The organism is Vulcaniibacterium gelatinicum (assembly GCF_008033445.1).
GTDB lineage: Bacteria > Pseudomonadota > Gammaproteobacteria > Xanthomonadales > Xanthomonadaceae > Vulcaniibacterium_B > Vulcaniibacterium_B gelatinicum.
The window spans coordinates 1-54,909 of record NZ_VNKO01000013.1 but is presented as its reverse complement, the minus strand read 5'-3'; the positions used below and the strand labels follow the sequence as shown (position 1 = coordinate 54,909).

Here is a 54,909-nt window from a genome sequence, read left to right as displayed (position 1 = left end):
AACAGGTACAGCAGGACGTCCAGGATGCTCTCTTTCATTTCCCCCGGCCTGCGCTCTGGGGCGCGTTAGGGATCAGGATGCCTTGCGGGTGTAGCGGCCGTGTTCGACAACCACGCGGCCCTCAAGCTCCATGAGCAGCAGCATGGAGGACAGTTCCGCGGGCGTCAATCCGGTGCGTGCCACCAGCTGATCCATACAAATGGGGTCGGGGCCGAGGTGTTTCCACAACCGCTGGTGGAGCGGCGTGTCGGGCGGTGCGGGCGCGGCCGGCCCCGGCGGGGCGGGCGGCGCGGCCGCGAGCCGGGCCCGCAGGGCCTCGGCCAGGCTGGCGGCGAGCGGGGCCAGCACGGCGGCGACCTCCTCCGGATCCTCGACCAGGGCTGCGCCCTCGCGCAGCAGGACATGGCAGCCGCGGGCCAGGGGGTGGTGGATCGAGCCCGGCAGGGCAAACACCTCGCGCCCGGCCTCGGCGGCCTGGCGCGCGGTGATCAGGGCGCCGGAGCGCAGTGCCGCCTCGACCACCAGGGTGCCCAGGCTGAGCCCGGCCAGGATCCGGTTGCGGCTGGGGAACTGCGCGCGCCGCGCCGGGGTGCCCGGCGGGTGCTCGCTGACCACCGCGCCGGTCTCGGCGATGCGCGCGTACAGCCCCCGGTTGCTGCGTGGATAGGGCACGTCCACGCCGGTGCCGAGCACGGCCACGGTCAGCCCGCCGGCCTCCAGCGCGCCGAGGTGGGCGGCGGTGTCGATGCCGGCGGCCAGGCCGCTGCCCACCGCGAGGCCCTGGCGAACGAAGGCGGCGGCGAAGCGCGCGGCGTTCTCGCGTCCGCCGGCGCTGGCGGCGCGGCTGCCGACCACCGCCACCGCCGGATGCCACAGCCGGGCCGGATCCCCGGCCACGAACAGCGCCAGCGGCGGGCTGGGGCCGCGGCGCAGCAGCGCGGGGTAATCGGGGTCGTGCCAGCCGAGCAGGTGGCGGCCCGGTGCCGCCTCGAGCCAGGCCCGGGCCCGCGCCAGCGCGGCGCGGTCGGGGGCCTGCAGGGCCTGCTGCTGGATCGGGTCCAGGCCGGCCGCGCGCCACAGGGGCGGGCCGCCCGCCAGCGCCTGGGCCGGGGTGCGCCCCTCGAGCAGCGCGCGCCGCGGCGCGAGCGGCCCGGCGCACAGGACCAGCCGGAGCAGGGCGTCGGTGTCGTCGGGGCGCATCCGCACACCCTAGGCCGGCATGCGGGCGCCCTGTGTCGGCCATGGCCGCACTGGCGGGTCGGAAAGCACCGCGCCCGTGCCGCAGGCGGCTGGGCGGGGCCGGAAACGGCGACGGCGCCTCGCGGCGCCGTCGGGGGCAGGGCAGGAGCGCGCCGGCTCAGTAGGGCGCGTCCGGATGCTTGAGGTGGTAGCCCACGCGGGTCGGCTTGACGCTCTCCATCACCAGCCCGTAGCTGACCTTGTCGAAGGTGCGGAACACCATCACGTGGCCGGCGAATTCGTCGGGCAGGCGCACCTTGTCGTCGAAGGACACCGTGTCGGCCTCGCGGTCCGGGCCCTTCTCGACCCGATCCACGACGTTGCTGCCCTCGCGCCAGACCGAGAACACGGTGCCGTTGTCCACCCCGTCGCGGGCGCCGACCGAGAGCACCACCACATCGCGCGGACCGCCGCTGGTGAGGCTGTCGGCCACGGCCAGGATGCGGGCGCGGCCGTACTCGAGCTGCTGCTTGGGCGGGTGCGGAAAGAACTGCAGGTCGTAGGGCTGGGCCTCGACCGGGATCAGGCGGTCGCCGACGCGGACCTCGCGGCCCTCGTCGTCGAGCAGCAGGGTCGCCGCCTCGATCCCGCCGACCTCGCCGCGGGTGACGGTGCCGGTGGTCTGCTTGACCAGCTCGTAGCCGAGCAGCTCGTGGCCGCGGTCCGGGGTCACGACGTTGGTCCAGTACTGGTGGAAGTCGAGCGTGCGCCGGCCGCGGAAATCGAGATCGTCCTTGTGGAGCAGGTCGCAGCACATCCCGGAGCGGTCGAGCCGGGTATAGCGCAGGGACGGGCGCACCACCAGGTAGCGCTGGCCCGGCTGGGCGCCGGACAGGCCGCGCACGTAGGCCACCTGGCCCTTGCTGCTGCGCAGGCGGTCTTCCTCGAGCCCGACCACGTGGGGCAGGTGGTCGAAGCCGTCCACCACCCGCAGGTCCTTGAGGAAGGCCTCGACCTCCGAGAGCGGGATCGCGTTCACCGGCGCTTCCTGGCGCGGGCCTTCCTGCACCGCGACGCGGTTGAGGTAGGCCAGCGAGATCACGTCGCCGGGGTAGATCAGGTGCGGGTTCTGGATCTGCGGGTTGGCCTGCCAGATCTCCGGCCACAGCCAGGGCCGCTTGAGGAAGCGCCCGGCGATGTCCCACAGGGTGTCGCCGCGCTGGACCACGTAGGTGTCCGGGTGGTCCTCGCGCAGCTCGACGGCGGCGGCGTAGGCGGCCACGGTCAGCAGCGCGGCCGCCAGCGCGGGCCGCAGCCCTTGAGAAAGGCGCTTAAACATGGAGGCCATCTGCCCGCTCCCCTTGAGATTTCCCCGTGTTGCCGGGGGACTATAGCCCACAATCCTCAGCCCTTGGCAAGCCGCGGGGCGCTACAATCCGCGTACCGCCCGCCCCCTTGTCCGCGCCTGTGACCGGCGCCACCTTTTCCCCGCCATGGCCCTGCTCCCGATCCTCGAGTTCCCCGATCCCCGGTTGCGCACCAAGGCCGTGCCGGTGGATCCGGCGCGGGTGGCCGACCCGGCCTTCCAGCGGCTGCTCGACGACATGTTCGAGACCATGTACGCCGCGCCCGGGATCGGCCTGGCCGCCAGCCAGGTGGACGTGCACCAGCGCTTCATGGTGATTGACGTGACCGAGGACAAAAGCCGGCCGCTGGTGTTCATCAACCCCGAGATCACGGCCCGGGCCGGGGAGCAGGTGTACCAGGAGGGCTGCCTGTCGGTGCCGGGGATCTTCGCCGACGTGACCCGCGCCAACGAGATCACCGTGCGCGCGCTCGACCGCACCGGGGCGCCGTTCGAGCTGCACGTGGACGGCCTGCTCGCGGTCTGCATCCAGCACGAGATGGACCACCTCGAGGGCCGGCTGTTCGTGGACTACCTCTCGCCGCTCAAGCGCGAGATGGTGCGCAAGAAGCTGGCCAAGCAGCGGCGGCATGCGGCCGCGTAGGCGGCGGCCGTCCCCGACGCGATGAGGATCGTCTTCGCGGGTACGCCCGAGTTCGCCGTCCCCTGCCTGCGCGTGGCCGCGCAGCGCGGCGAGGTGGTGGCCGTCTATACCCAGCCCGACCGGCCTGCCGGGCGCGGCCGTGCGCTCACGCCCTCGCCGGTCAAGCGCGAGGCGCTGGCGCGCGGGCTGGAGGTGCGCCAGCCGGAACACTTCAAGTCGGCCGCGACCCGGGACGCGCTGCGCGCGCTGCAGCCCGACCTGATGGTCGTGGTCGCCTACGGCCTGATCCTGCCGCAGGCGGTGCTGGACATCCCGCAACACGGCTGCTGGAACGTGCATGCCTCGCTGCTGCCGCGCTGGCGCGGCGCGGCGCCGATCCAGCGTGCGATCGAGGCCGGCGACGCCGAGACCGGCGTGTGCCTGATGCAGATGGAGCGCGGCCTGGACACCGGCCCGGTGCTGCTCTCGCGGCGCACGCCGATCGGCGCGGACGAGACCGCCGGCCAGCTGCACGACCGCCTCGCCGAGCTCGGCGCGCAGCTGCTCGCCGACGGCCTGGGCCTGCTGCGCGCAGGGCTGCGCCCGGTGCCGCAGCCGCAGCCGGACGAGGGCGTGACCTACGCGCACAAGCTGGAGAAGCACGAAGCCAGGCTCGACTGGACGCGGCCGGCGCGCGTGCTGGCGAACAAGGTGCGCGCGTTCCATCCCTGGCCCGTCGCCGAAGCCGAACTGGCCGGCGAGCGCGTGCGGATCCACGGCGCCGTCGCGCTGGACGAGGCCCACGCTGCCGCGCCGGGCACGCTGCTGCGCGCCGGGCGCGAGGGCGTGGACGTGGCCTGCGGCGAGGGCGTGCTGCGGATCCGCACCCTGCAGCGCGAGGGCGGCCGTGCGATCAGCGCCGCCGACTGGCTCAACGCCCGTCCCGACCTGAGGCGCACATGAGCGCGGCGCCCGGCGTGGCGCTGCGCGTGCACGCGGCACAGCTGCTCGACGCGGTGCTGCACCGCGGCCGTTCGCTCAAGGCCGAGCTGGCCGCGGCCCTGCCGCTGCTGGCCGATCCGCGCGACCGCGCGCTGCTGGAGGCGATCGCATTCACCGCCCTGCGCCAGCGTGCGCGCGCCGAGGCCGCGCTGGCGCAGTGGCTGGCGCGTCCGCTCGGGCGTCGCGACGGCGTGTTGCGCGCCCTGCTGCACGCCGGCTTCGCCCAGCTCGCGCTCGGCCTGCCCGCGCACGCGGCGGTGGACGCCACGGTGGAGGCCGCGCGTGCGCTCGGCCGCGCGCACCAGGCCGGCCTGGTCAATGCGCTGTTGCGGCGTGCGCTGCGCGAGGGCCTGCCGCCGGCCGAGCCCGGCGCGGACTGGCCCTCCTGGCTGCGCGCGCAGGTGCGGGCGGACTGGCCCGCGGACGCCGATGCGATCTTCGCCGCCAGCGCCGAGCCCGCGCCGACCTGGCTGCGCGTCAACCGCCGCCGGACCACGCCCGAAGCCTATGCGCAGCGGCTCGCCGCGGCCGGGATCGCGGCGACGCCGAGCGCGCTCGCGCCCGATGCGCTGCGGCTGGACGCCAGCTGCGCGGTCGCCGACCTGCCGGGCTTCGCCGCGGGCGAGGTCTCGGTGCAGGACGGCAGCGCGCAGCTGGTCGCCGACGCGCTCGCGCCGGCGCCCGGCGCGCGCGTGCTCGATGCCTGCGCCGCGCCCGGCGGCAAGGCCGCGCACCTGCTCGAACGCGAGCCGACGCTGCGGCTGACCGCGCTGGACGTGGAGCCCTCGCGCCTGGCGCAGGTGCGCGCCACGCTCGAACGGCTCGGCCTGGGCGCGGGCGTGCGCCTGGCCGCGGCCGACGCCGCCGTGCCGGCCGCGTGGTGGGACGGCGAGCCCTTCGACGCGATCCTGCTCGATGCGCCCTGCACCGCCACCGGCATCGTCCGCCGGCAGCCCGACGTGCTGCTGCACCGCCGCGCGTCCGACCTCGCCGCGCTCACCCGCACCCAGGCGCGCCTGCTCGACGCGCTGTGGCCCACGCTCGCCCCGGGCGGGGCGCTGCTGTACGCCACCTGCTCGCTCCTGCGCGAGGAGAACGACCGCCAGATCGCCGCCTTCCTCGCCCGCACCGCCGACGCGCGCGTCGAGCCGCTGCCGGCGCGCTTCGGCCGCACCAGCGGCAGTGGCCACCAGCGCCTGCCCGGCGAGGACGGCATGGACGGGTTCTTCTACGCGCGGCTGAGGAAAGAGGTGTTTTGACGCGCCGATCCGCGTCCAAAAAAGCTTCTTCTCCGCTCCCGTATCATCCCGCGCATGACTGCGACCGCCGCACACCAACATCGCCGCGAACTGCTCTGGTTCCTCGCCATCGCCTTCGTCGTGCTCGCCTTCGGCATCGGCCTGCGCGCGCCGTGGCCCGCCGACGAGCCGCGCTTCGTGCTGGTGGCCAAGCAGATGTGGGAATCGGGCGAATGGTTGTTCCCGCACCGCGGCCAGGAGCTGTACCCGGACAAGCCGCCGCTGTACTTCTGGCTGCTCGGCGCGGCCTACGCGCTGGTGCGCGACTGGAACCTCGCCTTCCTGCTGCCCTCGCTGCTGGCCGCGCTCGGCACCCTGGCGCTGACGTACGACCTCGGCCGGCGGCTGTGGTCGCCCCGCGCCGGGCTGTGGGCCGCGATCGGCGTGCTGGTGTGCGCGCAGTTCATCCACCAGGCCAAGCGCGCGCAGATCGATCCGACCGTCACCTTCTTCATCACCCTCGGCGTGTACGGCCTGCTGCGCCACACCCTGCTCGGACCGCAGTGGCGCTGGTACTGGCTGGGCTGCTTCGCCGCCGGGCTGGGCGTGATCAGCAAGGGCGTGGGCTTCCTGGCCCTGCTGCTGCTGTTGCCGTACGGGGTGATGCGCGCGCGGCGCTGGCCGGGGCTGGCGCCGCTCGGCCGCGGCAACGGCGGCCGCTGGGCGCTGGGCGCGCTCGCGTTCCTCGGCGCGATCGCGCTGTGGCTGGTGCCGATGGCGACGACCGCGCTGGCCAGCGACAACCCCGAACACCGCGCCTACCTGCACGAGATCCTGTTCCGGCAGACCGCCACCCGCTACACCGACGCCTGGATCCACCACCAGCCGGCCTGGTACTTCCTCGAGGTGATCGCGCTGCGCTGGCTGCCGTTCTCGCTGGCGCTGCCGTGGCTGCTGCCGCGCTGGCGCGAGGCGCTGCGCGCGCGCGAGGCGCGGGTGTGGCTGCCGCTGGCGTGGGCGCTGCTGGTGGTCGGGTTCTTCAGCCTGAGCCCGGGCAAGCGCGACATGTACATCCTGCCGACGCTGCCGATGGTGGCGTTGGCGGCGGCGCCGTACCTGGCCGGAATCGCGGCGCGGCCGTGGTTCCGGCGCGTGTTGGCCGGCCTGTTCGCGCTGCTGGCCGTGGTGCTGCTCGCGGCCGGCGCGGCGGCGCTGGGCGGCGAGCCGCGGTTCGAGCTGCGGATCGAGGCCGAACGCGGCCTGGCCCCCGGCGACGATGCGCTGTGGCAGTGGCTGCTCGCCACCGGTGCAGCGATGCTGCTGGCGCAGCTGGTGCTGTACCGGCGTGCGCTGGCCGGTGCGGCCGCGGCCTACGCGGTGCTGATCGTGCTGCTGTACGGCGGCGTCTCGCTGCTGCTCGACGACGAGAATTCGGCGCGCGCGGTGATGCAGCGTGCGCGCGTGCTGGCCGGGCCGCGCACCGAACTCGGGCTGGTGGCGTGGAAGGAGCAGAACCTGCTGCAGGCGGTGGGGCCGGTGGCCGAGTTCGGTTTCCTGCGGCCGTTCCCGGAGCAGCTCGCCGCCGGCATCGCCTGGCTGCGCCAGGCGCCGGAACATCGGCGCCTGTTCGTGCTCGAGGAGGCGCTGGGCGAGTGCGTGCTGCGCGCGCGCGCGCAGGAGGTCGGCACCGCCAACCGCCGCACCTGGTTCCTGGTCGGGCCGGAGGCGATCGCGCCCGCGTGCCGGCCCGCCGCGACCGCGCCCTGAACCGCGATGCGCATCGTCCATCTGCTCCTGACCCGACGCTTCGCCGGCAGCGAACGCTACGCGGTGGAGCTGGCCAACGCCCAGGCCGCGGCCGGGCACGAGGTGACCCTGATCCTGCGCCGCGCCGGCGCGCAGCCTCGGCCGGACGCGATCGCGCACCGGGTGGATCCGCGGGTGCGGGTCGAGGTCGTCTCCGACCTGCTCGCACGCTGGCAGGCGCGCCGGCGGGTGCGCCGGCTGCGCCCCGACGTCGCCCACGCGCACCTGTCCGGCGGTTGCCGCGCGCTGCACGGCCTGGACGGGGTGTGCCTGCGGGTGGCGACGCTGCACATCGCCTACAAGCCGCAGCAGCATGCGCGGCTCGATGCGCTGGTGGCGATCGCGCCGTGGCAGCTCGCCGCGATCCCGGAACGGCTGCGCGCGCACACGGTGCAGATGGACAACTGGACCCTGCCGGTCGCGCCGGCCGCGGACGCGCGTGCGCGCCTGCGTGCCGCGCACGGCATCCCCGCGGACGCCTACGTGCTCGGCGCGCTCGGCCGCGCCGAGCGCAACAAGGGCTTCGACCTGCTGCTCGAGGCCTTCCACCGCCTCGACGCGCCCGACGTGTGGCTGGTGGTCGCCGGCCAGGGCCGCGAGCTCGAGGCGCTGCGCGCGCGCGCGGCCGGGCACCCGCGGATCGTGCTGCCGGGCTTCGTCGAGCGGCCGCAGGACTGGCTGGCGGCCTATGACGCCTTCGTCAGCGCCGCGCGCGACGAGCCGTTCGGGCTGGTCCTGCTCGAGGCGATGCAGGCCGGGTTGCCGATCGTGGCCACCGCCAGCCAGGGCGCGCGCCACCTCGCCGACGCGATCGGCACGCCGCTGGTGCCGCTCGGCGACGTCGAGGCGCTGGCGCGCGCGCTGCACACCCTGGCCGCGGCGCGGCCGCCGCGGCGCGCCTATCCGATGCAGCGGTTCTCGCTCGAGGCCCGGCTGGCCGAGCTGGAGGCCTTCTACCGCCGCGAGCTGGCGGCGCTGGGCAGGGGCTGAGCCGGCGCACGCGCGGCGCCCTCGCGCAGGTCCGGCGCCGGATGCGCCGCGAACTCGGCCAGGTGCGCATCCAGGCCGCGTTCGCAGCGGGTCAGGCGCCGGGCGCGGGTCTCGGCGAGATAGACGTCGTTGGGGCTGGCGCCACCCTGGTGACGCTCGCGGTGGTGCAGGTGGAAGGCGAGCCCGGCCAGCCGCAACTGCCGGCATTCCAGGCCGGCGTGCCAGGCGCGCCAGGCGAGTTCCTCGTCCTCGCGCCCCCAGCCCTCCATGCGTTCGTCGAATCCGTTCAGGCGCAGCAGGTCGGCGCGCCACCAGCCCTGGTTGCAGGTCTTGACCATGCGCGGCGCCCCACCCCGCAAGTGGAAGTAGAGTGCGGCCAGCGGCGGCAGGCGCAGGGTGTGCCGGCGGCGCCGGATCCCGCCCGTCCACAGCCCGGGGCGCAGGCGCGGATCGGCGAGCATGCGCTGGCTGAACGCGGGCGTGGTCAGCACCCGCGAGCCCTGCACGAACGCGCCCGGCCGCGCGAAGCGCAGATGGTCGGCGACGAACGCAGGGTGCAGCACCATGTCGCCGTCGAGCAGCAGCACGTACTCGCCGCGCGCGGCGGCGATGGCGCGGTTGCGCGAGCGGGCGACGCGGAAGCCGCGGTCCTCCTGCCAGACATGCCGCAGCGGCACCGGGAAGTCGCGGGCGATCGTCTGCAGCAGCGCGGCGGTGTCCGGGCCCGAACCGTCGTCGGCGACGATGACCTCGTCCGGCAGGTGGCGCTGGCCGCGCACGCTGTCCAGGACCACGGCCAGCGCCTGCGGCCAGTTGTAGGTGGTGACCACCAGGCTGACGCTGTGGGGGCGGGGGCTCATCGGTGGGGATCGGTCGTCTCGATGGGATCCTGGCGCAGCAGGCGGTACTTCAGCGCCGCATAGCGCATGTGCAGGCGATGATGGCGCCAGCCGCCGCGGCCGTCGAGCAGGCCGCCGCGCAGCACCAGATTACGCAGGAAGTAGGCCGCCGCCGCCAGCGCGCCGCGGCCGGGGAAGCCGCGGCGCCCGCGCGCGCGCTGCTCCTGCGCCCACAGCCGGGCGTAGCCCTCGAGCTTGCGCCAGTACTCGGCCTCGCTGCGCGCGGTGTCGTGCTCCAGCGCCGCGTCGAGCGTGGCCACGCGCGCGCCGCGGATGTCGAGGTATTCGTGCACCAGGCGCGGCGCGTGGCGGAAGCGGGCGCGGAACAGGCGCTCGACCGGCTCGCGCGCGAAGCTGCCGAAGCGCATCCGGTGGCCGAGGAAATGGGTGCGCCGCAGCAGGCGCCAGACGTCGGCGCGCTCGACCTCGCCGCTGTCGAACAGCGCGCGCAGGCGGGCCAGCGCCGGCGGCTCCAGCCATTCGTCGGCGTCCAGCAGCAGCACCCACGGTTGCGTCGCGCGCTCGATCGCGGCGTTCTTCTGCGCGGCGAAGCCGAGCCAGTCCTGGTGCTCGACCCGCGCGCCGGCGGCACGCGCGACCGCCACGGTGTCGTCGCTGGAGCCGGAGTCGAGCACGATCACCTCGGCGCACACCTGCGCGAGCGAGCCCACGCAGCGGCCGATGCGGTCGGCTTCGTTGCGGGTGATCACCACGCCGGACAGGGGCAGGGGGCGGGTCATGCGGAGGTGGCCGCGGCGCGGCGGGCGATGCGGGCGGCGAACTCGCGCTGCAGCGCGCGCGCGGTCGCCGCGTCCAGGTAGCGGATCCGCAGCGGCGGCGCCAGCGGCGAGGCGCCGGCAGTGTCGAGCCACAGCGTGGCCATGCCGTGGCGGCGGTCGAACGGGCTCTGCGTCCAGCGCAGCGCCTGCAGCTTGGCGAGTTCGGCGAAGCGCCAGTGCCGCTGCAGCCAGCCGCCGCGCACCGCGACCAGGCGGCCGTTGCAGGCATAGCCGGCGAGCTGCGCATGCCGGCGCGCGGCGAACACCGCCCACGGCAGCCACAGCAGCGCGAGCAGGCCCGGGGCGCCGAACCGCCAGCCCAGCGCCAGCGTCAGCGCGAGCCCGAACAGCACGCCCGGCAGCGCCAGCCGCCGCCATGCGCGTGGATGCAGCGGCTGCCACTGCAGCGTGTTCCAGCCGGCGTCGGGCAGCAGGTGCGCGATCAGCGCGTCGCACTGCGCCGGCGTGGCGATCGGCGCCAGCTCGCGCAGCGCGCGCTGCTGCGCGGCGTCGTTCTGCACGCCGGCGGCGCTGTCCACGTGCAGGCTGCGGCGGCCGAACCAGCGGTGCAGCACGCCCTCGTGCAGGGTCCAGGCCTGGATCCGGCGCCGCGAGGTGCTGGTGCGCAGCCGCGCCAGCAGGCCGCGTTCGACGGTCAGCCGGCGCCCGTGTTCGACGAGGGTGAAGCCGTGGTACTGCACCAGCGCCAGCACCACCGACAGCAGCCGCAGCAGCAGCACGCCGACCAGCACCAGCGTGGCCACCGCGATCCCGGTCTGCAGCAGGTCGAAGTGCTGGCCGTTGATCCAGCCGAACAGGAGCTCGCCCCAGACGGCGACCAGGTCCGGCAGCAAGCGCGGGCTGACCTGCGAGGCCGCGCCCGCCAGCGCGCCGACCACGATCAGGCCGCGGTTGGAGATCAGGCCCAGCCGCACCAGCTCGGCGCTGGACAGGCGCAGCAACGGCGTCGCCGCCGGCGCCTCGGCGGCGGCCGGTTCGGACGCGCCGCGCTGGCGCAACAGGCGTTCGAGCGCGAGCGCCTCGTCCAGCCGCAGTACCCGCATCTGCGCCTCGGGCCGGGTGCCGCCGGCCGATTCCAGGCGCAGCTCGGCCACGCCGAACAGCCGGTGCAGCAGCGACTGCTGCACTTCCACGTTGTGGATGCGCGCGAACGGGATCTCGCGCCGGCTGCGGTGCAGCCAGCCGCTGCGGATGGTGAGCGCGTCGCGGCCCACCGCATAGCGGTAGGTGAAGTACTGCAGCAGCGAGACCAGCGCCAGCACGCCCACGCCGAGCAGCGGCCACAGCTCGTTGCGGTCGCCGCCGAAGAAGAACACCGCCAGCAGCGGCACCACGAACTGCTTGAGCTGGGCGATCAGCACGAACAGCCACGACCACGGGTGCAGGCGGCGCTCGGCCGGGGCGGCGGCATCAGACGGCGCCATCGTCGTCCCCGGGCTGGCGCGCGAGCGACTCGCGCAGGCGCTCGGCCTCGGCCTGTTCCAGGCCGCCGAGGCTGACCGCGTTGTCGCGGGTGCCGGCGGTGTGGATCACCAGCGTCGCCAGCCCCCAGTGCCGTTCCAGCGGACCGTGCCTGAGGTCCAGGTGCTGCACGCGCGTGGCCGGGACCAGGGTCTCGCGCCGCCACCAGCGTCCGCGCGCGACCGCGAAGCCGTCGGCGTCCAGCCGCCAGCGGGTGTGCCGGAAGCGGTGCCGGCCGCTGAGCAGGCCGGCGATGAGGCCGAGCACCAGCCCGGCCAGCGCGAGCTGCGGCGGCAGCAGCACCTCGCCGACGTCGGCCAGGAACCAGCCGCCGACTGCGCCCATCGGCGCGAGCACCAGCGCGTCGGTGAGCGCGAACAGGCGCTGTGCGCGCGGCGGCAGCGGCTGCCAGGCCGCGTCGGCGGCGTCGACGGCGGTGTCGGGGGGCATGCGCGGGCCTCGTGCAGGGGGCGCACCATCATCGCCGAATCGCGCGCAGCGTCATCCCCCGGGCGATGCGGCGGCGGTCGGGAGGCGCCGCCCGGGTCAGGACAGTTCGTCGGCCCGCGCGGCCTCGCGCATGGCGCGGCGCACGGTGCGTGGCGGGTAGCAGTCGGGCCAGTAGGGGTTGCCGGCGGCGCTCTCCGGCGGGGTGTAGCTGAAGCGTTTGTAGGTCCACTGGTACTGCGCCGGATCGCGGCGGGCGATGCGTTCGACGCCGGCATTGAGCGCCGCGGCGCCGACGGCGGGATCGGGGTCGGCGATCGTGGCCGGGGCCGGTTCGAAGCGCAGGGCGAAGCGCGGCCCGTCCGCGTCCTCGCCGATGCGTTCGCAGCAGGCGAACAGCACGGTCGCGCCGGTGCGCTGCGCCAGCCGCGGCAGCAGGGTCATGGTCAGCGCGGGGCGGCCGAAGAAGGGGGCGAACACGCCGTCACCGAGCTTGGGTTGCTGGTCGGGCAGGATCCCGACCACGCCGCCGCCCTGGAGCAGTTTGAACAGTTGCCGGATCGCCGGGCCTTCGGCGCGCACCTGCTGCACGCGCGCGGCGTCGCCGGAGGCGGCGCGCACGCGCTGGAGGAAGGCTTCGCCGATGCGCGAGCCGGGCGGGGCGTACAGGATCGCCAGGGGGGTGCGCCAGGCCAGCCACTGGTTGAGCAGTTCCCAGTTGCCGTAGTGCGGGGCGGCGACGATCAGGCCGCGCCCGGCGGCGAGGGCGGCGTCGAACAGTTCGACGCCGTGCGTGTCGCGGATGCGGGCCAGGTTGTGGGCGTGCGGGCGGGTCCACAGGCGCAGGGTCTCGACGATCTGGCGCGCGGTGGTGCGCAGGATCCGCGCCTGCAGGGCGTCGCGTTCGCTCGGGAGCAGTTCCGGGTAGGTGAGTTCGAGGTTGCGCCGCGCGATCCGCGCCAGGCGCGCGTCGCGCCGCCGCCACGTGTCGGCGAGCGCATCGGCGAGGGCGCGCAGCCACGGCCACGGCAGCCGCGCGACGGCGGCGGCGAGCAGGGACAGCACACGGGCGAGCAGCGCGGGCATCGCGCGAGTGTAGCGGGGGCGGCTGTGGTGACTGTTGGGCCGGGTGTGTCGGCGGGTGATTTGGTCGAGCGGGCTCGGATTGCGGTGAGGTTCAGTGGAGGAAGCAGCGGGGAGATGGTCGGATCGGGCCGCGCAGCGGCACGGGTCTGCGGCCGCGTGTCGGAGCCGGACGCGGAGCCCACGCGGCGAACCCCACCCCAGGCAGCCGGCGCCCCCGCCCGCAGCGACTGACAACCGCACACGCGCCCAGCGACAGGTACTCCGGCCCACCCGCCACAATAGGGACGTCCCCCGCCGCCCGGACGCCCGATGCTCGCCCTGATCCAGCGCGTCACCGAAGCCCGCGTCACCGTGGACGGCGCCACCGTCGGCGAGATCGGTCCCGGCCTGCTCGCCCTGGTCGCCGCCGAGCCCGGCGACAGCGAGGCGCAGATCGTGCGCCTGGCCGAGCGCCTGCTCGGCTACCGCGTGTTCCCCGACACCGCCGGTCGCATGAACCGCTCGCTCACCGACACCGGCGGCGGCCTGCTCCTGGTCAGCCAGTTCACCCTCGCCGCCGACACCCGCTCCGGCATGCGTCCCGGCTTCAGCACCGCCGCCCCACCCGACGAGGCTGAACGCAGCTTCAACCGCCTGGTCGCCGTCTGTCGCCAACGGCACGCCGGAAGAGTGGAAACCGGCCGTTTCGGCGCCCATATGCAAGTCAGCCTGGTCAACGACGGCCCCGTGACCTTCCTCCTCAGGCCGTAGGCAGCCTCGTCCCGGGCCCCTCCCCGGGCACCCCAGGTCCCGGCCGCTCCCGCCCCGGCGGGACGTTGCCCCGACTGGTACAATGCACGGTTCCCCTGACACTCCCAGACGGTGGCGCAACTCATGGCCAACGAACGACAGGCCCCCCAGTCCGACATCAAGCAGCTGATCAGCAAGGGCCTGGAGCAGGGATACCTGACCTACGCCGAAGTCAACGATCACCTGCCCGACGACGTCGTCGATCCCGAGCAGATCGAGGACATCATCGGCATGATCAACGGCATGGGCATCGAGGTGCACGAGGTCGCACCCGATGCCGAGACGCTGCTGCTGGCCGGCACCGGCACCGCCGGCCGCGACGTGGACGACACCGCGGCCGAGGAAGCCGCCGCCGCGCTGAGCGCGCTCGACGCCGAAGGCGGCCGCACCACCGACCCGGTGCGCATGTACATGCGCGAGATGGGCACGGTCGAGCTGCTCACCCGCGAGGGCGAGATCGCGATCGCCAAGCGCATCGAGGAAGGCCTGAACCAGATGCTCTCGGCGCTGGCCAGCTTCCCCTGGTCCATCCAGCTGCTGCTCGAGGAATACGAACTGCACAAGGCCGGCAAGAAGCGCCTGGCCGAGGTCGTGGTCGGCTTCAACGACGTCGAGGAGCCGGCCGCGGAACTCCCGGTCGAGGCGCTCGAGGCCGAGGCCGACGTGGACGAGGACGAGGAGGAAGAGGAAGGCGGCGCCGTCGAGGAACCCGCCCCGACCGGCCCCGACCCGGCCGAGGTCGCGCGCCGCATGGAGCAGCTCGCCGCCACCTACGCCAAGTTCCAGAAGGCCTACGCCAAGCACGGCCCGAGCCACAAGAGCGTGGTCAAGCTGCGCGAGGAGATGGCCGAGCAGTTCATGACCTTCAAGCTGCCGCTGCCGCTGACCGACACCCTGGTCAAGAAGCTGCGCGACGTGGTCGGCGAGATCAAGGAACACGAGCGCCGCATCCTCGACCTGGCCACGCGCGTGGCGAAGATGCCGCGCAAGGACTTCCTGCGCGCCTGGGAAGGCAACCAGACCAACCTCGAGTGGGTGGACGAGCTGCTCAAGCGCAAGCAGAAGTGGGGCTCGGGCCTGCGCGAGGTCAAGGACCAGATCATCGCCGAGCAGGAGGCCACCATCGCCATCGAGAAGGCGCTGTGCCTGACCCTGGCCGACATCAAGGAGATCAGCCGCGCGATGGCCTACGGCGAGGCCAAGGCGCGCAAGGCCAAGAAGGAGATGGTCGAGGCCAACCTGCGCCTGGTGATCTCGATCGCCAAGAAGTACACCAACCGCGGCCTGCAGTTCCTCGACCTGATCCAGGAAGGCAACATCGGCCTGATGAAGGCGGTGGACAAGTTCGAGTACCGCCGCGGCTACAAGTTCTCGACCTACGCCACCTGGTGGATCCGCCAGGCCATCACCCGCTCGATCGCCGACCAGGCGCGCACCATCCGCATCCCGGTGCACATGATCGAGACGATCAACAAGCTCAACCGCATCTCGCGCCAGATGCTGCAGCAGTATGGCCGCGAGCCCACGCCGGAGGAGCTGGCCAAGGAAATGGACATGCCGGAGGACAAGATCCGGAAGGTCCTGAAGATCGCCAAGGAACCGATTTCGATGGAGACCCCGATCGGCGACGACGAGGACTCCCACCTCGGCGACTTCATCGAGGACACCAACGTCGAGTCCCCGATCGAGGCCACCACCAACATCAGCCTGACCGAGACCGTGCGCAACGTGCTCGCCGGACTGACCCCGCGCGAGGCCAAGGTGCTGCGCATGCGCTTCGGCATTGACATGAACACCGACCACACCCTGGAGGAGGTCGGCAAGCAGTTCGACGTCACCCGCGAGCGCATCCGCCAGATCGAGGCCAAGGCCCTGCGCAAGCTGCGCCACCCGAGCCGTTCGGAGCAGCTGCGCTCGTTCCTCGACATCGAATAAGCGCGTCCCCCGTGCCGTTCCGAAGGGCCCGCCTCGTGCGGGCCCTCTGCGTTTCGGCCGCGCTATCATGCCGCGGCGACACGGGCCCATAGCTCAATGGTCAGAGCAGAGGACTCATAATCCTTTGGTTCCAGGTTCGAGTCCTGGTGGGCCCACCAACCGAGCGCATGGAGATGCACAGCACCGATCTGCTCGAAACCGTCGAGATCGAAACCGGCGCCGCGCCGCAGTGGACGGTGCTGTGGCTGCACGGCCTGGGCGCCGACGGCCACGACTTCGAGCCGATCGTGCCGGAGCTGGTGGCGCGCGACTGGCCGCCGCTGCGCTTCGTGTTCCCGCACGCGCCGGTGCGCGCGGTGACGATCAACGCCGGCATGCGCATGCGCGCCTGGTACGACATCCGCGACTTCGACCTGGCCAACCGCGCCGATGCCGAGGGCATCGCGCAGTCGGTGGCGCAGGTCGGGGCGCTGATCGACCGCGAACGCGCGCGCGGCATCCCGCCGGCGCGCGTGCTGCTCGCCGGGTTCTCGCAGGGCGGGGCGATCACGCTCGCGGCCGGACTGCGCCGGCGCGAGCCGCTGGCGGGGCTGGTCGCGCTCTCGGCGTATCTGCCGCAAGCGGCGCAGGCGGCGGCGGAGCTGACCCCGGCGGCGCGTACCCAGCCGGTGTTCATGGCCCACGGCACCGCCGACCCGGTGGTGCCGTGCGCGGCCGGGGCGCACAGCGCGCAGTGGCTGGAGCGGCTCGGCTTCGACGTGCAATGGCACGCCTATCCGATGGCGCACCAGGTCTGCGCGGCCGAGATCGCCGACCTGCGCGCGTGGCTGGCGGCGCGGTTCGCGGCCGGCTGACGATGGCGCCCGCTCCCGCACGCGAGCCCTGGCTGCCCGACCTGTGCCGGCTGGGCCGGCTCGCGACCATGCTCGGCGTGGCCGAGCTGGTGGTGGTCGTGGTCGCGCTCGCGCCGAACGCCGTGATGCCGTGGACGCCGGTGCGCTTCGCCTCGGCCAGCGGCTTCGCCCTGTGGCTGGCGCTGACCGTGTCGGTGCTGCTGTGCGTGGCCCGGCATCGGCTCTCGCGTCTGCCGCGGGCGCTGGGCGGGGCGCTGGCGGTGCTGCTGGCGGCGCTGGTCGCGGCCTGCGGCGCGGTGCTGGTGCACACGATCGACCGCAGCCTGGCCACCGGCCTGGTGCCGGCGGCGGTGTCGTGGCAACGCTTCACGGCCGGCAGTGCGGCGATCGCCGGGCTGATCGTCGCCGTGGTGCTGCGCTATCTGTACGCGGTGGACGGCTGGCAGGCGCAGGTGCGGGCCAGCGCGCGCGCCGAGGCCGATGCGCTGCAGGCGCGGATCCGTCCGCATTTCCTGTTCAACAGCATGAACACGATCGCCGGGCTGCTGCGGCGCGATCCGGCGGTGGCCGAACGCGCGGTGCTGGACCTGTCGGATCTGTTCCGCGCCGCGCTCGGCGCCGGCAGCGGCGAGTCGAGCCTGCGCGAGGAGGTGGAGCTGGCCGAGCGCTATCTGGCGATCGAGCAGTTGCGCCTGGGCGAGCGCCTGCGGGTGCAGTGGCGGCGCGAGGAGCCGCTGCCCTGGGACCTGCCGCTGCCGCGCCTGGTGCTGCAGCCGCTGGTCGAGAACGCGGTGCTGCACGGCATCTCGCGCCTGCCCGAAGGCGGCACGGTCGAGATCGCGCTCGCCGGCAGCGGCGACGAGTTGCACGTGGCGGTGCGCAACCCGGCGCCGGCGCCGCGCGAGCGCGATGCGGGCGACGGCGGCCACGGCCACGCGCAGGCCAGCGTGGCGCACCGCCTGGCCTATGCGTTCGGCCCGCGCGCGCGGATGGCCGCGCGCTGGGACGGGGGCTACTATCTGGCCGAGTTCCGGGTGCCGCTGCGTTGACCAGCGATACGGGGGTGCCCCATGCGGGTAGTGATCGCCGACGACGAGCCGCTCGCGCGCCAGCGCCTGCGCGACCTGCTGGCCGAGCAGCCGGGCGTCGAGGTGGTGGGCGAGGCGGGCGACGGCCGCGAGGCCCTGCACGCCTGCGCCGAGTTGCGCCCCGACCTGGTCCTGCTCGACATCGCCATGCCCGGCATTGACGGGCTGGAGGCCGCGCGCCATCTGGCCGCGTTCGAGCCGCGTCCGGCGGTGGTGTTCTGCACCGCCTACGACGCGCACGCGCTGTCGGCGTTCGAGGCGCAGGCGATCGATTACCTGGTCAAGCCGGTGCGGCCGGAGCGGCTGGCGGCGGCGCTGGAGCGCGTGCGCACCTTCGCCGCCGGCCGCGAGCGCGCGGCGCAGGCGCCGAGCGCGCAGCGCCGCACCCATCTGTGCGCGCGGCTGCGCGGCAGTCTGCGCCTGATCCCGATCGAGGACGTGCATTACCTGCGCGCGGAGGAGAAGTACGTGGTGGTGCACCACGCGCGCGGGGAGGATCTGATCGAGGAGTCGCTGAAGTCGCTGGAGGAGGAGTTCGGCGACCGTTTCGTGCGCATCCACCGCAATTGCCTGGTGGCGCGGCACGAGATCGTCGAGCTGCGCCGCGCCGCCGACGGCCACGTGCAGGCGGTACTGCGCCACGGCCCGCACCCGCTCGAGGTGAGCCGGCGCTGCGTGGCGCATCTGCGGGAGACGGTGAAGCATCTCTGAGGCCACGCGGCGAACCCCACCCAGGCAGGCCGGCGCCCCCGCCCGAAGCGAATGACAACCGCACACGCGCCAAGCGACGGGCACATCGCCGCCCCGCCCTTCGGCAGGTTTTGCCCGTCCCCGCACGCGATAATGTGCCGATGACGACCCTGCGCATCGCCACCCGCAAGAGCCCGCTCGCGCTGTGGCAGACCGAACACGTCGCCGAGCGGCTGCGCGCATGCCATCCGCAACTGCGCGTCGAGCTGGTGCCGCTGTCCACCCGCGGCGACGAGGTGCTCGACCGCTCCCTGGCCGCGATCGGCGGCAAGGGCCTGTTCCTGAAGGAACTCGAGCTCGCGATGCAGCGCTTTGATGCCGACTGCGCCGTGCACTCGCTCAAGGACGTGCCGATGGAGCTCGAGCCCGGCTTCGCCCTGGCCGCGATCCTCGCCCGCGCCGACCACGCCGACGCCTTCGTCAGCGACCGCTACCCCGACCTCGCCGCCCTGCCGCCCGGCGCGCGCGTCGGCACCTCCTCCCTGCGCCGCCAGGCGCAACTGCGCGCCCGGCGCCCCGACCTCGTCCTGCGCGACCTGCGCGGCAACGTCAACACCCGCCTGGCCAAACTCGACGCCGGCGACTACGACGCCATCGTCCTGGCCTGCGCCGGCCTGCAGCGGCTCGGCCTCGACGCCCGCATCCGCGCCCGCCTCGACGCCCCGCACTGGCTGCCCGCCCCCGCCCAGGGCGCGATCGCGGTCGAATGCCGCGCCGGCGATGCCGCCACCCTGGCCCTGTTCGCCCCCCTCGACGATGCCCCCACCCGCGCCTGCGTCGAAGCCGAGCGGGCGATGAACCGCGCCCTGCACGGCAGCTGCCACGTGCCGGTGGCCGCGTTCGCGCGCCTGGACGGGGCCCGCCTGCACCTGCAGGGGCTGGTCGGCTCGGTCCGCGACGGCCGTCTGGTGCGCGCCGAGGACACCGGCCCGCGCGAGGCGCCGGAAGCGCTCGGCCTGGCCGTCGCCGAACGCCTGCTGGCGCAGGGCGCGCGGGCGCTGATCGCGGCCGGCGCCGAGCCGGACACCGGCCCGTACGAAGCCTGAGCGCGACCGCGCGCTCAGTAGTACAGCGTCACCACATGCCTGGCTTCGGCGAAGAACAGCCAGCGTTCGACGAACGCGCCGGCCAGCGCGCCGAGCGCGGCCGCGGCGTACCACGGCGCCGCGTCCAGGTGCACGAAGATCCACACCGGCAGCATCAGCAGCACCGGCACGGCCGCGAACAGCAGCACCGCCAGCCGCCGCAGCCGCTGCGCATGCCGGCGCGCGAGTGCGAAGGCCATCTCGCGGGTGACATAGTTGGCCTCGGTGTGCGGACGCTCGAACGGGGTCACGACCCGGCCCGGCAGGCCGACCGCGTCGCCGCGCGTGGCCGGCAGCGGCGCGTCCAGGTCGCGCCAATAGCGGCGCTTGAGCCGCCACAGCGCCAGCGCCAGCACCATCGCGGCCAGCGCCGGCCCGTTCTCCAGGCGTGAACCGGCCACCGCCTCGATCGCCGCCAGCAGCAGCCCGCCGGTCAGCAGCGCGAACAGCAGATAGCCCGGCACCACCAGCCGGTGCCGCCAGGCCGGGATCGGCTTGAGCGAGGCGTAGATCATCGCGGTGCAGACGACGGTGGCCAGCGCGCCGGCGATCGTCAGCAGCGCGGCGGCCCACAGCCCCGCGCGCGGCGCCGGGCCGGGCCCGGGATGGGCCGGAGCAGCCGCGTCGCCCCAGAGCATGGCCGCCAGCGCCAGCGCCGGCAGATAGGTCAGCAGCGCCAGCACGCCCTCGCGCGACAGCCACGAGGTCCGCCATTGCGAGAACGCGCGCCACGCGCGCCGCGGCTGGCCGAGGTGGAACAGCGAGCTGACCAGGCCGGCCGTGACCAGCCCCAGCCCCGTCGCCAGGCCCAGCAGCAGCGGCCAGCCCGGCACCCGGCCGCCCACGGCCGCGAACGCGGACCAGGCCAGCAGGCCGTAGCCCGCGCCCGAGAGGGTGGTGAAGAAGATGACCGACAGCGCCGGATGCATGCGTCAGCGCGCGGGCGTCATTCGACCACGACCGCGGTGCCGGAGGCCGACACCATCAGCATCGAACCGCCGTCCTGGACCTGGATGGTCTCGTAGTCCAGGTCCACGCCGACCACCGCGTTCGCGCCCAGCTCGCGCGCCTGCTCGAGCATGTCCTCGATCGCCTCCTGCTTGGCCTTGCGCAGCACCTTCTCGTAGCTGCCGGAGCGGCCGCCGACCAGGTCGCGGATGCCGGCGAAGAAGTCGCGGAACATGTTCGCGCCGAGGATCGCGTCGCCGCCGACCAGGCCCTTGTAGGCGACGATGCGGCGGCCTTCGAGGGTGGGCGTGGTCGAGACCAGCAGCGGAGTCGTGCTCATGGGAGTCCTCATCGTTTGAGAATGCGGTCGAGCCAGCGTGCGATGCGCCCTCCCCCGCTTGCGGGGGAGGGCAGGGGTGGGGGCTCGTCCCCGGCTTCGTCCGCGCGCCGCGGCCGCGGCGGCAGGTAGCGGTTGACCGGCGCGTAGCCGAGTTCGGGCAGCAGCGCCACGCCGCCGCGTTCGGCCACCAGCTTCGATACCGCCGAGTCCGGGTCGCCGAGGTCGCCGAAGTGGCGCGCGCGGGTCGGGCACACCTGCACGCAGGCCGGCACGCGCTCGGCCTCGGGCAGGTGTTCGTTGTAGATCCGGTCCACGCACAGGGTGCACTTCTTCATCACCCCTTCGACCGCGCTGTACTCGCGCGCGCCGTACGGGCAGGCCCAGGAGCACAGCTTGCAACCGATGCACTTGTCCTCGTCCACCAGCACGATCCCGTCCTCGGCGCGCTTGTAGCTGGCGCCGGTCGGGCACACGGTCACGCACGCGGGCTGCTCGCAGTGCAGGCACGAACGCGGGAAGTGCAGGGTCATCGCCGGCTGCGCCGCGCCCGCCCCGCCGCCGTCGGTGCCGGCGACCTCGTAGCTGTGCACACGGTTGAACCACACCCCCGAGGGCGCGCGTCCGTAGGCGTCCTCGTCGGTGAGCGGGCCGGCGATGCCGCCGCTGTTCCACTGCTTGCAGCCCACCGCGCAGGCGTGGCAGCCGACGCAGGTGTCCAGGTCGATCACCAGCCCGAGCTTCTTCGGCGATGGCGGCGGCAGTGCGGTCATGCTCAGTCCTTCCTGCGGTGTTCGCGCGCGCGCAGCTCCGCGCCGTAGCGCAGCGGGCGCGGGTCGGCGGCGCCGAGCGCCAGGGGCGGGAACTGCGGCTGGCTCATCGTCGCGTCCCCGGCCTTGCGCAGCCGCACCCGCAGGTCGAACCACGCCGCCTGGCCGGTGACCGGATCGGCGTTGGCGTAGTCGCCCCTGGGGGTGAGGTCGGAGATCAGGTGGTTGAGCAGGAAGCCGCGCGTGCCTTCCGGCGCGTCGGGATCGAGCCGCCATGCGCCGCGGCGCTTGCCGACCGCGTTCCAGGTCCAGACCGTGTCCGGCTGCACGTTGGCGGCGAGTCTGGCCTGCACCGTGATCGCACCGTGGTGCGATTCGACCACCACCCAGTCCTCGTCGGCGATGCCGTGGCGGGCCGCGGTGTCCGGGTGCAGGTACAGCCAGTTGCGCGCGGCGATCTGCCGCAGCCAGGCGTTCTGCGAGCCCCAGGCGTGGTACATGAACATCGGCCGCTGGGTGATCGCGTGCAGCGGGAAGGACGCCTGCGCCTCCGCCAGCTGCGCCTCCTCGAACGGCGGATACCACAGCGGCAGCGGGTCGAAGTACGTCGCCACCCGCTCGCGGTGCGCCGGCGGCGGCTGGTGCGCGCCGTGGCCCTGCGCGGCGAGGCGGAACTTCTGCAGCGTCTCCGAGTACAGCTGCAGCACGATCGGCTCGGGCGCGGCCAGAAAGCCCATCGCCTGCGCCCACTGCAGATAGCCGCGGTTGGCCATCTTGAAGTAGCGCGCGTGCGCCGGGATCTCCGCGCGCCAGAAGCCGCCGTGTTCGAGGTAGCGTTCGAGCTGGTGCGGATTCGGCGGGCCCTTGCCGTGCAGCGAGCCGTCGGCACCGCGCCAGCCGGCGAGCAGGCCCACCCCGGGCGCGCGTTCGTGGCGCACGATGTAGTCGGCGTAGTCGCGGTACCTCGGCGCGCCGTGCTCGTCCACCAGCCCCGGCAGGCCGAGCCGCGCGCCGAGTTCGATCAGCACCGACTGGAAGCCGCGCACGTCGCGCGGCCGGCCGTCGGCGTCGGGCTGGGTGGCCGGGTCGAACACCGGCACGCGCAGCGCGTCGGCGGCGCCGTCGGCGTCGGAGATCGGCCGGTCGAGCAGGCTGATCGCATCGTGCCGTTCCAGGTACGTGGTGTCCGGCAGCACCAGGTCGGCGTAGGCCACCATCTCGCTGGCGTAGGCGTCGGCGTAGATGATGCGCGGGATGCGGTAGTCGCCGCGCTCGTCCTTGTCGGTGAGCCAGCCGATCGTCTCGGCGGTGTTCATCGCCGAGTTCCAGCTCATGTTGGCCATGAACAGCAGCAGGGCCTCGATCCGGTACGGATCGCCCGCCCAGGCGTTGCGCAGCACGGTGTGCAGCATGCCGTGCGCGGCGAGCGGATAGGCCCACGAATACGCATGGTCGATGCGGCGCGGCTGCCCGTCGGCATCCACCAGCAGATCCTCGGGCCCGTGCACGAAGCCGAGCGGCGCGGCGTCGAGCGTGCCGTCGGCGCGGCGCGCCTTGCCGGGGCGGTTGGCCGGCGGCACCGGCCTGGGGTACGGCGGCTGGAAGCGGAAGCCGCCGGGCGCGTCCACCGCGCCCAGCAGCAGCTGCAGCAGGTGCAGGGCGCGGCAGGTGTGGAAGCCGTTGGAATGCGCGCTGATGCCGCGCATCGCGTGCATCGCCACCGGGCGGCCGGGCATCTCCGCGTGTTCGCGGCCCCAGGCGTCGGTCCAGGCGACGGGCAGGCGCAGGTCGCTGTCGAACGCGGCCCGGGCGAGCTCGCGCGCGATGCGGCGGATGGTGGCGGCGGGCACGCCGCAGCGTTCGCCCACCGCCTCCGGCGCGTACTGCGGGTCGAGATAGCGCTCGGCGACGAGCTGGAACACCGGCACCGCGCGGCGGCCGTCGGGCAGGGCGTAGTCGCCGACGATCGCGGGCGCGATGCCGGTGGCGTCGGCGCGGGCCGGGGCCTGCGCCTGGCGGTCCCAGCACCGGGGTTGCCCGGCGTCGTCGCGCGCGAACAGGCCGTCCTGCGCGCCGCCCGGGTCGCGGATCACCAGCCAGTGCGCGTTGGTGTAGCGCACCAGGTACTCCAGGTCGATGCGGTCGGCCTTGAGCAGCTCGTGGATCAGCGCGCACGCGAACAGGCCGTCGGTGCCGGGGCGGATGCCGATCCACTCGTCGGCGATCGCCCCGTAGCCGGTGCGCACCGGATTGACCGCGACGATCTTCGCGCCGCGCTGCTTCAGCTTGCCCAGGCCGAGCTTGATCGGGTTGGAGTCGTGGTCCTCGGCCACGCCCCACAGCATCAGGTACTGCGTGTGCTCCCAGTCCGGCTCGCCGAATTCCCAGAAGCTGCCGCCGAGCGTGTACAGGCCGCCGGCGGCCATGTTCACCGAGCAGAAGCCGCCGTGCGCGGCGTAGTTGACGGTGCCGAACTGCTGCGCCCACCAGCCGGTCAGCGCCTGCGACTGGTCGCGGCCGGTGAAGAAGGCGAGCGCGTCCGGGTTGCGTTCGCGGATCGGCTTGAGCCACGACGCCGCGATGTCGAGCGCCTCGTCCCACTCGATCTCGCGGAACTCGCCGGCGCCGCGCTCGCCCACCCGCAGCAGCGGCTTGCACAGCCGCGCGGGCGAGGCGTGCTGCATGATCCCGGCCGAGCCCTTCGCGCACAGCACGCCGCGGTTGACCGGGTGCTCGGGATTGCCCTGGAGGTAGCGGATCCGCCCGTCCTGCAGCCAGACCTTGATGCCGCAGCGGCAGGCGCACATGTAGCAGGTGGTCGCCTTGACCTCGTCCCCCGGGGACGGCGACAGATTCAGCGGCGGCTGCTTCATCGGGATCCGGGGCGGGCGGGCGCGCAGGCGCGCATTGTGCCCGTGCACGGCCGGCCGCGGCGAGTCACACTGATGCGCACGGGCCGGGCAGGGGGAGACCGCGATGGGACGCAGGGCGATGGTGATGGGCGCGGTGCTGGCGCTGCTGTGGCCGGCCGGGCCGGCGCGTGCGGACACCGCGGTCGGGCTGGGCGCGGCCAAGGCCATTGATGGCGAACCCGCACACGTGCTCACCCTGGCCTGGCGCAGCGAGCAACGGCACCCGTGGGAACTGATGCTCGGCTACATCGCCCAGCGCGACTACGCCGGCCGCGCGCCGCTGTCCGACGCGCTGCTGCTCGCCGCCAGCAAGCGCTTCACCTGGCGCGGCTGGTTCGCCAGCGGCGGGGTCGCCTGGGTCAGCGAGGACAACGAGGTGCTCTCCGGCCACGGCCAGTTCCTGACCGCGGCCGGCTGGCGGGGACGGCGCTGGAGCGTGTCGCTGCGCCACCTGTCCAACGGCGACACCCATGGCCGCAACCGCGGTGAGACCTTCCTGCTGCTCGAGCGCGCGTTCTGAGCCCTATCGCGGCGCGTCCACGGTCAGGCCGGGGTCGTTGTAGCGCGTGTAACGGATGGTGGTGACCAGGTCGCGGCCCTGCTGCCGGTTGACCACGCGCGCGCGCAGCGGCAGGTCGTCGGTGCCCAGCCACACGGTCACCTCGCTGGGCGCCGGCTCGGTCTGGCGCAGCAGGTACTTGCGTGCCGGCACCCCGTCCACCACCTCGCGACCCTGGGCCTCGACGGTCATGGTCTGCTGGCTCTTCTCGGCCAGGTCGTGCCACTGGTCCATGCTGCCCGGCGGCATGGTGATCTTCTGGCTCCGGCCGTCCATCACCATGTACAGGTCGTTGCCGATCCGCACCTGCTCCATCTCCATGTTCCCCATCCGCATCACCATGCGGTAGCGGTCGGGCGCGACGAAGGTCATCTCGTTGTGCATCGGCCCCTGCGGGCCGCCGTCGGTCTCCATGCGCGCGTGCCAGCTGCGCGCGGCCTTGAACCTGCGCATCGAATCGAGCATCGCCTGCTTGGGGTCGGCCGGCGCGACCGCCTCGGCCGCGGCCGCGGCGGCCGCCGCCACCGTGTCCCGGGGTGTGGCCGTCGCCTCGGCCGCGGCGGCGGTGTCGGCAGCGGGCTGCCGCGAACAGGCGGCGAGCGCGAGGCCCAGGCCGGCGGCGAGGAGGGAAGCGGTCACGGGGCGAGGGACGGACATGCGCGGCTCCTTGTGGACTGGCGGCGCCGGCGGCGCCGATGCCATCCTAAACGCCGTCGCGCGGAAGGCACGGACACGCAGGCCATGGAACGTTACGAACGCATCAACGCACTGCACCGCACCCTCAAGGCCGCGCGCGTGCCGGTCACGGTGGCGCGGCTGCAGGACGAGCTCGGCTGCTCGCGCGCCACCGTGTACCGCGACCTCGCCTTCCTGCGCGACGCGCTGATGGCGCCGGTGGTCGGCGACGGCGAGGCCGGGTTCCGCTACGACCCCAAGGAAAGCGAGCGCTTCGAACTGCCGGGGCTGTGGCTGAACTCGGAGGAGCTGCACGCACTGCTGGTCGCCCAGCAGTTGCTCGCGCGCAGCAGCGGCGGGCTGCTCTCCAGCGCGCTCGCGCCGCTGCAGACGCGGATCGAGAAGCTGCTGGAGGCGCAGAGCGGCGGCGCGCGCTGGCCGGTCGAGCGCGTGCGCGTGATCGCCAGCCGCCCGCGCCGGCTCGACGAACACGTGTTTCGCCAGGTCGCCTCGGCGGTGCTCGGGCGCCGGCAGCTCTCGTTCGAGTACCGCGCCCGCTCCACCGACGAGAAGACCCGGCGCACGGTCAGCCCGCAGCGCATCACCCACTACCGCGACAACTGGTACCTCGACGCCTTCGACCACGACCGCGAGGCGCTGCGCAGCTTCGCCGTGGACCGCATCTCCGCGGTGCGCACCCTGGACGCGGCCGCGCGCGACCTCGACGAGGCCGCGCTCGACGAACACCTGGCCGCGAGCTACGGCATCTTCTCCGGCCCGGCCAAGGGCTGGGCCACGATCGTGTTCAGCGCCAAGGCCGCGCGCTGGGTGGCCGACGAGCGCTGGCATTCGCGCCAGCAGGGCCGGTTCCTGCCCGACGGACGCTACGAGCTGAAGGTGCCCTACAGCGGCACCCGCGAGCTGCTGATGGACGTGCTGCACTACGGCGCCGACGCCGAGATCGTCGAGCCGCCGATGCTGCGCGAGCAGGCGCGCGCCCTGCTCGCCCTGGCCCTGAGCAACTACGACCGATGACGCCCGCCGAGCCGCCGAAGATCCATGCCGGCGAGAAGGTCGCGCTGGTGCTCGGCGCCGGCGGCGCGCGCGGACTGGCGCAGATCGGCGTGATCGAGGCGCTGGAGCGGCGCGGCTTCAACATCGTCGCGATCGCCGGCTCCTCCAGCGGCGCGCTGGTCGGCGGGCTGCACGCGGCCGGCAAGCTGCATGCGTACCGCGACTGGCTGTGCGCGATGGACCGCAACGCGATGCTGCGCCTGCTCGACCCCGGGCTGGGGCGGCCGGCGCTGTTCCAGGGCACGCGCCTGATCGCCGCGCTGCGCGAGCTGGCCGGCTCGCCGCGGATCGAGGAGCTGCCGATCGACTTCACCGCGGTCGCGGTGGACCTGCTGCGCCAGCGCGAGGTGTGGCTGCGCAAGGGCGACCTGTGGGACGCGATCCGCGCCTCGTTCGCGATCCCCGGCGTGTTCACCCCGCACACCGTGCATGGCCGCGAGCTGGTGGACGGCGGCCTGCTCGCGCCGCTGCCGATCGCCGCCACCCGCCTGTCCGACGCGCACCGCCTGATCGCGGTGGACATGCACGGCTGGCCGCAGCATCCACCCGGCGAACCGGCCGAGGAGGAGCCGCCGGAGTCAGGCAACGGCTGGCTGGCGCGCTGGCGCGGCCCCGAACGCAGCGGCCGCCGCACCCAGCTCGGCCTCACCGAGGTGGTCGCACGCTCGCTCGACACCATGCAGGCGCAGATCGCACGCGTGCAGCTCGCGCTCGACCCGCCCGAGCTGGTGATCCGCATCCCGCGCGACGCCTGCCAGTTCTACGAGTTCTGGCGCGCGCGCGAACTGATCGAACTCGGCCGCGCCGAGGCGGAGAAGGCGCTGGACGCGGCGGGCTACTGAGTCGGTCGTCCGCAACCTGCGGCGATCCGAAGCAGCGCCACACGGACGCGATGCGGCGTCCCCGGGGGTGCCGCCCCACCCGAAGCCGTGCCCCAGCCCGCCGGCGCCGCCGCGTCCGGAGCCGGACGCGCGGTCGCAACCCGTGAGATGCCCGCTTTCCAGACTGGCGCCGTCCACGCACGGAGCCCGCCATGTCCACGCCCGCCCCGCCGCCGTTCGACCCCCGCCTCGACCGCCTGCTGCGCCGCCTGACCCTCGGCGGCCTGTTGCTGGTGCTGCTGTTGCCGGCCGCGCGCGGCCATCTGCCCCTGCTCGGCTGGGCACCGCTGTGGCTGGTGGCCATGCCGGCCAGCGCCTGGTGGGCGCTGCACCGCTTCCGCCTGCCGCGCCTGTCCCGCGACGGCCGCGCCCGCCCCCGGCGCCGGCCGCAGGCCCGCCGCCGCGGCCGGCCGCTGTGGACGCGGCCGCGCCTGCCGCAGGCCGCCTGAGTACGCCCAACCTTCGGCAGGCCGGCGCCGCGGCCGCGGCGTGCTAGCGTTGCCGGTTCGATCCACCGGAACCCGATCACGATGCCGAAGCTGTCGCACACCTGCCGCGCCCTGGGCCTGGCCGCGGGCCTGGCCGCCGGCGCATACGCCGCCGCGGCCGGCGCGGAGGACCCCATGGCCGAATCCGCCGATCCGTATCTCTGGCTCGAGGACGTCGAGGGCGAGCGCGCCCTGGCCTGGGTGCGCGAGCGCAATGCGCAGACCCACGCCGAACTCGCCGCCACGCCCGAGTTCCAGCGCCTGGAGGCCGACCTGCGCGCGATCCTCGACTCCGAGGACAGGATCCCCGCGGTCGAGAAGCTCGGCCCGTACTACTACAACTTCTGGAAGGACCGGCAGAACCCGCGCGGCGTCTGGCGCCGCACCACGCTCGAGGAATACCGCAAGCCGAACCCGCGCTGGGAGACCGTGCTCGACCTCGACGCGCTCAATCAGGCCGAGGGCGAGAACTGGGTCTGGCACGGCGCCGAGTGCCTCAAGCCGGCCTACGAGCGCTGCCTGATCGCGCTCTCGCGCGGCGGCGCCGACGCCGATGTCACCCGCGAGTTCGACCTGACCCGCAAGGCCTGGGTCGAGGACGGCTTCTTCCGTCCCGAGGCCAAGGGCGGCCTGCAGTGGATCGACCGCGACACGGTGTACGTGTACACCGACTTCGGCCCCGGCACGATGACCGCATCGGGCTACCCGCGCATCGTCAAGGAATGGAAGCGCGGCACGCCGCTGGCCGCGGCCCGGACGGTGTACGAGGGCCGCGCCGACGACATGTACATCGCCGCGTTCCACGACCACACCCCGGGCTTCGAGCGCGACTTCGTCAGCCGCACCATCGCCTTCTACAACGACGAGCTGTCCCTGCGCCGCGGCGACGGCACCCTGGTCAAGGTGGACGCGCCCAACTCGGCCAACAAGACCGTGCACCGCGAATGGTTGCTGCTGGAGCTGCGCGAGCCGTACCAGGCCGGCGGCCGCACGTTCCCGGCCGGCAGCCTGATCGCCGCGCGCTTCGACGACTTCATGGCCGGCAAGCGCGCGTTCGAGGTGCTGTTCGAGCCGACCGAGCGTACCTCGCTGGCCGGTTTCGCCTGGACCTGGCACCACCTCGTGCTCAACGTGCTCGACGACGTCAAGAACCGGCTCGCCGTGCTCACCCCGCCCGCCGCCGACGCCGCGGCCGGAGCGGAGTGGACGCGCGCGCCCTTCGTCGGCGCGCCGGAGTTCGGCACGATCGGCGTGTCGGCGGTGGATCCGGACGAGAGCGACGCGGTCTGGCTCACCGCCGCCGACTACCTGACCCCGACCACGCTGTCGCTGGCCGAGGTCGGCCAGGCGCCGGAAGTGCTCAAGCGCATGCCGGCCTTCTTCGACGCCTCCCGGCACGTCATCGAGCAGCACTTCGCCACCAGCCAGGACGGCACCCGCGTGCCGTACTTCCTGGTGCGGCCGAAGGACCTGGAGTACGACGGCACCGCGCCGACCCTGCTGTACGGCTACGGCGGCTTCGAGATCGCGCTCACCCCGGCGTACTCCGCCGGCGTCGGCAAGGGCTGGCTCGAGCGCGGCGGCGTGTACGTCGTGGCCAACATCCGCGGCGGCGGCGAGTACGGCCCGCGCTGGCACCAGGCCGCGCTCAAGGCCAACCGGCACAAGGCCTACGAGGACTTCGCTGCGGTCGCGCAGGACCTGGTCGCGCGCAGGATCACCTCGCCGCGGCACCTGGGCATCCAGGGCGGCAGCAACGGCGGCCTGCTGATGGGCAACATGCTCACCCGCTACCCCGGGCTGTTCGGCGCGGTGGTGGTGCAGGTGCCGCTGCTCGACATGCGCCGTTACCACAAGCTGCTCGCCGGCGCCTCGTGGATGGCCGAATACGGCGACCCGGACAAGCCGGAGGAGTGGGCCTTCATCCGGAACTTCTCGCCCTACCACCTGCTGCGCGAGGGTGTGAAGTACCCGCCGGTGCTGTTCACCACCTCGACCCGCGACGACCGCGTCCACCCCGGCCACGCGCGCAAGATGATGGCGAAGATGCAGGCGATGGGCCTGGACGTGCGCTATTACGAGAACATCGAGGGCGGGCACGGCGGCGCCGCCGACAACGCCCAGCTCGCGCACATGCAGGCCCTGGCCTACACCTTCCTCTGGCGGCAGCTGAGCCGCTGAGCGCGCCGCGGTTGCATTCCCGACCTTCGACCCCATCCATGAAACCCACTTCCCTGCTCCTCGCCACCCTGCTCATGACCAGCGTCACCGCCGCCGCCAGCCCGCAGTCCCTGCCGCCGCCGCCCGACGCCGAACGCCGCCCGCACGTGGTCCGCGCGCCGCACGGCGCCGAGCGCAACGACGAGTACTACTGGCTGCGCGACGACCGCCGCAAGGCTCCGGACGTGCTCGCCTACCTCGAGGCCGAGAACGCCTACGCCGACGCGGTCATGGCCCGGCTCAAGCCCTTGCAGGACCGGCTCTACGACGAGATCGTCGCGCGCATCAAGCAGGACGACAGCTCGGTGCCGTACCGCGAGCGCGGCTTCTGGTACTACTCGCGCTACGAGACCGGCAAGGACTACCCGGTCCACGCCCGCCGGCGCGACGCTGCGGGCCTGCGCGCCGAGGCGATCCAGCAGGCCAACGACGCGGGCGACTTCGCCGGCGAGGAGGTCCTGCTCGACGTCAACGCGCTCGCCGCCGGCAAGGACTACTACAACATCGGCGATTTCGAGGTCAGCCAGGACAACCGCCTGCTCGCCTACGCCGAGGACACCGTCGGCCGCCGCCAGTACGTCATCCGGATCAAGAACCTGGAGACCGGCGAGCTGTACCCGGACGAGATCAAGGGCGTCTCGCCCAACCTGGTCTGGGCCGACGACAACCGCACCCTGTTCTACGTCGAGAACGATCCGGAGACGCTGCTGACCAAGCGGGTGAAGAAGCACGTGCTCGGCACCCCGGCGTCCGCGGACGTGCTGGTGTACGAGGAGCCCGACGACAGCTTCTACATGGGCATCTCGCGCACCCGCGACGACAGGTTCATCTGCATCGGCGTGAGCAGCACGGTGTCGGACGAGCTGCGCTGCGCGCCGGCCGCCGATCCGCGCGAGTTCGTGGTGCTCGCCCCGCGCGAGCGCGACGTGGAGTACGACGCAGACCACTACGGCGGGCGCTGGGTGATCCGCACCAACGCGGGCGGGGCGAAGAACTTCAAGCTGATGACCGCGCCCACCGGCGCGACCTCGCGCACGCAGTGGCAGGAGTGGATCGGGCACCGCGAGGACGTGTTCATCGAGGGCTTCGAGCTGTTCCGCGACTTCACCGTGGTCGCCGAGCGCTCCGACGGCCTGGAGCGCCTGCGCCTGATCCGCGCCGACGGCCGCGAGGAGCACGTCAAGGCCGACGAGCCGGCCTACAGCATGGGCCTTTCGGTGAACGCCGAGCCCGAGACCGACTGGCTGCGCTACACCTACACCTCGCTGACCACGCCGCCGACCACCTATGAGGTCAACGTGAAGAGCGGCGAGCGGCGCCTGCTCAAGCAGCAGCCGGTGCTGGGCTACGACCCGTCGAAGTACGTGACCGAGCGCGTGTGGGCCACCGCGCGCGACGGCACCAGGATCCCGGTGTCGCTGGTGTACCGCAAGGGCTTCAAGCGCGACGGCACCGCCGCGCTGCTGCAGTACGGCTACGGCAGCTACGGCGCGTCCATGGACCCGAACTTCAACCTGCCGGTGGTGAGCCTGCTCGACCGCGGCGTGGTGTACGCGATCGCGCACATCCGCGGCGGCCAGGAGCTGGGGCGGCGCTGGTACGAGGACGGCAAGCTGTTCAAGAAGAAGAACACCTTCACCGATTTCATCGACGTCACCGCGCACCTGGTGAAGGAAGGCTACGCCGCGCCGGACCGGGTCGCCGCCTACGGCGGCAGCGCCGGCGGGTTGCTGATGGGCGCGATCGCCAACCTGGCGCCGGACAGGTACCGCGTGATCCTGTCGCAGGTGCCGTTCGTGGACGTGGTGACGACGATGCTCGATCCGAGCATCCCGCTGACCACCAACGAGTACGACGAGTGGGGCAACCCGGAGCAGAAGGACTACTACGAGTACATGCTGTCGTACTCGCCGTACGACAATCTTTCGAGGCAGGCGTACCCGGCGATGTTCGTCGGCACCGGGCTGTGGGATTCGCAGGTGCAGTACTGGGAGCCGGCCAAGTACGTGGCGCGCCTGCGCGATCTGAACACCTCCGACCAGCCGGTCGTGTTCCGCACCAACATGGACGCCGGCCACGGCGGCAAGTCCGGCCGCTTCCGCCGCTACCGCGAGCTGGCCGAGATGTACGCGTTCCTGCTCGACCAGCTGGGCGTGGAAGGCGGCGGCCAGGCCACCGCCGCGCAATGACGCGCTCCCGCGGCGCCCACGCCGCGGGGAATGCACCGATCAGTCCCGTTTCCCGGTCGCGGGGGGCGGGCCTGATGCTTTCGAAGGCGCTCGTCCGATGAGAGAGGCGGCAAGCACGGTCGTCCCGGGTCCGGTGCGCGGAGGTGTCGCTCGCGGCGGCGCCCTGCCCGAAGCAACGGAACCGCACGCAAGCATCGCCCCCGCGCGAATGCGACACTGCGCAGCCGCGCCTGGTCCGCCCATGCACGACCCCGCCCCCACACCGCTGCGTTCCCGCTGGGCCTGGTGGCTGCTCGCCTACGCCAGCCTCGGCCTCGGCCTGATCGGCATCGCCGTGCCCGGCCTGCCGACGGTGCCGTTCGTGCTGCTGGCCGCGTTCGCCGCCGCCCGCGGCTCGCGCCGCCTGCACGACTGGCTGCACGCCCACCGCCACTTCGGGCCGATGATCCGCGACTGGCAGGCCCACGGCGCGGTCAGCCGCCGCGCCAAACGGCTCGCGACCACGATGATGGGCCTGTGCGCCGTGCTCCTGTTCCTCACCGCCCCGCGCGTCTGGATGGCCGGCCTCGGCACCGCGATCATGGCGATCGTCGCCGCCTGGCTCTGGCGTCGCCCCGAACCGCGCACCTGAGCGCTACACTGCCTGCATGAACCTGCGCATCGCACTCCTCGCCGCCGTCGTGCTGCTGGTCGGCGGCTGCGGCAACAAGGGCCCGCTGGTGTTGCCGACGCGGCCCGCCGCGGCCCCGGCCGAGACCGCGCCTGCGGGGGATCCGGCCACTGCCGAGACCACCGACGACACCACCGCGGCCGACCCCGAGACCGCCCCTCCGCCGCCCGCTCCGACCACGCCGCCGGCAGGCGAGGGGTCCGGCTGAGCCGCGCCATGCGTTTCACCAAGATGCACGGCGCGGGCAACGACTTCGTCGTGCTCGACCTGCGGCCGGGGCTGCCGTCGCCGTCGCTGGCCCTGTGCCGGGCCATCGCCGACCGCCACTTCGGCGTCGGCTGCGACCAGATCCTGACCGTCGAAGCGCCGCGCAGCGCGCAGGCCGTGGCCGCCTACCGGATCTGGAACGCCGACGGCTCCAGCGCCCAGCAGTGCGGCAACGGCGCCCGCTGCGTGGCCGCGTGGCTGCGGCGCGCGGGTGAGGCGCGCGGCGACCGCTTCGTGCTCGACAGCCCCGCCGGCACGCACGAAGTGCAGGTTCTGGACGGGGACCGCTACGCGATCGCGATGGGCATGCCGCAGTTCGCGCCGCAGGCGATCCCGCTGCGCGGCGTGCAGGACGCGCAGGACGAATACGCGCTCGACCTCGACGGCCGCACGCTGCGCTTCGGCGCGGTCTCGATGGGCAACCCGCATGCGCTGATCGAGGTGGACGACCTCGCCCGCGCCCCGGTCGCCACGCTCGGCCCGGCGCTGCAGCAGGCCGGCGCGTTCCCGGAATCGGTCAACGTCGGCTTCGCCGAAGTGGTCTCGCGCACGCAGGTGAAGCTGCGCGTGTACGAACGCGGCGCCGGCGAGACCCTGGCCTGCGGCAGCGGCGCCTGCGCCGCGGCGGCGATCCTGATCCGGCGCGGCCGGGTCGAACGCAGCCTCACGGTGGCCCTGCCCGGCGGCGAGCTGCAGCTGCACTGGCCGCGCGACGACGCGCCGATCGTGATGGCCGGCCCGGCCGCATTCGTGTTCGAAGGGGAATGGCTGTCATGAACGAAACCGGCGAGAAACTCGGCGCGCACGAAGTCGCGGCCTGGCTGCGGCGGCATCCGCGCTTCCTGCAGCAGTTCCCGGACCTGGCGCTGAGCCTGGTGGTGCCGCGCGAGCAGGGCCCGGCGGCGTCGCTGGCGAGCTACCAGCTCGAGGTGCTGCGCGACAAGAACCGCGAGCTCGGCCGGCGCCTGCAGGAGCTGTTCGCCAACGCGCAGGAGAACGAGCGGCTGGCGGTGCGCACCCACCAGCTCACCCTGGCGCTGATGCGCCAGCCCGACCCGGCCGGGACCGTGCGCGCGATGGCGGCGAGCCTGGCCGAGGATTTCCAGGGCGACCTGGTCCGCATCGTGCTGTTCGCGCCGGTGGCCGGGCTCGAGGACGCCGAGTGGCTGCAGGTGCTCGATCCGCTCGATCCGCGCCTGGCGCCGTTCCGCGACGCGCTCGCCGCCGGCGAGCCGATCTGCGGCCGGCTGCACCCGGACAAGCACGCGCTGCTGTACGGCGAGCGCGCGGCGGAGGTGCAGTCGAGCGCGCTGCTGCCGCTGCCGGGCCTGGGCCTGGTCGCGGTCGGCAGCCGCGATCCGAACCGCTTCTTCCCCGGCATGGGCACGCTGTTCCTGCGCATGATGGGCGAGGCGCTGGCGGCGGCGCTGCGCAGGTTCGATGGCTGAGCCGCCTCCCGAGGTCGCGGCCTTCCTCGCCCACCTGCAGGTCGAGCGCGGCCTGTCGCCGCACACGCTGGAAGGATACCGGCGCGATCTGGCGGCCCTGGCCGCATGGGCGCAGGGGCGCGGCGGCGATCTCGCGGGGCTGCATGCGGAGGATCTGCGCGCGTTCGTCGCCGCCGGGCATCGCGCGGGACTGTCGCCGAAGAGCCTGCAGCGGCGGTTGTCGGCCTGCCGCAGTTTCTACCGCTGGCTCGTCAGGCACGGGCGGATCCAGGCCAATCCCGTGGCGGCGGTGCGCGGGCCGAAGGCGCCGCGCAAGCTGCCGCAGGTGCTCGATCCGGACGAGGCCAAGGCGCTGGTCGAGGTGCCCGCCGACGCGCCGCTGGGCCTGCGCGACCGGGCGCTGCTGGAGCTGTTCTATTCCTCGGGCCTGCGCCTGTCGGAGTTGTGCGCGCTGCGCTGGCACGACCTGGACCTCGACGGCGGCCTGGTGACGGTGCTGGGCAAGGGCCGCAAGCAGCGCAGCGTGCCGGTGGGCTCGCACGCGCGCGCGGCGCTCGCGGCCTGGCGCGCGGCGCAGCGGCCGGCCCGCGACGCGCCGGTGTTCCCGGGCCGCAACGGCCCGCTCACCCCGCGCGCGGTGCAGCAGCGCCTGCGCGTGCTGGCGCAGCGCCATGGGCTGTTCAAGCGCGTGCACCCGCACCTGCTGCGGCACAGCTTCGCCAGCCACCTGCTCGAATCCTCCGGCGACCTGCGCGCGGTGCAGGAGCTGCTCGGCCACGCCGACATCGCCACCACCCAGATCTACACCCACCTCGACTTCCAGCACCTGGCCAAGGTGTACGACGCCGCGCACCCGCGCGCGAAGCGCAAGCACAAACCGAAGTGATCGCGCGGCGCGTGTGACCCTCACATAGTTCGCGTGCGCGGTGTGACGGCGCGTACAAGTGTTTCCGCTTCGGGCAGACCGGGGCCGACGAAACCTCCCGCAACGACGCCGGACCCGGGCCGCCCCCCCGCCCGCGCCGTCACATCACCCCGGCCAAAGTCGGGGCCGACCGCGCCGGCACGGCGCTGACATCACGGCATTGAACCCCGCCCCCGGCGGCCCCACCTCTGCCTGACTTCCCGGGAGCCCCGCATGGACCCCAGCCGCGACCCCCACGTCTTCCACGCCACCACCATCGTCTCCGTCCGCCGCCATGGCCGCGTCGTCGTCGCCGGCGACGGCCAGGTCACCCTCGGCAACACGGTGATGAAACGCAACGCCCGCAAGGTGCGCCGGCTCGGCAAGGACGGCCAGGTGCTGGCCGGCTTCGCCGGCGCCGCCGCCGACGCCTTCACCCTGTTCGAACTGTTCGAAGCCAAACTCGAAAAACACGGCCAGCTCACCCGCGCCGCCGTCGAACTGGCCAAGGACTGGCGCACCGAACGCCGCTTCGGAAAACTCGAAGCCCTGCTCGCCGTCGCCGACCGCGAAACCTCGCTCATCGTCTCCGGCACCGGCGACGTGATCGAACCCGAGGACGGCCTGGTCGCGATCGGCTCCGGCGGCGCCTTTGCCCTCGCCGCGATGCGCGCCCTGCTCGCCCACACCGACCTCGACGCCCGCACCATCGCGGTCGAGGCGCTGGGCATCGCCGGCGACATCTGCATCTACACCAACCGCAACATCGTGGTCGAAGAACTCCAGGCCCCCGCATGAGTCACGACACCGCATCCTCGACCATGACCCCGCGCGAGATCGTGCAGGAGCTCGACCGCCACATCGTCGGCCAGCACGCCGCCAAGCGCGCCGTCGCCATCGCCCTGCGCAACCGCTGGCGGCGCATGCAGCTGCCGCCGGAGCTGCGCAACGAGGTGATGCCGAAGAACATCCTGATGATCGGCCCCACCGGCGTGGGCAAGACCGAGATCGCGCGGCGCCTGGCCACGCTCGCGAACGCTCCGTTCGTGAAGGTGGAAGCGACGCGTTTCACCGAGGTCGGGTACGTCGGCAAGGACGTCGAGCAGATCGTGCGCGACCTCGTGGACGTTGCGGTCAAGATGCACCGCGAACAGGCCAAGCAGCGCGTCCGCACCCAGGCCGAGGAACGCGCCGAGGACCGCCTCCTCGACGCGCTGCTGCCGCGCCGCCAGGCGCCGGCCGTGTTCGGCTTCGAGGCCGCCGCGCGCGAGGAGCCGGGCGTCGAGGACAACGAGACCCGGCTCAAGCTGCGCCGGCAACTGCGCGCCGGCGCGCTCGACGAGCGCGAGATCGAACTCGACCTGTCCCTGCAGGCCGGCGTGGACATCCTGGCCCCGCCCGGCATGGAGGAGATGGGCCAGCAGCTGCGGCAGATGTTCTCCCAGCTCGGCGGCGGCCGCACCCAGCGCAAGCGGATGACGGTCCGCGCCGCGCGTCCGCTGCTGGTCGAGGAGGAGGCCGGCAAGCTGGTCAACGAGGACGAGGTGCGCGCCGCGGCGATCGAGGCCTGCGAGCAGCACGGCATCGTCTTCATCGACGAGATCGACAAGGTCGCCAGGCGCGCCGAGGGCTACGGCGCCGACGTCTCGCGCGAGGGCGTGCAGCGCGACCTGCTGCCGCTGGTGGAAGGCTCCACCGTGAGCACCAGGTACGGCCCGGTCAGGACCGACCACATCCTGTTCATCGCCTCCGGCGCGTTCCACCTGGCCAAGCCCAGCGACCTGATCCCGGAGCTGCAGGGCCGGTTCCCGATCCGGGTCGAGCTCGGCGCGCTGGGCAAGGACGATTTCGTCCGCATCCTGACCGAACCGAAGGCGGCGCTGACCGTGCAGTACCGCGAGCTGCTGCGCACCGAGGGCGTGGAGCTGCGCTTCACCGACGATGCGGTCGAGCGCATCGCCGACATCGCCGCGCAGATCAACGAGCGCCAGGAGAACATCGGCGCGCGGCGCCTGCACACGGTGATGGAGCGGCTGCTCGACACGCTCAGCTACGAGGCGCCCGACCGCGGCGGCGCGCAGGTGACGGTGGACCGCGCCTACGTGGACGCGCACCTGGCCGCGCTGGTGCAGGATCCGGACCTGAGCCGCTACATCCTGTGAACGCCGCGCGCGGCGCGCGCGTCAGTCCTCGCGGTGCACCTGGAAGCCGGCGAACGACTGCCGGGTGGGCATCAGTTCGAGCCGGTTGACGTTCAGGTGCGGCGGCAGGGTCGCGATCCAGAACAGGGTCTGGGCGATGTCCTCGGCGGTGATCGGCTGCGCGCCGCGGTACAGCGCGTCCGAGGCCGCCTGGTCGCCGTGGGTGCGCACCAGGGTGAACTCGGTCTCGGCCATGCCCGGCTCGAGCGTGGTCACGCGCACCCCGGTGCCGTGCAGGTCGGCGCGCAGGCCGAGCGAGAACTGGCTGACGAAGGCCTTGGTGCCGCCGTACACGTTGCCGCCCGGGTACGGATAGCGCGCGGCGGTGGAGCTGACGTTGATGATCGCCCCGCGCCGCGCGATCAGGGTTGGCAGCAGCGCGTGGGTGAGCGTGGCCAGCGCGCGCACGTTGGTGTCGATCATCGTGTGCCAGTCGGCGAGGCTGGCCTGCGGCGCCGGCTTCGTGCCCAGCGCCAGGCCGGCGTTGTTGACGAGCAGGTCCACGTCGCGGAACGGCGCCGGCAGGGCGTCGAGCGCGGCGCGCATCGCCGCCTCGTCGCGCACGTCGAAGCAGGCGGTGTGGACGCGTTCGGGGCCGAGCTCGGCGGCCAGCGCCTGCAGGCGCTCGGCGCGGCGGCCGGTGGCGACCACGCGCCAGCCGCCGGCGACGAAGCGGCGCGCGGCGGCGCGGCCGAAGCCGGAGGTGGCGCCGGTGATGAAGGCGGTGCGGGTCATGGACGGGGCTTCTTGGTGGCGGGACGCGCGGCGGGCCTGCGCGGTTTCGGCGCGGCCGGCGCGGGTTTCGCGGCCACGGCCGGCTTGCGTCGGCGCCCGGTCGCGGCCTTGCCGGTGGTGCGCGCCTTGGTCGCGCGGTGCTTGCGCAGCATGTCCTCGGCCAGCGCCACGTCCTCGGACAGGATCCCGGCGGCCTTGGCCACCGCGATCCGTGCCGCGGCCTTGTTCTCGTCCGGATTGGCCAGCAGCAGCTCGCGGATCGCCTCGCGCAGCGCGCGCTCGGCGTCGTGCTTGAGCTTGAGGGACTCGCCGCGGCGCAGCAGCGCCAGCAGGGCGTCCACCACCGGTTTGACGAGGGCGGTTTCGATCGGCATCGCGCGGCTTCCGGATCCTGGGGACGGAGGGCGCAGTGTGCGGGGTGGCCGTCTCAGCGGTCGAGAACGGCCTACTTGACCTTGATCGCCATCGCCGGCAGGCCGCCGTCGGCCAGCTTGCGCTTGGCCTCGGCCAGCTCGGCGGCGGTGCCGTAGGGCCCCATGCGCACGCGGTAGAGGGTCTTGCCGTCCCGCTGCGCCGACTCCACCCGGGCGCTCAGGCCGAGCAGGGCGATGCGCGCCTTCAGCGCCTCGGCGTCGCCGCTGGCGGCGAACGCGCCGGCCTGCAGCAGGTAGCGGGCCTGGCGCTCGGTGGGGGCCTCGGCTGCGGCCGGCGGCGCGGCGTTGGCCGCAGCCACGTCTGCGTCCGCGGCCGCCGGGGTCGCCGCGTCCTGCCGGGCCGCCTCGCGTTCGGCCTCGGCGCGTTCGCGCGCGGCGAGTTCGGCGTCCGAGAGCGCGACTTCCTCGCCCGGCAGCAGGGTGTAGAAGTCGTAGGTGGGCTCCTTGCGCGGCGCGTCCTTCGCCGGCTCGGCCGGCTCGGGCACGATCGGCTCGGCCTCCGGCGCGGCGCTGTCCGCGGCCGGCTTCGCATCGGGGTTGGGCGTGGGCCGGAAGAAGCCGTCGGCGGCGTCCGAGCGCAGGAACTTCGGCGCCGCGATCAGGGCCACGATCCCGATCAGGATCCCGGCGATCAGCCAGGCCCAGCCGGGGATGCCGTCGCCGGAGGTGCGCCGCGCCTGCGATCTGCCGCGTCGCGCCGCCATCACATCCGCTCCGGGGCGGACACGCCCAGCAGGTCCAGACCGTTGCGCAGCACCTGGCCGGTGGCCAGGCTCAGCGCCAGGCGCGCGTTGCGCGGGCCGGATTGCTCCACCAGGACCGGCTGCACGTGGTACCAGGTGTGGAACGCGTTGGCCAGCTCGCGCAGGTACTGCGCGACGAGGTGCGGCTCGAGCGTGTCGGCGGCGGCCTCCACCACTTCCGGATAACGCGAGAGCTCGCGCAGCAGCGCCAGCGCGTGCGGGTCGTCGAGCGTGTGCAGGTGCGCGAACGCCTCGGCCTGGTCGTAGGCGTAGCCCTTCTCGCCGGCCTGGCGCAGCAGGCTGCACACCCGCGCGTGCGCGTACTGCACGTAGTAGACCGGGTTGTCGTTGCTCTGCGAGCGCGCCAGGTCGATGTCGAACACCAGCTGCGAATCCGGCTTGCGCGCGGCCAGGAACCAGCGCGTGGCGTCGCGGCCGACCTCGTCGATCAGGTCGCGCAGGGTGACGTAGCTGCCGGCGCGCTTGGACAGCTTCACCTCCTCGCCGCCGCGCATCACCGTCACCATCTGGTGCAGCACATACTCCGGGTAGTCCGGCGGGATGCCGCAGTCGAGCGCCTGCAGGCCGGCGCGCACCCGCGCCAGCGAGCCGTGGTGGTCGGCGCCGAGCTCGGTGATCGCGCGCTCGTAGCCGCGCAGCCACTTGCTGCGGTGGTAGGCCACGTCCGGCACGAAGTACGTGTACGTGCCGTCCGACTTGCGCATCACCCGGTCCTTGTCGTCGCCGAAGTCGGTGGTGCGCAGCCACAGCGCGCCGCCGTCCTCGTAGGTATGGCCGTGGGCGACCAGTTCGCGCACGGTCTCCTCCACCTTGCCCTCGGCGTACAGCGAGGACTCGAGGAAGTACACGTCGAAGCGCACGCCGAAGGCCTCGAGGTCCTGGTTCTGCTCGCGGCGCAGGTAGGCCACGGCGAAGCGGCGGATCGCCTCGAGGTCGTCGGGATCGCGCGCGCCGGTGACGGCGTGGCCCTCGAACTCGACCGTCTCGCCGCGCAGGTAGGCGTTGGCCACGTCCACGATGTAGTCGCCGCGGTAGCCGTCCGCCGGCCAGTCCGGGTGCTCGGGGGTCATGCCCTTGGCGCGGGCCTGCACCGAGCGCGCCAGGTTCTCGATCTGGGCCCCGGCGTCGTTGTAGTAGAACTCGCGCACCACGCGCCAGCCGTTGGCTTCGAGCACGCGCGCGATGCAGTCGCCGATCGCGCCGGCGCGGCCGTGGCCGACGTGCAGCGGGCCGGTCGGGTTGGCGGAGACGAACTCCACGCCGACCGTGCGCCCGCCGCCGCGCGGGTTGCGGCCGAACGCGGCGCCGGCCTCGAGCACCGCGCGCACCTGGCGCTGCCAGGCGCCGGGGGTGAGGTGGAAGTTGACGAAGCCGGGGCCGGCGAGCTCCACCTTGGCCACGTCTGCGGACGCCGGCAGCGCCGCGACCAGCGCCTGCGCCAGCGCACGCGGGTTGGTGCGCGCCGCCTTGGCCAGCACCAGCGCGGCGTTGGTGGAGAAATCGCCGTGCGCGCGTTCCTTCGGCCGCTCGACGACGAACTCGGGCGCGGGCGCGTCGGCCGGCACGGTGCCGGCCGCCCGCAGGGCATCGAGGCCCTGGGCGATGAGGGCGCGGAGCTGGGCTTTCACGAAGCGGTCTGCGGATCTTGCAAAAGGCCGCACATTGTACGGCCAAGCCTGCGCCGGCCGGGGCCGCGGCCGGCCGCGGATCCGGCCTCACACCCAGCCCTTCGCCGCCAGCGACACCGGTGGGCCGTCGGCGACCACGAAATGGTCGAGCAGGCGCACGTCCACCAGCGCCAGGGCCTGCTTGAGCCGGGCGGTGACCGCGCGGTCGGCGGCGCTGGGTTCGGGGTTCCCGCTCGGATGGTTGTGGCCGACGATCACCGCGGCGGCGTTGTGCGCCAGCGCGCGCCGGGCGATCTCGCGCGGGTGCACCTCGGCGCCGTCGATCGTGCCGCGGAACAGCTCCTCGAACGCGAGCGCGCGGTGGCGGGTGTCCAGGAACAGCGCCGCGAACACTTCCTGCGGCTGGTGGCGCAGGCGCCGGGCGAAGTAGCGCCCGGCGGCGTCCGGGTCGGCCAGCGCCTCGCCGCGCTCCAGCCCGGCGGCGAGGTGGCGCTGGCCGAGCTCGAGCGCGGCGGCGAGCCCGCAGGCGCGGGCCGGGCCGAGGCCGGGCAGGGCGGCGAGCGCGGCCGGCGGCCGGTCGAGCAGCGCGCGCAGCGGCCCGTGCGCGACGAGCAGTTCGCGCGCGGTCGCCACCGCGTCGCGCCCGCGCAGGCCGGAGCCGAGGAAGATCGCCAGCAGCTCGGCGTCCGAGAGCGCGGCGGGGCCGCGTGTCAGCAGCTTCTCGCGCGGACGTTCGTGGGCGGGCCAGTCGCGGATGTGCATCGGGCGGCAGGGGAGGGATGGGACGGAAGGCCATCCGGGCGCGGCGTGCGGCCGCCCGGCCTCGGGGCGCTGGGGGTCGGCGGGTGGCGCCCGGCCGCGCCCGGATGACGTGCACAGGATCGCCGCGCACGGCACGCGCGCCGATCGGGCGGATGCGGACGTTCGGGTAAGCTAGGCCCTCGTTCCGCGGCAGGAATTTTCCGCACCGATGTCCGAGGCCCCGTCCCGCCTGCAAGGCCGCCGCCTGCTGCTGTGCGTGTGCGGCGGGATCGCCGCGTACAAGGCCGCCGACCTGGTGCGGCGCCTGCGCGAGGCCGGCGCCACGGTGCAGGTGGCGATGACCGAGGACGCGCAGCGCTTCGTCGGCGCGCAGACCTTCCAGGCCCTCTCGCACCTGCCGGTGCGCACCTCGCTCTGGGACGCGCAGGCGGAGGCGGCGATGGGTCATCTGGAACTGGCGCGCTGGGCCGAGCGGATCGTGATCGCGCCGGCCACGGCGAACATGCTCGCCAAGCTCGCCCATGGGTTCGCCGACGACCTGGTCAGCACCCTGTGCCTGGCCACCACCGCGCCGGTCTCGGTCGCGCCGGCGATGAACCACCGCATGTGGCTGCACCCGGCCACGCAGGCGAACATGGCCACGCTGCGCGCGCGCGGCGTGCAGCAGATCGGCCCCGACGACGGCCCGCTGGCCGAGGGCGAGTCCGGGCCGGGGCGCATGGCCGAGCCGCAGGCGATCGTCGCCGCACTCGCGGAGGCGATGGCTTGAACCGCGCGCTCGCCGGCCGCCGGATCGTGGTCAGCGCGGGGCCGACCTACGAGGACCTCGATCCGGTCCGGTTCCTCGGCAACCGCAGCAGCGGCAAGATGGGCTTCGCACTGGCCGAGGCCGCGGCGCGGCGCGGCGCGCAGGTGGTGCTGGTCGCCGGCCCCGTGCACCTGCCCACCCCCGACGGCGTGGCCCGCATCGACGTGCGTTCGGCCGCGCAGCTGCGCGAGGCCGTGCTCGGCGCGCTGCCGGCCGATGCGTACATCGGCGCGGCCGCGGTGGCCGACTGGACCCCGCGCGCGGTCTCGCCGCACAAACTCAAGAAGATGCCGGGGGCGCAGATCCTGACCCTGGAGCTGGTGCGCACCCCGGACACGCTGGCGGAAGTGGCCGCGCACCCGCAGCGCCCGCGCGTGGTGGTCGGCTTCGCCGCCGAGACCCACGACCTGGAGCGCTACGCGCGCGGCAAGCTCGCCGAGAAGCGGCTCGACCTGATCGCCGCCAACCGCGTCGGCGTGGCCGGCAGCGGGTTCGAGGCCGACGACAACACCCTGATCGTGTTCTCCCGCGACGGCGCGATGCACACCCTCGGCCCGGCCGGCAAGCGCGAAGTCGCCGAGGCATTGCTGGATCTGATGGCCTTGTTCCTGGACGCGGATGAACGCGGATGAACATGGATCGTTGCTGGATCCGCGGCCATCCGCGTTGATTCGCGTCTCAACGGAGCGCCCACCGATGCGCCGCACCCTCGAAGTCAAGCTGCTCGATCCGCGCTTCGGTGACGTCTGGCCGTTGCCGGCCTATGCCACCGAGGCCAGCGCCGGGCTCGATCTGCGCGCCGCGCTCGAGGCGCCGCTCACCCTGGCCCCGGGCGAGGCGGCGCTGATCCCGTCGGGCCTGGCGATCCACCTCGCCGATCCCACCCTGTGCGCGGTGATCCTGCCGCGCTCCGGGCTCGGCCACCGGCACGGCATCGTGCTCGGCAACGGCACCGGCCTGATCGACGCCGACTACCAGGGGCCGCTGCTGATCAGCACCTGGAACCGCGGCCGCGAGCCCTACACCATCGCGCCGGGCGACCGCATCGCCCAGCTGGTGATCCTGCCGATCGTGCGCGCGGTGTTGCAGGTGGTGGATACTTTCGAGGAAAGCGCGCGGGGGGCCGGCGGCTTCGGCCACACCGGCGTGCGCTGAAGGGGAGAGGGACATGAGCGACTCCAAGCGTCCGCGGCTGACCGCCGCGCAACTGCGCCCGGCGCTGCCGGCGCTCGCGGCGGTGCTGGTGCTGTTGGCGGCCTGGTTCGGCTGGGGCGCCTGGCGCACCTGGCAGGCCGCGCGCGGCGAGGCCGCCCTGGTCGCCACCCGCGATGCCGCGGTGGCGAGCATCGCCGCGACGGTGCGCAAGGACGTGCAGGAACTCGAACGCCGCGTCGGTGATGCCGCGGTGCGGTCGGCGGCGGTCGGGGGCGACCATGCCGCCGTGGCGGGCGCGATCGGCCGCGGCTGGGCCGGGGTCGAGCAGGTCGAAGCCTGGCCGCCGGGGCTGGACACCGCCTTCGCCGATCCGGCCGCCAGCGGCTACGGCAAGCTCGCCCTGCTCCAGGCGGCGCTGGCCAGCGGCAAGCCGGTCGCCGCCGTCGTCCGCGACGGCAAGGCGCCGAAATTCGCCCTGGCCGCGCCGGTGGCCGATGGCACGGGCGTGGTCGGCGTGGCCTATGTCCGGTTTCCGCTGGCCCGGGTGACCGCGCCGCTGGAGGCCGCCACGCCGGGCGACGACGGGTACCTCGCCCTGCGCCAGGGCAGCCACAGCGTGCTCGAGCGCGGCAATGCGGCGCTGGCCGACGGCGCCGAGGTGCTGGCCGCGCCGGTGCCGGGCACCGACTGGCGCATCGCCGCCGGCGTGCCCGACGCCGGGACCGCGGCCTTCGGGCTCGGCCCGCTCGGCGCCGCGATCGGGGCGGCCGTGTTCCTGCTGCTCGCCGGCGCGCTGGCGTGGCTGTACCGCCGCCCGGCCCTGGCCGCGGCGGCCGAGGCCGCGGACGAGCCGGCCCCCACGCTGGCCGAGGCCCTGCAGCGGGAGCCGGCCGTGCCGCCGCCGCCGAAAGTCGAGGAGGTGCCGGCGCCGCCGCGCGAACAGGCGGTGGGCGTGGACCGCTCGATCTTCCGCGCCTACGACATCCGCGGCGTGGTCGGCCAGACCCTCGATCCCGGCGTGGCGACCCTGATCGGTCATGCGATCGGCTCGCTGATGCACGACAAGGGCCTGCGCGACATCGTGGTCGGCCGCGATGGCCGCCTGTCCGGGCCGGAGCTGTCCGCGGCCCTGATCGAGGGCCTGCGCAAGGCCGGTTGCAACGTGATTGATCTCGGCCAGGCGGCCACCCCGGTGGTCTATTTCGCCGCCTATCACCTGCGCACCGGCTCGTGCGTGGTGGTGACCGGCAGCCACAACCCGCCCGAATACAACGGCTTCAAGATCGTGCTCGGCGGCGAGACCCTCGCCGGCGAGGCGATCGCCGGCTTGTACGCGCGCATCGCCGAGGATCGCCTGCACGACGCACCCGTGCCCGGCACCCTGCAGCACTACGACGTCGCCAACGACTACGTCGAGCGCATCGCCTCCGACGTGCAGCTCGACCGCCGCCTGCGGGTGGTGGTGGACGCCGGCAACGGCATCGCCGGCGCGATCGCGCCGCGCGTGCTGGAGGCGATCGGCGCCGAGGTCACGCCGCTGTACTGCGAGGTGGACGGCACCTTCCCCAGCCACCACCCCGATCCGAGCGATCCGCAGAACCTGACCGACCTGGTGCAGATGGTGCAGCGGCTCGACGCCGACCTCGGCCTGGCCTTCGACGGCGACGGCGACCGCCTCGGCGTGGTCACCCGCGACGGCCGCAACATCTTCCCCGACCGGCTGCTGATGCTGTTCGCCGCCGACGTGCTCGAGCGCAACCCGGGCGCGGTGATCGTCTACGACGTCAAGTGCACCGGACGCCTGGCCGGCCACATCCTGCGCCACGGTGGCAGCCCGATGATGTGGAAGACCGGGCACTCGCTGATCAAGGCGCGCATGCGCGAGGTCGAGGCCGAACTGGCCGGCGAGATGAGCGGCCACTTCTTCTTCAAGGAGCGCTGGTACGGCTTCGACGACGCGATCTACGCCGCCGCGCGCCTGCTCGAGATCCTGGCCGCGCGCCCCGAGTCGCCGAGCGAGGTGCTCAACGCGCTGCCGGAAGGGGTCTCCACGCCCGAGATCAAGGTGGAGCCGCCGAGCGGCAACCCGCATGCCTTCGTCGAGCGGTTCCGGGCCGCGGCCCGGTTCGAGGGCGGTCGGGCGTCCACCATGGACGGCCTGCGCGTGGACTGGCCGGACGGCTGGGGCCTGGTGCGCGCCTCCAACACCACCCCGGTGCTGGTGTTGCGTTTCGACGCCGACAACGCCGAGGCCCTGGCCCGCATCCAGGCCGCATTCCGCGAGCAGCTGCTCGCGCTGGAGCCCGGCCTGAAGCTGCCGTTCTGAGCCGGCGGCCGGGGGTCAGGGCGTCGGCCCGGCCTCCGGCGCGGCCGCGGCCGCCGCGGCCTCCGCGGCCTGGCGCTTGAGCGCGCGGTAGCGTTCCAGCGCCGAGGTGAACTCGCCGTCGAGTTCGGCCCGATCCCGCACCTGCTGCACGAGCAGGCGCTCCTGGCGGCGCAATGCGGCGTACTGGTGCCGGATGTTGTCGGCCAGGGTCTTCGGCACCGGTTTGCCGGCCAACTCCAGTTCCCCGGCGCGGCGCAGCTGCGAGATCAGGCTGTGGCGCAGGCCGTCCACGCCGAGCCGGGAGGCCTTCACCGTCTCGTCGAGCAGGGTGATGCGTTCGTGGAACGCGCGGCGCAGCTCGTCCTCGGTGGCGTAGGACTCCACCATCGCCAGCTCGCGCCGGATCCGCGCCTGCTCCTCGGCCGCGGCGCGGGCGGCCTCGGCTTCGGCCGCTTCGACAGCGGCGCGTTCGTCCTCGCTCAGGGCCGGGCCGACCTGGCCGGTGCGGCGGCCGCTGCGGGCGCTGAATTCGGTGCGCGCCGCGCCCGCGGCCTCGGCCGGCAGCGCGTCGCCGCAGACCTTGCGGCCGTTCTCTTCCCAGCAGTAGAGCTTCTTGGCAGGGGCCGGTTCCTGGCGGGCTTTCTGCGCCTGTGCGCTTGCCGACAGGGCGAACAGGACGGCGATGGCGAGCGAACGGGTGATGGTCATGGTGGCAGCCCCCTGCCGGCCGCAGGTCAAAGATCCGCCGCGCAGCCCCAGCGTTCGCGGTAGGCGCGCAGGGCGTCGCGGTGCGGCACAAGTTCCGCGCTTTCGCCCGCGAACGCAAGCAGGTCGGCCAGTCCGGCCACCGCCACCACCGGGATGCCGTGTGCGGCGGCCACCGCCTGCGCGGCCGAGCGCGGGTCGTCGTCGCTGGCGCGTTCCTGGCGGTCGAGCGCGATCACGATTCCGGCGGGAGCCCCGCCGCCGTCACGGATCAGCCCCAGCGCCTCGCGGATCGCGGTGCCGGCAGTGATCACGTCGTCCACCACCAGCACCCGCCGCCCGGCCAGCGGCGCACCGATCAGCACCCCCCCCTCGCCATGCGCCTTGGCCTCCTTGCGGTTGAAGGCCAGCGGCAGGTCGCGACCGCGGCGGGCGAACTCGCAGGCCAGCGCGGTCGCGAGCGGGATGCCCTTGTAGGCCGGGCCGAACAGCAGGTCGAACGCGAGCCCGGCGGCCTCGACCGCATCGGCGTAGCAGGCCGCCAGCTCCGCCAGCAGCGCGCCGCGGTCGAAGCGCCCGGCGTTGAAGAAGTACGGGCTGACCCGCCCGGACTTGAGGGTGAACTCGCCGAAGCGCAGCGCCTGCGCGCGCAGGGCCAGGCGGAGGAAGCGGATGCGGTGGTCGGACATCGGGCGCGGAACCGGGAGCGGAAGGCACGGATTGTGCCGGAACCGCGCGGCGTTCCGTCGGCCTGCGCTACGCTGCGCTGCCCCGTCCCGCCGCCCTGCTGCATGCGCATCGTCACCTTCAACGCCAACGGCCTGCGTTCGGCCGCCACCAAGGGGTTCTTCGACTGGTTCGCGCAGCAGCGCGCCGACGTGCTGTGCGTGCAGGAAACCAAGGCCCAGGAGCACCAGCTCGGCGAGGCCGCGTTCCGCCCCGACGGCTACCGCGCCTGGTTCCGCGACGCGCGCACCAAAATGGGCTACAGCGGGGTGGCGATCTACGCCAAGCGCGAGCCGGACGAGGTCCGCACCGAGCTCGGCTGGGCGCCGTTCGACGACGAGGGCCGCTACCTCGAGGCGCGCTTCGGCAGGCTCAGCGTGGTCTCGTTCTACCTCCCCTCCGGCTCGTCCGGCGAGGAGCGGCAGGCGTTCAAGTTCCAGGTCATGGAGTGGCTCAGGCCGATCCTCGACGACTGGCTGCGCAGCGGCCGCGATTACGTCCTGTGCGGCGACTTCAACATCGTTCGCAGCCGGCTCGACATCCGCAACTGGACCTCGAACCAGAAGAACTCCGGCTGCCTGCCGCCCGAGCGCGCCTGGCTCAACGCCCAGATCGCCGAGGACGGCGGCAGCGACGGCACGCCGCCGGCTGCGCACGGCTGGGTGGACACCTACCGCCGGCTGCGTCCGCAGGGCCAGGACTACACCTGGTGGAGCAACCGTGGTGCGGCGCGCGCCAAGGACGTGGGCTGGCGCATCGACTACCAGCTGGCCACGCCGTCACTTGCGTCGCGCCTGCGCGCATGCTCCATTGCCCGCGAGCCGCGCTTCTCCGATCACGCCCCGTACACGGTGGACTATGACCTCTGAGCGCACGCCCGCCGGCTGGCGCCTCGTCGCGCAGAACCTGCGCCAGCCGAAGGTGCTGGCGATGCTGCTGCTCGGCTTCAGCTCGGGCATCCCGATCTACCTGGTCGGCAACACGCTCGGCTTCTGGATGCGCGAGAACGGCATCGAGCTGTCCACGATCGGGTTCCTGTCGTGGGTCGGCCTGGCGTACTCGCTGAAGTTCCTGTGGGCGCCGCTGGTGGACAAGGCCGATGCGCCGCTGCTCGGGCGCTGGCTCGGCCGCCGTCGCGGCTGGATGCTGCTGTCGCAGCTGGTGGTGGCCGCGGCGCTGGTGGGGATGGCGCTGGTCGAGCCGCGCGCGGACACGCTGTCGCTGGCAGGGGTCGCGCTCGACCGGCTGCTGGTGTTCGGCGCGCTGGCGCTGGTGGTGGCCTTCGCCTCGGCCACCCAGGACATCGTGATCGACGCCTGGCGCATCGAGAGCGCCGACAGCAACGAGCAGCAGGGGCTGCTGACCTCGACCGCGACCCTGGGCTACCGCGGCGCGCTGCTGGTCACCGACGCGCTGATCCTGATCGTGGCCGCGCAGGTCGGCTGGGTGCTGTCGTACGGGCTGATGGCGGCGCTGATGGGCGTGGGCATGGCCGCGGTGCTGCTGGCGCGCGAGCCGGCCGCCAGCGTGCGGGCCGCCGCGACGTCGCAGCCCGCGCTGTACACGCCGCAGGGTCTGTACGACGCGGTGCTTGGCCCGTTCGTGGCCTTCTTCCGCCAGCACGGACAGTGGGCGCTGCTGATGCTGGTCGCGATCAGCCTGTACCGGCTGCCGGACTTCCTGATGGGGCCGATGGCCAACCCGTTCTACGCCGACCTCGGCATCGGCAAGGAGACCGTGGGCGCGGTGCGCGGCTCGTTCGGGCTGGTCGCGACCGTGCTCGGTGTGGCCGCGGCCGGGCTGAGCGCGGTCCGGTTCGGGTTCGTGCCGACCCTGCTCGCGGGCGCGGTGCTCGGGCCGGCCTCCAATCTCGCGTTCAGCTGGCTGGCGCTGGCGGGCGCCGACACCGGCGTGTTCACCGCGGCGATGGTGATCGACAACTTCTGCAGCGGGTTCGCCGGGGTCGCGTTGGTCGGCTACATGTCGAGCCTGACCAGCCTGGGTTACACCGCCACCCAGTACGCGCTGCTGAGCTCGTTCTATGCCCTGCCGGGCAAGCTGCTGAAGGGGCTGTCGGGCGTGGCCGTGGAGACGTTCCAGGCCGGACACGGCGAAATGGGCGGGTATGCCCTGTTCTTCGCTGCCACCGCCCTGGTCGGCATCCCGGCGCTGCTGCTGTGCGCCTGGCTCGCCCTGCGCGGCCCGGGCCACCGCGCCGGCCCGGTGCGGGCGGCGGCCGGATAGGTCGCCGTTGACCGTCACGGAGCGTTGAATCCGTGACCGTCAATGTGCGCCGCTGGAGGGTGGCATGACCGACATCGTCCTGCGCGACATTGATCCGGTCCTGGCCGAGCGCATCCGTCGCGTGGCCCAGGCGCGCGGCTGGGACATGCACCAGACCCTCCTGGCCCTGCTCGAGCAGGGGCTGTATGCCTGCGAGAGCGGGGCCCAGGTGCGCCTGGACGACCGCGAGTCCACCGCCCTGCAGCAGGCGATCGCGGCGCTCGAGCAGGTGCCGAACGATCCGGGCTTCGGCCTGATCGGGCGCGCCTCCGAACCCACGCCGCCGCCGCACATCCTCGACCACCGGCTCGAGGACGTGGTGCGCAAGGAAGGGGAACAGGACGAACCGACCTGAGCGCGCCGTTCAGGCCGGGAATACGACTCCGAGCACGCGCGGGCCGCGCGCGCCGGTGACCGCGGGCAGGTTGCCCGGGCGCCCGGCCAGGGCCTCGCGTGCCAGCCAGGCGAAGGCCATCGCCTCGACGCAGTCCGGGTCGAGACCGTGCACCGCGCTCGACTCGACCACCGCCTCCGGCAGCAGCGCGGCGATCCGCGCCCGCAGGTGCGGGTTGTGCACGCCGCCGCCGCACACGATCACGCGCCGGGTGTACGGCTGGCTCGCATGCAGGGCCTCGGCGATCGTGCGCGCGGCCAGCTCGAGCAGGGTCGCCTGCACGTCCTCGGCGCGTTCGCCGCCGCGCAGGTGCGCCTGCAGCCAGGCGAGCTGGAACTGCTCGCGCCCGGTGCTCTTTGGCGGCGGCAGCGCGAACCACGGCTCGGCGAGCAGGCGCGCGAGCAGGGCCTGGTCCACCGTGCCGCGCGCGGCGAACGCGCCGCCGGCGTCGAACGCCGCGCCGGTGTGGCGCTGGCACCAGGCATCGAGCAGCGCGTTGGCCGGGCCGGTGTCGAAGCCGCGCACCGGCCCGCGGCGCGGCAGCAGGGTGAAGTTGGCGATCCCGCCCAGGTTCAGCACCGCCCGGTCCTCGTCCGGCGCATGCAGCAGCGCGGCGTGGAAGGCCGGTACCAGCGGCGCGCCCTGGCCGCCGGCGGCCACGTCGCGGCGGCGGAAGTCGGCGACCGTGGTGATGCGGGTGCGCTCGGCGATCACGTGGCCGTCGCCGAGCTGCCAGGTGAACGGATGCGGCGGGCCCGGGCGATGGCGCACGGTCTGGCCGTGCGAGCCGAGCGCGCGCACCTGCGCCGGGGCCACGCCGACCTCGTCGAGCAGCCGCAGCGCGGCGTCGGCGAAGGCGTGCGCCACCTGCACGTCGAGCCGGCCCAACTCGTCCAGCGACGCGGCGTCCCCGCCCTGGCCCAGCGCCACCAGCCGCGCCCGCAGCGCCGGCTCCCAGGCATAGGTGCGCCCGTGCACGAGCGCGCAGCGCCCGTGCTCGAAGCGCACCAGCGCGGCATCGATGCCGTCGGCGCTGGTGCCCGAGATCAGTCCGAGGAACAGTTCGGCGTCCGCCACGTCGGTCCTTGCCGCATGCGCCGCGCGGGCGCCCCGCACGAGCATAGGCAAGCGCCGCGGCGACGTCACGCCGCAGCACGCGGTGCTGCCCTCAGCTCCTGCCCTGGCCCTTGGCCGGCTTCACCGGCGCGGCGTCGGCGAACACCACCCGCTCGACCTCCTGGATCCGCGCCAGCGCATGCTGGGTCTGGGCGCGGAACGCGGCCAGGGCGGCGCCGCTGAGCGGCTCGGGCGGCGGCATGGTCACCGACAGCGGATTGCGGTGCACGCCGTTGATCTGGAACTCGTAGTGCAGGTGCGGGCCGGTGGACAGGCCGGAGCTGCCGACGTAGCCGATCACCGCGCCCTGCGGCACGCGCTGCCCGGCGCGGATGTCGCCGAAGCGCGACATGTGCGCGTACAGGGTGGTGTAGCCGCGGCCGTGGTCGAGCACCACGGTGCGGCCGTAGCCGCCCTTCCAGCCGACGAACTTCACCCGCGCATCGCCCGCGGCCATGATCGGCGTGCCGCTGCGCGCGGCGTAGTCCACGCCCTTGTGCATGCGCATGCGGCCCAGCACCGGGTGGCGGCGCGCGCCGAAGCCCGAGGTCAGGCGCGCGTACGGGATCGGCATGCGGATGAAGCTCTTCTTCAGCGGCCGGCCGTCGGCGGTGAAGTACTCCGGCTTGCCGTTGCGTTCGAAACGGAAGCCCGAATACAGCTTGCCGCGCGCGGTGAAGGTCGCCGCCAGCACCGGGCCGGTGCCGATCAGCTCGCCCTCGCGCCAGCGCTGCTCGACCACCACGCTGAAGCGGTCGGACGCGGCCACGTCCTCGTTGAAGTCGATGTCGTACTTGAAGATCTCGTCGGTGAGCTGGTTGATCGCCTTCGGCGACAGGCCGAGCCGGCGCGCGGAATGGAACAGCGAACGTCCCACCTCGCCGCTGATCACCACGGTGCGGGCCTCGACCGGACGCTCGATCACGCGTTCGACGATCGCATCGCCCTGCAGCTGCAGCTCGACCCGGTGGGTCTCGTCGCGGTCGTAGCGCAGCGCGCGCAGCCCGCCGTCCGCCGGCAGGTCGAAGGCGAGCTCGGCGCCGGGCCGGAGCCGGGTCAGCGCCTGCTTCGCGCCCGGGTGCTCGAGGATGCGGTGCATCAGCGTCGCCGGCAGGTCCAGCTCCTCGAAGATCGCGCCCAGGGTCTGCCCCGGCCGCACCGACACCACCTGCCAGCTGTCGCCGGGCGTGCTGGCCCGGCGCGAGGCCGGCAGCGGCGGCAGCGCCAGCGCCATCGTGGTGGTGACCAGCGCAGGTTGCTGCGGTGCGGAGATCGCGCCGGAGAAGCCGGGCACCAGCGCGGCGAGCAGAGCGCCGAGGGTCGCGAACAGGCTGGCGTGGGCCCAATGGCGGCGCGTCCAGCGGCCGTTGAACGCGGCCGGCATCCGGCGCAGGGCGCGGGACGGGGTGGCTTCGGGCGCGCGCTGTCGCGATCCGCTCGTCGCTGTCATCATGGAATCCCCATCGGCCCGCGTGACGGGCGCGTAGCGGCGCTACCATAGTCACGCGAACAGGGCGCGTCAAACCTTTGAGCTGAATGGGTTTTTCGGGCCTGCCGCATCCCCCTTCCGTTTAACGGACCCTTTACCATCGCGGTCACACTTTGGCCGCCGACGAGGCCCCCGTGTCGCTCGAACCAGCCCTTGCCCTGATCGGCCGCGGCGCCGACGAGATCCTCAAGCGCGACGAGCTCGAGGCGCGCCTGCGCCTGGGCCGCCCCCTGCGCATCAAGGCCGGCTTCGATCCCACCGCCCCCGACCTGCACCTGGGCCACACCGTCCTGCTCAACAAGATGCGGCAGTTCCAGGACCTCGGCCATACGGTGATCTTCCTGATCGGCGACTTCACCGGGATGATCGGCGACCCCACCGGCAAGAACGCCACCCGCAAGCCGCTCACCCGCGAAGAGGTCGAAGCCAACGCCCGCACCTACGAGGCACAGGTGTTCAAGGTGCTCGACCCCGAGCGCACAGAGGTGCGTTTCAACTCCGAATGGTTCGGGAAGATGGGCGCGGCCGACATGATCCGGCTCGCCGCCCAGCACACCGTGGCGCGCATGCTCGAGCGCGACGACTTCGCCAAGCGTTATGCCGCGCACCAGCCGATCGCGATCCACGAATTCCTCTATCCGCTGGTGCAGGGCTACGACTCGGTGGCGCTGCAGGCCGACGTCGAGCTCGGCGGCACCGACCAGAAGTTCAACCTGCTGATGGGTCGCGCCCTGCAGGAGCACTACGGCCAGCCGCCGCAGATCGTGCTGACCATGCCGCTGCTGGAAGGCCTGGACGGCGTGCAGAAGATGAGCAAGTCGCTCGGCAACTACATCGGCATCGCCGAGCCGGCGATAGACATCGTCACCAAGACGATGAAGATCGGCGACGAGCTGATGTGGCGCTGGATCGAGCTGCTCAGCTTCGAGATCACGATCGAGGAGGCGGCGCGACTGAAGCGCGCGGTGGCCGAAGGCGCGCTCAACCCGCGCGACGTCAAGCTGCGCCTGGCGCGCGAGCTGGCCGCGCGCTTCCACGGCGCGGCCGCCGCCGAGCAGGCCGTGGCCGGCTGGAACGCCGCGGTGCGCGGCGAGGGCGACACCGCCCTGCTGCCGCTGCAGGACGTGGTGGTGCCGGCCGAGGGGCTGCGCATCGCCGCCCTGCTCACCGCCGCCGGCCTCACCCCCAGCAACTCCGAGGCGATGCGCAAGCTGCGCGAGCGCGCGGTGCGGGTCGAGGGCGAGGTGGTCGAGGACGCCGGCCGCACCTTCGCCCCGGGGTTCACCGGCGTGCTCGCGGTCGGCAAGCGCACCTTCGCCCGGGTGCGCCTGGTCAGTGCCGGCTGAACGCGCGGCCCGCGCCGGGGTCGGGGCGGGCCCCGCCCCGGGCCCTTGAAATGCCGCCGCCCGGCATCACCTCGACGACAGGCCCCGGAGCGTGCACAATGCGCGCCCCTTGCCGACCGGCGTGCCGGGTGGCGGGGCGGCCGACCGGCTGGAGTGCCCTGAGCGGAGTGGTTTTTTTGCGGCGGGGTGTTGACGATTCGGCGGAGGGCTGTATGATGTTGGGCTCCCTCGGGCACTGGCCTTGGGGGGCGGGAGGCGGCGCTGAGGCTGCTCCTGTTTGGATCTTTGACAGTGTGCG

At 73.5% G+C, this 54,909-nt stretch carries 51 protein-coding genes, 1 tRNA gene and 2 pseudogenes (1 of these 54 only partly in view); 32 read left to right on the top strand and 22 right to left on the bottom strand.

What is annotated here, in order from left to right:
• From FPV26_RS08920 to FPV26_RS08910, 3 genes are all read right to left on the bottom strand, one after another.
• Positions 1 to 38: the 5' portion of a DUF494 family protein gene (locus tag FPV26_RS08920; RefSeq protein ID WP_147653531.1), read on the bottom strand. Its footprint begins 457 nt before the window's first position; only the first 38 of its 495 coding nucleotides appear in the window; its start codon is at positions 36 to 38; its stop codon lies beyond the left edge, outside the window.
• A gap of 34 nt (positions 39 to 72) precedes the next feature.
• A complete protein-coding gene (dprA, locus tag FPV26_RS08915; protein WP_147653530.1) occupies positions 73 to 1,200 on the bottom strand; it encodes a DNA-processing protein DprA in 1,128 nt (375 codons plus the stop codon).
• A gap of 157 nt (positions 1,201 to 1,357) precedes the next feature.
• Entirely contained in the window at positions 1,358 to 2,518 is a 1,161-nt protein-coding gene (locus tag FPV26_RS08910; protein ID WP_147653529.1) for a LysM peptidoglycan-binding domain-containing protein, read from the bottom strand.
• 154 nt (positions 2,519 to 2,672) lie between these two features.
• Between FPV26_RS08910 and def the strand changes: the two genes are divergently transcribed.
• Genes def through FPV26_RS08885 form a run of 5 tightly spaced genes read left to right on the top strand, consistent with a single transcriptional unit; the run spans position 2,673 to position 8,203 of the window.
• Entirely contained in the window at positions 2,673 to 3,188 is a 516-nt protein-coding gene (def, locus tag FPV26_RS08905; protein WP_147653528.1) for a peptide deformylase, read from the top strand.
• Positions 3,189 to 3,209: 21 nt separating this feature from the next.
• Positions 3,210 to 4,130, top strand: a complete 921-nt coding sequence (fmt, locus tag FPV26_RS08900; protein WP_147653527.1) for a methionyl-tRNA formyltransferase — start codon at positions 3,210 to 3,212, stop codon at positions 4,128 to 4,130.
• Positions 4,127 to 5,428, top strand: coding sequence for a 16S rRNA (cytosine(967)-C(5))-methyltransferase RsmB (rsmB, locus tag FPV26_RS08895; RefSeq protein ID WP_147653526.1), 1,302 nt, complete (start codon positions 4,127 to 4,129; stop codon positions 5,426 to 5,428). Before fmt ends, rsmB begins: the two co-directional genes overlap by 4 nt.
• Before the next feature lie 54 nt (positions 5,429 to 5,482).
• Positions 5,483 to 7,174, top strand: coding sequence for an ArnT family glycosyltransferase (locus tag FPV26_RS08890; protein ID WP_147653525.1), 1,692 nt, complete (start codon positions 5,483 to 5,485; stop codon positions 7,172 to 7,174).
• A gap of 6 nt (positions 7,175 to 7,180) precedes the next feature.
• A complete protein-coding gene (locus FPV26_RS08885) occupies positions 7,181 to 8,203 on the top strand; it encodes a glycosyltransferase (protein WP_147653524.1) in 1,023 nt (340 codons plus the stop codon).
• On the opposite strand, the gene FPV26_RS08880 is transcribed toward FPV26_RS08885, so the two are convergent.
• The 5 genes from FPV26_RS08880 to FPV26_RS08860 form a co-directional block, all read right to left on the bottom strand.
• On the bottom strand, positions 8,167 to 9,063 hold the full coding sequence (locus FPV26_RS08880; RefSeq protein WP_147653523.1) for a glycosyltransferase family 2 protein: 897 nt from the start codon (positions 9,061 to 9,063) through the stop codon (positions 8,167 to 8,169). The genes FPV26_RS08885 and FPV26_RS08880 overlap by 37 nt on opposite strands.
• Positions 9,060 to 9,842, bottom strand: a complete 783-nt coding sequence (locus tag FPV26_RS08875) for a glycosyltransferase family 2 protein (protein WP_147653522.1) — start codon at positions 9,840 to 9,842, stop codon at positions 9,060 to 9,062. Before FPV26_RS08875 ends, FPV26_RS08880 begins: the two co-directional genes overlap by 4 nt.
• Positions 9,839 to 11,326, bottom strand: coding sequence for a PH domain-containing protein (locus FPV26_RS08870; RefSeq protein ID WP_147653521.1), 1,488 nt, complete (start codon positions 11,324 to 11,326; stop codon positions 9,839 to 9,841). Before FPV26_RS08870 ends, FPV26_RS08875 begins: the two co-directional genes overlap by 4 nt.
• Entirely contained in the window at positions 11,313 to 11,813 is a 501-nt protein-coding gene (locus tag FPV26_RS08865; protein WP_147653520.1) for a PH domain-containing protein, read from the bottom strand. The genes FPV26_RS08870 and FPV26_RS08865 overlap by 14 nt, the downstream gene beginning before the upstream one ends.
• A 96-nt stretch (positions 11,814 to 11,909) precedes the next feature.
• Positions 11,910 to 12,896: a lauroyl acyltransferase gene (locus tag FPV26_RS08860; RefSeq protein WP_147653519.1), complete on the bottom strand. Its 987-nt coding sequence runs from the start codon at positions 12,894 to 12,896 to the stop codon at positions 11,910 to 11,912.
• Positions 12,897 to 13,205: 309 nt separating this feature from the next.
• On the opposite strand from FPV26_RS08860, the gene dtd reads away from it, so the two are divergent.
• From dtd to hemC, 7 genes are all read left to right on the top strand, one after another.
• Positions 13,206 to 13,646, top strand: a complete 441-nt coding sequence (gene dtd / locus FPV26_RS08855) for a D-aminoacyl-tRNA deacylase (RefSeq protein WP_147653518.1) — start codon at positions 13,206 to 13,208, stop codon at positions 13,644 to 13,646.
• A 123-nt stretch (positions 13,647 to 13,769) separates the two neighbouring features.
• A complete protein-coding gene (rpoD, locus tag FPV26_RS08850) occupies positions 13,770 to 15,620 on the top strand; it encodes an RNA polymerase sigma factor RpoD (RefSeq protein WP_147653517.1) in 1,851 nt (616 codons plus the stop codon).
• A gap of 82 nt (positions 15,621 to 15,702) precedes the next feature.
• A tRNA-Ile gene (locus FPV26_RS08845) sits at positions 15,703 to 15,778 on the top strand.
• Between the two features lie 15 nt (positions 15,779 to 15,793).
• Positions 15,794 to 16,474 carry an alpha/beta hydrolase gene (locus FPV26_RS08840; protein WP_147653516.1) on the top strand — a complete coding sequence of 227 codons (681 nt, stop codon included), beginning with the start codon at positions 15,794 to 15,796 and terminating at the stop codon, positions 16,472 to 16,474.
• A 2-nt stretch (positions 16,475 to 16,476) separates the two neighbouring features.
• The gene (locus FPV26_RS08835) at positions 16,477 to 17,523 is read left to right on the top strand and encodes a sensor histidine kinase (protein ID WP_181952609.1); all 1,047 of its coding nucleotides are present in this window, start codon (positions 16,477 to 16,479) and stop codon (positions 17,521 to 17,523) included.
• A gap of 21 nt (positions 17,524 to 17,544) precedes the next feature.
• Complete coding sequence (locus FPV26_RS08830; protein WP_147653514.1) at positions 17,545 to 18,273, top strand: LytR/AlgR family response regulator transcription factor; 729 nt, start codon at positions 17,545 to 17,547, stop codon at positions 18,271 to 18,273.
• 140 nt (positions 18,274 to 18,413) lie between these two features.
• Entirely contained in the window at positions 18,414 to 19,358 is a 945-nt protein-coding gene (hemC, locus tag FPV26_RS08825; RefSeq protein WP_147653513.1) for a hydroxymethylbilane synthase, read from the top strand.
• Positions 19,359 to 19,372: 14 nt separating this feature from the next.
• On the opposite strand, the gene FPV26_RS08820 is transcribed toward hemC, so the two are convergent.
• Genes FPV26_RS08820 through FPV26_RS08805 form a run of 4 tightly spaced genes read right to left on the bottom strand, consistent with a single transcriptional unit; the run spans position 19,373 to position 24,325 of the window.
• Positions 19,373 to 20,326, bottom strand: a complete 954-nt coding sequence (locus FPV26_RS08820) for a dimethyl sulfoxide reductase anchor subunit family protein (RefSeq protein ID WP_147653512.1) — start codon at positions 20,324 to 20,326, stop codon at positions 19,373 to 19,375.
• A 17-nt stretch (positions 20,327 to 20,343) separates the two neighbouring features.
• Positions 20,344 to 20,685 (bottom strand): heavy metal-binding domain-containing protein, encoded by a 342-nt coding sequence (locus tag FPV26_RS08815; protein WP_342781841.1) that lies wholly within the window; start codon positions 20,683 to 20,685, stop codon positions 20,344 to 20,346.
• Positions 20,686 to 20,693: 8 nt separating this feature from the next.
• Positions 20,694 to 21,455 (bottom strand): 4Fe-4S dicluster domain-containing protein, encoded by a 762-nt coding sequence (locus FPV26_RS08810; RefSeq protein WP_147653511.1) that lies wholly within the window; start codon positions 21,453 to 21,455, stop codon positions 20,694 to 20,696.
• A 2-nt stretch (positions 21,456 to 21,457) separates the two neighbouring features.
• Positions 21,458 to 24,325, bottom strand: coding sequence for a molybdopterin oxidoreductase family protein (locus FPV26_RS08805; protein ID WP_147653510.1), 2,868 nt, complete (start codon positions 24,323 to 24,325; stop codon positions 21,458 to 21,460).
• A 103-nt stretch (positions 24,326 to 24,428) separates the two neighbouring features.
• On the opposite strand from FPV26_RS08805, the gene FPV26_RS08800 reads away from it, so the two are divergent.
• Positions 24,429 to 24,884, top strand: coding sequence for a porin family protein (locus FPV26_RS08800; RefSeq protein ID WP_147653509.1), 456 nt, complete (start codon positions 24,429 to 24,431; stop codon positions 24,882 to 24,884).
• A gap of 3 nt (positions 24,885 to 24,887) precedes the next feature.
• Here the strand turns inward: FPV26_RS08800 and FPV26_RS08795 are convergent, their stop codons facing one another.
• On the bottom strand, positions 24,888 to 25,562 hold the full coding sequence (locus FPV26_RS08795) for a hypothetical protein (RefSeq protein WP_181952608.1): 675 nt from the start codon (positions 25,560 to 25,562) through the stop codon (positions 24,888 to 24,890).
• A gap of 102 nt (positions 25,563 to 25,664) precedes the next feature.
• On the opposite strand from FPV26_RS08795, the gene FPV26_RS08790 reads away from it, so the two are divergent.
• The 12 genes from FPV26_RS08790 to hslU all read left to right on the top strand — a co-directional run bounded on the left by FPV26_RS08790 (position 25,665) and on the right by hslU (position 37,901).
• Positions 25,665 to 26,633 carry a helix-turn-helix transcriptional regulator gene (locus tag FPV26_RS08790; protein WP_147653507.1) on the top strand — a complete coding sequence of 323 codons (969 nt, stop codon included), beginning with the start codon at positions 25,665 to 25,667 and terminating at the stop codon, positions 26,631 to 26,633.
• A complete protein-coding gene (locus FPV26_RS08785; protein WP_147653506.1) occupies positions 26,630 to 27,514 on the top strand; it encodes a patatin-like phospholipase family protein in 885 nt (294 codons plus the stop codon). The genes FPV26_RS08790 and FPV26_RS08785 overlap by 4 nt, the downstream gene beginning before the upstream one ends.
• A gap of 191 nt (positions 27,515 to 27,705) precedes the next feature.
• Positions 27,706 to 28,002, top strand: a complete 297-nt coding sequence (locus FPV26_RS08780) for a hypothetical protein (RefSeq protein ID WP_147653505.1) — start codon at positions 27,706 to 27,708, stop codon at positions 28,000 to 28,002.
• An 81-nt stretch (positions 28,003 to 28,083) separates the two neighbouring features.
• Positions 28,084 to 30,222: a prolyl oligopeptidase family serine peptidase gene (locus tag FPV26_RS08775; protein ID WP_147653504.1), complete on the top strand. Its 2,139-nt coding sequence runs from the start codon at positions 28,084 to 28,086 to the stop codon at positions 30,220 to 30,222.
• 38 nt (positions 30,223 to 30,260) lie between these two features.
• Positions 30,261 to 32,450 carry a S9 family peptidase gene (locus tag FPV26_RS08770; protein ID WP_181952607.1) on the top strand — a complete coding sequence of 730 codons (2,190 nt, stop codon included), beginning with the start codon at positions 30,261 to 30,263 and terminating at the stop codon, positions 32,448 to 32,450.
• A gap of 241 nt (positions 32,451 to 32,691) precedes the next feature.
• The gene (locus tag FPV26_RS08765) at positions 32,692 to 33,081 is read left to right on the top strand and encodes a YbaN family protein (protein WP_147653503.1); all 390 of its coding nucleotides are present in this window, start codon (positions 32,692 to 32,694) and stop codon (positions 33,079 to 33,081) included.
• Between the two features lie 16 nt (positions 33,082 to 33,097).
• Positions 33,098 to 33,328 carry an LPS translocon maturation chaperone LptM gene (gene lptM / locus FPV26_RS12760; RefSeq protein ID WP_220429080.1) on the top strand — a complete coding sequence of 77 codons (231 nt, stop codon included), beginning with the start codon at positions 33,098 to 33,100 and terminating at the stop codon, positions 33,326 to 33,328.
• Between the two features lie 8 nt (positions 33,329 to 33,336).
• Positions 33,337 to 34,164, top strand: a complete 828-nt coding sequence (gene dapF, locus FPV26_RS08755; protein ID WP_147653563.1) for a diaminopimelate epimerase — start codon at positions 33,337 to 33,339, stop codon at positions 34,162 to 34,164.
• Complete coding sequence (locus FPV26_RS08750; RefSeq protein WP_147653502.1) at positions 34,161 to 34,835, top strand: DUF484 family protein; 675 nt, start codon at positions 34,161 to 34,163, stop codon at positions 34,833 to 34,835. The genes dapF and FPV26_RS08750 overlap by 4 nt, the downstream gene beginning before the upstream one ends.
• Positions 34,828 to 35,721 carry a tyrosine recombinase XerC gene (xerC, locus tag FPV26_RS08745; RefSeq protein ID WP_147653501.1) on the top strand — a complete coding sequence of 298 codons (894 nt, stop codon included), beginning with the start codon at positions 34,828 to 34,830 and terminating at the stop codon, positions 35,719 to 35,721. Before FPV26_RS08750 ends, xerC begins: the two co-directional genes overlap by 8 nt.
• 252 nt (positions 35,722 to 35,973) lie before the next feature.
• Positions 35,974 to 36,537 (top strand): ATP-dependent protease subunit HslV, encoded by a 564-nt coding sequence (gene hslV, locus FPV26_RS08740; RefSeq protein WP_147653500.1) that lies wholly within the window; start codon positions 35,974 to 35,976, stop codon positions 36,535 to 36,537.
• On the top strand, positions 36,534 to 37,901 hold the full coding sequence (gene hslU, locus FPV26_RS08735; RefSeq protein ID WP_181952605.1) for an ATP-dependent protease ATPase subunit HslU: 1,368 nt from the start codon (positions 36,534 to 36,536) through the stop codon (positions 37,899 to 37,901). The genes hslV and hslU overlap by 4 nt, the downstream gene beginning before the upstream one ends.
• Before the next feature lie 21 nt (positions 37,902 to 37,922).
• Here the strand turns inward: hslU and FPV26_RS08730 are convergent, their stop codons facing one another.
• From FPV26_RS08730 to radC, 5 genes are all read right to left on the bottom strand, one after another.
• A complete protein-coding gene (locus tag FPV26_RS08730; RefSeq protein ID WP_147653499.1) occupies positions 37,923 to 38,675 on the bottom strand; it encodes an SDR family NAD(P)-dependent oxidoreductase in 753 nt (250 codons plus the stop codon).
• On the bottom strand, positions 38,672 to 39,049 hold the full coding sequence (locus tag FPV26_RS08725; RefSeq protein ID WP_147653498.1) for a hypothetical protein: 378 nt from the start codon (positions 39,047 to 39,049) through the stop codon (positions 38,672 to 38,674). Before FPV26_RS08725 ends, FPV26_RS08730 begins: the two co-directional genes overlap by 4 nt.
• A 71-nt stretch (positions 39,050 to 39,120) precedes the next feature.
• A complete protein-coding gene (locus FPV26_RS08720; RefSeq protein ID WP_147653497.1) occupies positions 39,121 to 39,813 on the bottom strand; it encodes an SPOR domain-containing protein in 693 nt (230 codons plus the stop codon).
• Positions 39,813 to 41,501, bottom strand: a complete 1,689-nt coding sequence (gene argS, locus FPV26_RS08715; protein ID WP_147653496.1) for an arginine--tRNA ligase — start codon at positions 41,499 to 41,501, stop codon at positions 39,813 to 39,815. Before argS ends, FPV26_RS08720 begins: the two co-directional genes overlap by 1 nt.
• An 87-nt stretch (positions 41,502 to 41,588) precedes the next feature.
• Positions 41,589 to 42,263 (bottom strand): RadC family protein, encoded by a 675-nt coding sequence (gene radC, locus FPV26_RS08710; RefSeq protein WP_147653495.1) that lies wholly within the window; start codon positions 42,261 to 42,263, stop codon positions 41,589 to 41,591.
• Positions 42,264 to 42,471: 208 nt separating this feature from the next.
• On the opposite strand from radC, the pseudogene coaBC reads away from it, so the two are divergent.
• From coaBC to FPV26_RS08695, 3 genes and pseudogenes are all read left to right on the top strand, one after another.
• Positions 42,472 to 43,703: pseudogene (gene coaBC / locus FPV26_RS08705) on the top strand (bifunctional phosphopantothenoylcysteine decarboxylase/phosphopantothenate--cysteine ligase CoaBC).
• A gap of 64 nt (positions 43,704 to 43,767) precedes the next feature.
• Positions 43,768 to 44,226, top strand: coding sequence for a dUTP diphosphatase (gene dut / locus FPV26_RS08700; protein ID WP_147653494.1), 459 nt, complete (start codon positions 43,768 to 43,770; stop codon positions 44,224 to 44,226).
• 13 nt (positions 44,227 to 44,239) lie between these two features.
• Entirely contained in the window at positions 44,240 to 46,552 is a 2,313-nt protein-coding gene (locus FPV26_RS08695; RefSeq protein ID WP_147653493.1) for a phosphomannomutase/phosphoglucomutase, read from the top strand.
• Between the two features lie 15 nt (positions 46,553 to 46,567).
• On the opposite strand, the gene FPV26_RS08690 is transcribed toward FPV26_RS08695, so the two are convergent.
• Both FPV26_RS08690 and pyrE read right to left on the bottom strand, forming a co-directional pair.
• Positions 46,568 to 47,260, bottom strand: coding sequence for a hypothetical protein (locus FPV26_RS08690; RefSeq protein ID WP_246109248.1), 693 nt, complete (start codon positions 47,258 to 47,260; stop codon positions 46,568 to 46,570).
• Between the two features lie 26 nt (positions 47,261 to 47,286).
• Complete coding sequence (pyrE, locus tag FPV26_RS08685) at positions 47,287 to 47,946, bottom strand: orotate phosphoribosyltransferase (protein ID WP_147653492.1); 660 nt, start codon at positions 47,944 to 47,946, stop codon at positions 47,287 to 47,289.
• A gap of 102 nt (positions 47,947 to 48,048) precedes the next feature.
• Between pyrE and FPV26_RS08680 the strand changes: the two genes are divergently transcribed.
• From FPV26_RS08680 to FPV26_RS08670, 3 genes and pseudogenes are all read left to right on the top strand, one after another.
• Positions 48,049 to 48,852, top strand: coding sequence for an exodeoxyribonuclease III (locus FPV26_RS08680; protein WP_147653491.1), 804 nt, complete (start codon positions 48,049 to 48,051; stop codon positions 48,850 to 48,852).
• The gene (locus tag FPV26_RS08675) at positions 48,842 to 50,227 is read left to right on the top strand and encodes an AmpG family muropeptide MFS transporter (RefSeq protein WP_147653490.1); all 1,386 of its coding nucleotides are present in this window, start codon (positions 48,842 to 48,844) and stop codon (positions 50,225 to 50,227) included. Before FPV26_RS08680 ends, FPV26_RS08675 begins: the two co-directional genes overlap by 11 nt.
• Positions 50,228 to 50,291: 64 nt before the next feature.
• Positions 50,292 to 50,510 (top strand): annotated as a pseudogene (locus tag FPV26_RS08670) (hypothetical protein); the annotation flags it as partial.
• A 120-nt stretch (positions 50,511 to 50,630) separates the two neighbouring features.
• Here the strand turns inward: FPV26_RS08670 and FPV26_RS08665 are convergent.
• Both FPV26_RS08665 and FPV26_RS08660 read right to left on the bottom strand, forming a co-directional pair.
• On the bottom strand, positions 50,631 to 51,782 hold the full coding sequence (locus tag FPV26_RS08665) for an anhydro-N-acetylmuramic acid kinase (protein ID WP_147653489.1): 1,152 nt from the start codon (positions 51,780 to 51,782) through the stop codon (positions 50,631 to 50,633).
• A 46-nt stretch (positions 51,783 to 51,828) separates the two neighbouring features.
• A complete protein-coding gene (locus tag FPV26_RS08660) occupies positions 51,829 to 53,226 on the bottom strand; it encodes a peptidoglycan DD-metalloendopeptidase family protein (RefSeq protein ID WP_425473082.1) in 1,398 nt (465 codons plus the stop codon).
• A 173-nt stretch (positions 53,227 to 53,399) separates the two neighbouring features.
• On the opposite strand from FPV26_RS08660, the gene tyrS reads away from it, so the two are divergent.
• Positions 53,400 to 54,611, top strand: a complete 1,212-nt coding sequence (gene tyrS, locus FPV26_RS08655) for a tyrosine--tRNA ligase (protein WP_147653487.1) — start codon at positions 53,400 to 53,402, stop codon at positions 54,609 to 54,611.
• Positions 54,612 to 54,909: the final 298 nt, after the last annotated feature.

Excerpts from the sequence above, each read along its gene's own strand:
- dprA (WP_147653530.1), bottom strand. The coding sequence starts at position 1,200 with ATGCGCCCCGACGACACCGACGCCCTGCTCCGGCTGGTCCTGTGCGCC.
- FPV26_RS08910 (WP_147653529.1), bottom strand. The coding sequence starts at position 2,518 with ATGTTTAAGCGCCTTTCTCAAGGGCTGCGGCCCGCGCTGGCGGCCGCG.
- def (WP_147653528.1), top strand. The coding sequence starts at position 2,673 with ATGGCCCTGCTCCCGATCCTCGAGTTCCCCGATCCCCGGTTGCGCACC.
- fmt (WP_147653527.1), top strand. The coding sequence starts at position 3,210 with ATGAGGATCGTCTTCGCGGGTACGCCCGAGTTCGCCGTCCCCTGCCTG.
- rsmB (WP_147653526.1), top strand. The coding sequence starts at position 4,127 with ATGAGCGCGGCGCCCGGCGTGGCGCTGCGCGTGCACGCGGCACAGCTG.
- FPV26_RS08890 (WP_147653525.1), top strand. The coding sequence starts at position 5,483 with ATGACTGCGACCGCCGCACACCAACATCGCCGCGAACTGCTCTGGTTC.
- FPV26_RS08885 (WP_147653524.1), top strand. The coding sequence starts at position 7,181 with ATGCGCATCGTCCATCTGCTCCTGACCCGACGCTTCGCCGGCAGCGAA.
- FPV26_RS08880 (WP_147653523.1), bottom strand. The coding sequence starts at position 9,063 with ATGAGCCCCCGCCCCCACAGCGTCAGCCTGGTGGTCACCACCTACAAC.
- FPV26_RS08875 (WP_147653522.1), bottom strand. The coding sequence starts at position 9,842 with ATGACCCGCCCCCTGCCCCTGTCCGGCGTGGTGATCACCCGCAACGAA.
- FPV26_RS08870 (WP_147653521.1), bottom strand. The coding sequence starts at position 11,326 with ATGGCGCCGTCTGATGCCGCCGCCCCGGCCGAGCGCCGCCTGCACCCG.
- FPV26_RS08865 (WP_147653520.1), bottom strand. The coding sequence starts at position 11,813 with ATGCCCCCCGACACCGCCGTCGACGCCGCCGACGCGGCCTGGCAGCCG.
- FPV26_RS08860 (WP_147653519.1), bottom strand. The coding sequence starts at position 12,896 with ATGCCCGCGCTGCTCGCCCGTGTGCTGTCCCTGCTCGCCGCCGCCGTC.
- dtd (WP_147653518.1), top strand. The coding sequence starts at position 13,206 with ATGCTCGCCCTGATCCAGCGCGTCACCGAAGCCCGCGTCACCGTGGAC.
- rpoD (WP_147653517.1), top strand. The coding sequence starts at position 13,770 with ATGGCCAACGAACGACAGGCCCCCCAGTCCGACATCAAGCAGCTGATC.
- FPV26_RS08840 (WP_147653516.1), top strand. The coding sequence starts at position 15,794 with ATGCACAGCACCGATCTGCTCGAAACCGTCGAGATCGAAACCGGCGCC.
- FPV26_RS08835 (WP_181952609.1), top strand. The coding sequence starts at position 16,477 with ATGGCGCCCGCTCCCGCACGCGAGCCCTGGCTGCCCGACCTGTGCCGG.
- FPV26_RS08830 (WP_147653514.1), top strand. The coding sequence starts at position 17,545 with ATGCGGGTAGTGATCGCCGACGACGAGCCGCTCGCGCGCCAGCGCCTG.
- hemC (WP_147653513.1), top strand. The coding sequence starts at position 18,414 with ATGACGACCCTGCGCATCGCCACCCGCAAGAGCCCGCTCGCGCTGTGG.
- FPV26_RS08820 (WP_147653512.1), bottom strand. The coding sequence starts at position 20,326 with ATGCATCCGGCGCTGTCGGTCATCTTCTTCACCACCCTCTCGGGCGCG.
- FPV26_RS08815 (WP_342781841.1), bottom strand. The coding sequence starts at position 20,685 with ATGAGCACGACTCCGCTGCTGGTCTCGACCACGCCCACCCTCGAAGGC.
- FPV26_RS08810 (WP_147653511.1), bottom strand. The coding sequence starts at position 21,455 with ATGACCGCACTGCCGCCGCCATCGCCGAAGAAGCTCGGGCTGGTGATC.
- FPV26_RS08805 (WP_147653510.1), bottom strand. The coding sequence starts at position 24,325 with ATGAAGCAGCCGCCGCTGAATCTGTCGCCGTCCCCGGGGGACGAGGTC.
- FPV26_RS08800 (WP_147653509.1), top strand. The coding sequence starts at position 24,429 with ATGGGACGCAGGGCGATGGTGATGGGCGCGGTGCTGGCGCTGCTGTGG.
- FPV26_RS08790 (WP_147653507.1), top strand. The coding sequence starts at position 25,665 with ATGGAACGTTACGAACGCATCAACGCACTGCACCGCACCCTCAAGGCC.
- FPV26_RS08785 (WP_147653506.1), top strand. The coding sequence starts at position 26,630 with ATGACGCCCGCCGAGCCGCCGAAGATCCATGCCGGCGAGAAGGTCGCG.
- FPV26_RS08780 (WP_147653505.1), top strand. The coding sequence starts at position 27,706 with ATGTCCACGCCCGCCCCGCCGCCGTTCGACCCCCGCCTCGACCGCCTG.
- FPV26_RS08775 (WP_147653504.1), top strand. The coding sequence starts at position 28,084 with ATGCCGAAGCTGTCGCACACCTGCCGCGCCCTGGGCCTGGCCGCGGGC.
- FPV26_RS08770 (WP_181952607.1), top strand. The coding sequence starts at position 30,261 with ATGAAACCCACTTCCCTGCTCCTCGCCACCCTGCTCATGACCAGCGTC.
- FPV26_RS08765 (WP_147653503.1), top strand. The coding sequence starts at position 32,692 with ATGCACGACCCCGCCCCCACACCGCTGCGTTCCCGCTGGGCCTGGTGG.
- lptM (WP_220429080.1), top strand. The coding sequence starts at position 33,098 with ATGAACCTGCGCATCGCACTCCTCGCCGCCGTCGTGCTGCTGGTCGGC.
- dapF (WP_147653563.1), top strand. The coding sequence starts at position 33,337 with ATGCGTTTCACCAAGATGCACGGCGCGGGCAACGACTTCGTCGTGCTC.
- FPV26_RS08750 (WP_147653502.1), top strand. The coding sequence starts at position 34,161 with ATGAACGAAACCGGCGAGAAACTCGGCGCGCACGAAGTCGCGGCCTGG.
- xerC (WP_147653501.1), top strand. The coding sequence starts at position 34,828 with ATGGCTGAGCCGCCTCCCGAGGTCGCGGCCTTCCTCGCCCACCTGCAG.
- hslV (WP_147653500.1), top strand. The coding sequence starts at position 35,974 with ATGGACCCCAGCCGCGACCCCCACGTCTTCCACGCCACCACCATCGTC.
- hslU (WP_181952605.1), top strand. The coding sequence starts at position 36,534 with ATGAGTCACGACACCGCATCCTCGACCATGACCCCGCGCGAGATCGTG.
- FPV26_RS08730 (WP_147653499.1), bottom strand. The coding sequence starts at position 38,675 with ATGACCCGCACCGCCTTCATCACCGGCGCCACCTCCGGCTTCGGCCGC.
- FPV26_RS08725 (WP_147653498.1), bottom strand. The coding sequence starts at position 39,049 with ATGCCGATCGAAACCGCCCTCGTCAAACCGGTGGTGGACGCCCTGCTG.
- FPV26_RS08720 (WP_147653497.1), bottom strand. The coding sequence starts at position 39,813 with ATGGCGGCGCGACGCGGCAGATCGCAGGCGCGGCGCACCTCCGGCGAC.
- radC (WP_147653495.1), bottom strand. The coding sequence starts at position 42,263 with ATGCACATCCGCGACTGGCCCGCCCACGAACGTCCGCGCGAGAAGCTG.
- dut (WP_147653494.1), top strand. The coding sequence starts at position 43,768 with ATGCGCCGCACCCTCGAAGTCAAGCTGCTCGATCCGCGCTTCGGTGAC.
- FPV26_RS08695 (WP_147653493.1), top strand. The coding sequence starts at position 44,240 with ATGAGCGACTCCAAGCGTCCGCGGCTGACCGCCGCGCAACTGCGCCCG.
- FPV26_RS08690 (WP_246109248.1), bottom strand. The coding sequence starts at position 47,260 with ATGACCATCACCCGTTCGCTCGCCATCGCCGTCCTGTTCGCCCTGTCG.
- pyrE (WP_147653492.1), bottom strand. The coding sequence starts at position 47,946 with ATGTCCGACCACCGCATCCGCTTCCTCCGCCTGGCCCTGCGCGCGCAG.
- FPV26_RS08680 (WP_147653491.1), top strand. The coding sequence starts at position 48,049 with ATGCGCATCGTCACCTTCAACGCCAACGGCCTGCGTTCGGCCGCCACC.
- FPV26_RS08675 (WP_147653490.1), top strand. The coding sequence starts at position 48,842 with ATGACCTCTGAGCGCACGCCCGCCGGCTGGCGCCTCGTCGCGCAGAAC.
- FPV26_RS08665 (WP_147653489.1), bottom strand. The coding sequence starts at position 51,782 with ATGCTCGTGCGGGGCGCCCGCGCGGCGCATGCGGCAAGGACCGACGTG.
- FPV26_RS08660 (WP_425473082.1), bottom strand. The coding sequence starts at position 53,226 with ATGACAGCGACGAGCGGATCGCGACAGCGCGCGCCCGAAGCCACCCCG.